Annotated in this window: 44 protein-coding genes, 1 tRNA gene and 2 pseudogenes (1 of these 47 running past the window's edge); 38 read left to right on the top strand and 9 right to left on the bottom strand. The window is 70.1% G+C overall.

Annotated elements, in window-relative coordinates:
• Window positions 1-182: 182 nt before the first annotated feature.
• The 5 genes from ACFWBW_RS07405 to ACFWBW_RS07385 form a co-directional block, all read right to left on the bottom strand.
• Complete coding sequence (locus tag ACFWBW_RS07405; RefSeq protein ID WP_385369260.1) at window positions 183-1,778, bottom strand: MFS transporter; 1,596 nt, start codon at window positions 1,776-1,778, stop codon at window positions 183-185.
• Between the two features lie 62 nt (window positions 1,779-1,840).
• Window positions 1,841-3,496, bottom strand: a complete 1,656-nt coding sequence (locus ACFWBW_RS07400; RefSeq protein ID WP_385369258.1) for an FAD-dependent monooxygenase — start codon at window positions 3,494-3,496, stop codon at window positions 1,841-1,843.
• Complete coding sequence (locus ACFWBW_RS07395) at window positions 3,493-4,686, bottom strand: beta-ketoacyl synthase N-terminal-like domain-containing protein (RefSeq protein ID WP_385369256.1); 1,194 nt, start codon at window positions 4,684-4,686, stop codon at window positions 3,493-3,495. The genes ACFWBW_RS07400 and ACFWBW_RS07395 overlap by 4 nt, the downstream gene beginning before the upstream one ends.
• On the bottom strand, window positions 4,683-5,843 hold the full coding sequence (locus tag ACFWBW_RS07390) for a beta-ketoacyl-[acyl-carrier-protein] synthase family protein (protein WP_385369360.1): 1,161 nt from the start codon (window positions 5,841-5,843) through the stop codon (window positions 4,683-4,685). The genes ACFWBW_RS07395 and ACFWBW_RS07390 overlap by 4 nt, the downstream gene beginning before the upstream one ends.
• 55 nt (window positions 5,844-5,898) lie before the next feature.
• Entirely contained in the window at window positions 5,899-6,183 is a 285-nt protein-coding gene (locus ACFWBW_RS07385; protein WP_385369254.1) for an acyl carrier protein, read from the bottom strand.
• Between the two features lie 261 nt (window positions 6,184-6,444).
• Here ACFWBW_RS07385 and ACFWBW_RS07380 point away from each other — a divergent pair, with 261 nt between their 5' ends.
• The 8 genes from ACFWBW_RS07380 (at window position 6,445) to ACFWBW_RS07345 (ending at window position 15,769) form a co-directional block, all read left to right on the top strand.
• The gene (locus ACFWBW_RS07380) at window positions 6,445-7,647 is read left to right on the top strand and encodes a hypothetical protein (RefSeq protein ID WP_385369252.1); all 1,203 of its coding nucleotides are present in this window, start codon (window positions 6,445-6,447) and stop codon (window positions 7,645-7,647) included.
• Between the two features lie 92 nt (window positions 7,648-7,739).
• A complete protein-coding gene (locus tag ACFWBW_RS07375; RefSeq protein ID WP_385369250.1) occupies window positions 7,740-8,753 on the top strand; it encodes an AfsA-related hotdog domain-containing protein in 1,014 nt (337 codons plus the stop codon).
• Window positions 8,750-9,484, top strand: coding sequence for an HAD family hydrolase (locus ACFWBW_RS07370; RefSeq protein WP_385369248.1), 735 nt, complete (start codon window positions 8,750-8,752; stop codon window positions 9,482-9,484). The genes ACFWBW_RS07375 and ACFWBW_RS07370 overlap by 4 nt, the downstream gene beginning before the upstream one ends.
• Window positions 9,481-10,185 carry a 3-oxoacyl-ACP reductase FabG gene (gene fabG, locus ACFWBW_RS07365; RefSeq protein WP_385369246.1) on the top strand — a complete coding sequence of 235 codons (705 nt, stop codon included), beginning with the start codon at window positions 9,481-9,483 and terminating at the stop codon, window positions 10,183-10,185. Before ACFWBW_RS07370 ends, fabG begins: the two co-directional genes overlap by 4 nt.
• Window positions 10,186-10,567: 382 nt before the next feature.
• Window positions 10,568-11,536, top strand: a complete 969-nt coding sequence (locus ACFWBW_RS07360; RefSeq protein ID WP_385369244.1) for a zinc-binding alcohol dehydrogenase family protein — start codon at window positions 10,568-10,570, stop codon at window positions 11,534-11,536.
• 820 nt (window positions 11,537-12,356) lie between these two features.
• Complete coding sequence (locus ACFWBW_RS07355) at window positions 12,357-12,887, top strand: hypothetical protein (RefSeq protein ID WP_385369242.1); 531 nt, start codon at window positions 12,357-12,359, stop codon at window positions 12,885-12,887.
• A gap of 17 nt (window positions 12,888-12,904) precedes the next feature.
• Window positions 12,905-13,270: a CBS domain-containing protein gene (locus ACFWBW_RS07350; protein ID WP_385369240.1), complete on the top strand. Its 366-nt coding sequence runs from the start codon at window positions 12,905-12,907 to the stop codon at window positions 13,268-13,270.
• Between the two features lie 489 nt (window positions 13,271-13,759).
• Window positions 13,760-15,769, top strand: a complete 2,010-nt coding sequence (locus ACFWBW_RS07345; RefSeq protein ID WP_385369238.1) for an ATP-binding protein — start codon at window positions 13,760-13,762, stop codon at window positions 15,767-15,769.
• A gap of 25 nt (window positions 15,770-15,794) precedes the next feature.
• On the opposite strand, the gene ACFWBW_RS07340 is transcribed toward ACFWBW_RS07345, so the two are convergent.
• The 3 genes from ACFWBW_RS07340 to ACFWBW_RS07330 form a co-directional block, all read right to left on the bottom strand.
• Complete coding sequence (locus tag ACFWBW_RS07340) at window positions 15,795-16,274, bottom strand: NUDIX domain-containing protein (RefSeq protein ID WP_385369236.1); 480 nt, start codon at window positions 16,272-16,274, stop codon at window positions 15,795-15,797.
• 19 nt (window positions 16,275-16,293) lie between these two features.
• Window positions 16,294-17,517, bottom strand: a complete 1,224-nt coding sequence (locus ACFWBW_RS07335; RefSeq protein WP_385369234.1) for a helix-turn-helix domain-containing protein — start codon at window positions 17,515-17,517, stop codon at window positions 16,294-16,296.
• A 180-nt stretch (window positions 17,518-17,697) separates the two neighbouring features.
• Window positions 17,698-18,117: a winged helix-turn-helix domain-containing protein gene (locus tag ACFWBW_RS07330; RefSeq protein ID WP_385369232.1), complete on the bottom strand. Its 420-nt coding sequence runs from the start codon at window positions 18,115-18,117 to the stop codon at window positions 17,698-17,700.
• A 727-nt stretch (window positions 18,118-18,844) separates the two neighbouring features.
• Between ACFWBW_RS07330 and ACFWBW_RS07325 the strand changes: the two genes are divergently transcribed.
• The 15 genes and pseudogenes from ACFWBW_RS07325 to ACFWBW_RS07255 all read left to right on the top strand — a co-directional run bounded on the left by ACFWBW_RS07325 (window position 18,845) and on the right by ACFWBW_RS07255 (window position 29,595).
• Entirely contained in the window at window positions 18,845-19,141 is a 297-nt protein-coding gene (locus ACFWBW_RS07325) for a hypothetical protein (RefSeq protein ID WP_385369230.1), read from the top strand.
• A complete protein-coding gene (locus tag ACFWBW_RS07320; protein WP_385369228.1) occupies window positions 19,138-19,326 on the top strand; it encodes a hypothetical protein in 189 nt (62 codons plus the stop codon). The genes ACFWBW_RS07325 and ACFWBW_RS07320 overlap by 4 nt, the downstream gene beginning before the upstream one ends.
• The gene (locus ACFWBW_RS07315; protein ID WP_385369226.1) at window positions 19,323-20,168 is read left to right on the top strand and encodes a DUF2637 domain-containing protein; all 846 of its coding nucleotides are present in this window, start codon (window positions 19,323-19,325) and stop codon (window positions 20,166-20,168) included. Before ACFWBW_RS07320 ends, ACFWBW_RS07315 begins: the two co-directional genes overlap by 4 nt.
• Window positions 20,165-20,546, top strand: a pseudogene (locus tag ACFWBW_RS07310) (RRQRL motif-containing zinc-binding protein). Before ACFWBW_RS07315 ends, ACFWBW_RS07310 begins: the two are co-directional and overlap by 4 nt.
• A complete protein-coding gene (locus ACFWBW_RS07305) occupies window positions 20,543-22,753 on the top strand; it encodes a cell division protein FtsK (protein WP_385369224.1) in 2,211 nt (736 codons plus the stop codon). The pseudogene ACFWBW_RS07310 and the gene ACFWBW_RS07305 overlap by 4 nt, the downstream one beginning before the upstream one ends.
• 139 nt (window positions 22,754-22,892) lie before the next feature.
• Entirely contained in the window at window positions 22,893-23,144 is a 252-nt protein-coding gene (locus ACFWBW_RS07300; RefSeq protein ID WP_385369222.1) for a hypothetical protein, read from the top strand.
• Window positions 23,145-23,169: 25 nt separating this feature from the next.
• Complete coding sequence (locus tag ACFWBW_RS07295; RefSeq protein ID WP_271244203.1) at window positions 23,170-23,367, top strand: hypothetical protein; 198 nt, start codon at window positions 23,170-23,172, stop codon at window positions 23,365-23,367.
• A 33-nt stretch (window positions 23,368-23,400) separates the two neighbouring features.
• Window positions 23,401-23,589, top strand: coding sequence for a hypothetical protein (locus tag ACFWBW_RS07290; RefSeq protein ID WP_385369220.1), 189 nt, complete (start codon window positions 23,401-23,403; stop codon window positions 23,587-23,589).
• 10 nt (window positions 23,590-23,599) lie between these two features.
• On the top strand, window positions 23,600-24,049 hold the full coding sequence (locus ACFWBW_RS07285) for a hypothetical protein (protein WP_385369218.1): 450 nt from the start codon (window positions 23,600-23,602) through the stop codon (window positions 24,047-24,049).
• Window positions 24,050-24,060: 11 nt separating this feature from the next.
• Window positions 24,061-24,351, top strand: a complete 291-nt coding sequence (locus ACFWBW_RS07280) for a hypothetical protein (protein WP_385369216.1) — start codon at window positions 24,061-24,063, stop codon at window positions 24,349-24,351.
• Between the two features lie 84 nt (window positions 24,352-24,435).
• The gene (locus tag ACFWBW_RS07275) at window positions 24,436-25,119 is read left to right on the top strand and encodes an SAM-dependent methyltransferase (RefSeq protein WP_385369214.1); all 684 of its coding nucleotides are present in this window, start codon (window positions 24,436-24,438) and stop codon (window positions 25,117-25,119) included.
• Window positions 25,116-25,958: a bifunctional DNA primase/polymerase gene (locus ACFWBW_RS07270; RefSeq protein ID WP_385369212.1), complete on the top strand. Its 843-nt coding sequence runs from the start codon at window positions 25,116-25,118 to the stop codon at window positions 25,956-25,958. Before ACFWBW_RS07275 ends, ACFWBW_RS07270 begins: the two co-directional genes overlap by 4 nt.
• Before the next feature lie 2 nt (window positions 25,959-25,960).
• Window positions 25,961-27,434 (top strand): annotated as a pseudogene (locus ACFWBW_RS07265) (ATP-binding protein).
• Between the two features lie 473 nt (window positions 27,435-27,907).
• Window positions 27,908-28,099 (top strand): helix-turn-helix transcriptional regulator, encoded by a 192-nt coding sequence (locus ACFWBW_RS07260; protein WP_385369210.1) that lies wholly within the window; start codon window positions 27,908-27,910, stop codon window positions 28,097-28,099.
• On the top strand, window positions 28,096-29,595 hold the full coding sequence (locus ACFWBW_RS07255) for a tyrosine-type recombinase/integrase (RefSeq protein WP_385369208.1): 1,500 nt from the start codon (window positions 28,096-28,098) through the stop codon (window positions 29,593-29,595). Before ACFWBW_RS07260 ends, ACFWBW_RS07255 begins: the two co-directional genes overlap by 4 nt.
• A 142-nt stretch (window positions 29,596-29,737) precedes the next feature.
• Here ACFWBW_RS07255 and ACFWBW_RS07250 read toward each other — a convergent pair.
• Window positions 29,738-29,809: transfer RNA gene (locus ACFWBW_RS07250), tRNA-Arg, on the bottom strand.
• Between the two features lie 106 nt (window positions 29,810-29,915).
• Between ACFWBW_RS07250 and ACFWBW_RS07245 the strand changes: the two genes are divergently transcribed.
• The 15 genes from ACFWBW_RS07245 to ACFWBW_RS07175 all read left to right on the top strand — a co-directional run.
• A complete protein-coding gene (locus ACFWBW_RS07245; RefSeq protein WP_385369207.1) occupies window positions 29,916-30,386 on the top strand; it encodes a response regulator in 471 nt (156 codons plus the stop codon).
• A gap of 133 nt (window positions 30,387-30,519) precedes the next feature.
• On the top strand, window positions 30,520-31,551 hold the full coding sequence (gene nrtL, locus ACFWBW_RS07240; RefSeq protein WP_385369205.1) for an ArgS-related anticodon-binding protein NrtL: 1,032 nt from the start codon (window positions 30,520-30,522) through the stop codon (window positions 31,549-31,551).
• A 72-nt stretch (window positions 31,552-31,623) separates the two neighbouring features.
• Complete coding sequence (gene lysA / locus ACFWBW_RS07235) at window positions 31,624-33,015, top strand: diaminopimelate decarboxylase (RefSeq protein ID WP_385369203.1); 1,392 nt, start codon at window positions 31,624-31,626, stop codon at window positions 33,013-33,015.
• 160 nt (window positions 33,016-33,175) lie between these two features.
• Window positions 33,176-34,465 (top strand): homoserine dehydrogenase, encoded by a 1,290-nt coding sequence (locus tag ACFWBW_RS07230; RefSeq protein ID WP_266912707.1) that lies wholly within the window; start codon window positions 33,176-33,178, stop codon window positions 34,463-34,465.
• A gap of 6 nt (window positions 34,466-34,471) precedes the next feature.
• Window positions 34,472-35,542 carry a threonine synthase gene (gene thrC / locus ACFWBW_RS07225; RefSeq protein WP_385369201.1) on the top strand — a complete coding sequence of 357 codons (1,071 nt, stop codon included), beginning with the start codon at window positions 34,472-34,474 and terminating at the stop codon, window positions 35,540-35,542.
• Window positions 35,543-35,904: 362 nt separating this feature from the next.
• Window positions 35,905-36,831, top strand: a complete 927-nt coding sequence (thrB, locus tag ACFWBW_RS07220) for a homoserine kinase (RefSeq protein WP_385369199.1) — start codon at window positions 35,905-35,907, stop codon at window positions 36,829-36,831.
• Between the two features lie 466 nt (window positions 36,832-37,297).
• Window positions 37,298-39,442, top strand: coding sequence for a transcription termination factor Rho (gene rho, locus ACFWBW_RS07215; protein WP_385369197.1), 2,145 nt, complete (start codon window positions 37,298-37,300; stop codon window positions 39,440-39,442).
• Window positions 39,443-39,776: 334 nt separating this feature from the next.
• On the top strand, window positions 39,777-40,880 hold the full coding sequence (locus tag ACFWBW_RS07210; RefSeq protein WP_385369196.1) for an LCP family protein: 1,104 nt from the start codon (window positions 39,777-39,779) through the stop codon (window positions 40,878-40,880).
• Between the two features lie 209 nt (window positions 40,881-41,089).
• Window positions 41,090-41,305, top strand: a complete 216-nt coding sequence (gene rpmE, locus ACFWBW_RS07205) for a 50S ribosomal protein L31 (protein ID WP_112448418.1) — start codon at window positions 41,090-41,092, stop codon at window positions 41,303-41,305.
• A 114-nt stretch (window positions 41,306-41,419) separates the two neighbouring features.
• Window positions 41,420-42,499 (top strand): peptide chain release factor 1, encoded by a 1,080-nt coding sequence (prfA, locus tag ACFWBW_RS07200; RefSeq protein WP_266881142.1) that lies wholly within the window; start codon window positions 41,420-41,422, stop codon window positions 42,497-42,499.
• 77 nt (window positions 42,500-42,576) lie between these two features.
• A complete protein-coding gene (gene prmC / locus ACFWBW_RS07195) occupies window positions 42,577-43,422 on the top strand; it encodes a peptide chain release factor N(5)-glutamine methyltransferase (protein ID WP_385369193.1) in 846 nt (281 codons plus the stop codon).
• 88 nt (window positions 43,423-43,510) lie between these two features.
• Window positions 43,511-44,158: an L-threonylcarbamoyladenylate synthase gene (locus tag ACFWBW_RS07190; RefSeq protein ID WP_134071127.1), complete on the top strand. Its 648-nt coding sequence runs from the start codon at window positions 43,511-43,513 to the stop codon at window positions 44,156-44,158.
• Window positions 44,155-44,787, top strand: coding sequence for a protein-tyrosine-phosphatase (locus tag ACFWBW_RS07185; RefSeq protein WP_243336224.1), 633 nt, complete (start codon window positions 44,155-44,157; stop codon window positions 44,785-44,787). Before ACFWBW_RS07190 ends, ACFWBW_RS07185 begins: the two co-directional genes overlap by 4 nt.
• A 144-nt stretch (window positions 44,788-44,931) precedes the next feature.
• Window positions 44,932-46,164 carry a serine hydroxymethyltransferase gene (gene glyA / locus ACFWBW_RS07180; protein WP_385369191.1) on the top strand — a complete coding sequence of 411 codons (1,233 nt, stop codon included), beginning with the start codon at window positions 44,932-44,934 and terminating at the stop codon, window positions 46,162-46,164.
• Between the two features lie 104 nt (window positions 46,165-46,268).
• Window positions 46,269-47,540 carry the 5' portion of an MraY family glycosyltransferase gene (locus ACFWBW_RS07175; RefSeq protein WP_385369358.1) on the top strand. The gene runs 63 nt beyond the window's last position, so the window shows 1,272 of its 1,335 coding nt (coding positions 1-1,272); the start codon lies at window positions 46,269-46,271; its stop codon lies beyond the right edge, outside the window.

Here is a 47,540-nt window from a genome sequence, read left to right as displayed (position 1 = left end):
GTGTTTTGGGGGGGGGAGGCGCTGGGAAACCGGGGGAGACCGTGGGGGGTGTTGGGTGTGTGGGGGAGGGGGGGCTGGTCGGGGGGAAGAAGAACCCCGCGGGGCCCCGGGGTGCGCGACGCGCACCCGGGGACCCGGCGGACCAGGTGCCGTCCGCCGGGCGGGCCCGGCGGACGGACGGCTCAGCTCTCGACGAGGGTCTGCTCGCGAGCCCCGTACGCCTCGTCGGACTGCCCGGCCGGGGAGGCCTGGGCGGCGCCCCGCTCGGCGAACATGAGGTAGACGACCGGCGCCGTGATCGCGCACAGCGCGGCCGAGGCCCACAGCACGACGCGCAGCGCGTCGGTGTGCCCCTGGGAGAGGAACTCCAGGAAGGAGTCCCGCAGCCCGGCGGGCGCGTCGCCCAGCACGTCGGCCGCGCCGCCGCTGGCCACCTGGTCGGCGACCGTGGCGGGCGAGTCCTGCCCGCCGATGTACGCGAAGAGCCCGTCGGAGATCCGGGAGCGGACCACGGAGGCCAGGGCCGCGACCATCACCACGGCCGCGATCGCCTCGGCGGCGAGGCGGATGGTGTTGAACATGCCCGCCGCCATACCGGCCCGCGCCGGCGGCACCGTACTGACGGCCGCGCCGTCCAGGACGCCCATGATCAGGCCCACGCCGACTCCGGCCACCAGCAGCGGGCCGGCGAGCCCGAGCACGCCGATGCCGGGGTGAGCGACCGTCAGCCAGCCGCAGCCCACCGCGATCAGCAGCAGCCCGAGCCCCAGCACCACGCGCATCTGCACACCGGCGGCGACCATCTTGCCGCCGATCAGCGGGCAGACCAGCACCGGTCCGGTCAGCAGCAGCATGGTCAGGCCGGCCGCCTCGCTGCCCGCGCCGTTGGCGCCGATCAGGTAGGCGGGCAGCACCAGCAGCAGGCCGATGAAGCCGAAGGAGAAGGCGACGTTCAGCAGGTTCACCGCGAAGAAGCGGCGCTCCTTGAACAGCGACAGGTCGAACATGGGGGCCGGGCTGCGCCGTTCCACCGCGGCGAAGACCGCGATCAGCACCACGGCGCCCGCGAACAGCCCGAGCACGACCGCGCTGCCCCAGCCGTCCTGGGGGCCCTGAATGACGCCGAGGGTGAACAGCACGAGAGCCAGGCTGAACGTCACGGTGCCCGCCCAGTCGATGCGTCCGGCATCAGGGTTGCGGGAGTCCTTGAGGAACGGCAGCCCCAGCATCGAGAGCACCACGAGCGCGAGGTGCACGTAGAACACGGACTTCCAGCCGAACGTGCCCACCAGCAGGCCGCTGGTCGTCGGGCCGAGTGCCAGACCGGCACCGAGCGTCGTACCGGCCACGGCGAACGCCTTGGCGCGGGCGGCTCCGTCGAAGGTGGTGGCCACGATCGCGGTCGCCGAGGTCATCAGCGCGGCGGCGCCGACACCGGCGAGACCGCGGGCGATGTCGATCACGAGGACGCTGGGCGCCAGCACGGTCGCGATCAGCGAGGCCGCGTACAGCCCGGTGCCGAAGGCGAACATCTTCTTGCGGCCCAGCTTGTCGGACAGCGAACCCGCGACCATCATCAGGCTGGCGGCCATGACGTTGTAGGCGTTGACCACCCACTGCAGGGAGGCCAGGCTGCCGCCGAGTTCGCGCCCGATGTCGGGGAGGGCGACCGGTGTGCCACTGACGCCGAGCGGCACGATCAGTACGCCGAGACACACCACGAGCAGGGTGAGTCCCGGGCGATTCCCGGCGGCAGGCCGGGCGTCGGGGGTGGTCATGGGAACGGGCTCCTTCGGATGAGCGGCCAGATGAGCGGCGCGAGCCACGCGAGCCGGGTCGGCTACGCGAGCTCCGCGAGGGGGTCCCGTACGGCGGACGGATCCGGATGCCCGTACGGGTCGGGGTGCGAGCGCGGCGCGGCGGCCACGATGTCGCGGATGAGGCGCAGGTCGGCCAGCGGGCCGACCGTGGAGACCACCGCGTCGGGCCGGACCAGGCAGACGGTGGGACCCCGTACGCCGAGCGAGGCGTGCAGGGCTCCGACCGGGTCGGCGAGTACGGGTGGGGCGGACCGGTCCCGGGGGGAGGGAACGGTGGAGACGAGGACCGTGCGGTGGCCGGGACCGGCCAGCGCGGCGGCGGCCTCGGCGGCCTCGGCGGTGCGCTCCGCGTCGCGCTGGTCGGCGGCCAGGACGAGCAGCAGCGGCCGGTCGCCGGGCAGCAGGTCGTGCAGCCGCTCCCCGGCCACCCCGTCGAGCGGCCGGGTGGCGGCCAGGCGGACGTCCGGCAGCCGGGCTCCCTCGCGCAGCCGTCCGGCCCCGCGGCGGGCGCCGGCGTGCACCAGCGACAGCTGCGTCTGGCGGGGGGTGACGAACCGGTCGAGGACGCCGGTGCGCTCGAAGGCCCGCAGGGCCAGGTCGCGCACGTTCCGCTTCCAGCCCTTCATCATCCACAGCCTGGTCTGCAGGTCGGTGTCGTCCAGGACGCTCCGGGCGACCGCGCGCCGCTCGTCCTCCCAGCGGTCCAGGGTCCGGAGCGGGGCCTCGTCGCGGACCACCGAGGCCAGTCGCCACGCGAGCGTCGCGCCGTCCTCGATCCCGGTGTTGAGGCCCTGCCCGCCGGCCGGACTGTGGATGTGCGCGGCGTCGCCGATCAGCAGCACCCGGTCCGTGCGGAACCGGTCGGCGACCTTGCGGTGCACCCGGAAGACACCGGTGCGGTGCTCCCCGGTGAGCTCGATCGGCACCGGGCAGCGCTCGGAGGCCGCCTGCTGCACCTCGGAGCGCACGTCCTCGGAGACGGCGGCATCGGGAGCGAGGCTGGTGAACACCCGGAAGTTCCCGCCGGGCATGCCGACCACGACGAGCACGCCCTTGGCGGTCATGAAGTAGTGGGCCTCGTCCGGGGCGAGCGAGGTCTCGCACGGCCCGTCGGACAGCAGGAACTGCTGCGGGTACGTCTCGCCCTCGTAGCCGACGCCGATCGACGAACGGACGGCGCTGTGCGCGCCGTCGGCGCCGATCACCCAGCCCGCGCGGATCTCCGAGGCCTCCTCGCCGAGCCGCACCCCGGCGGTGACGCCCCCGGCGTCCTGGCTCAGCGAGGCCAGCCGGACACCGAACTCGATGCGCCCGCCCAGCTCCTCGAACCGGTGGCGCAGCGCCTCCTCCGTCTGCTGCTGGGGCAGCGCCACCGCGAAGGGGAACCGGGTGTCGCCGACCTTGCGGAAGGTCAGCCGGGCCACCTGCTTGCCGCCCGAGTGGTAGTTCTGCGCGTGCAGCGCCAGGCCCCGGTCGAGGATCTCCTCGGCGGCGCCCAGCCGGTGCAGGGCCTCCAGGGCGCGCGGCCACAAGGTGATCGCCTTGGCGTGCGGGTTGGGCCGCTCCGCCTTGTCGATCACGCGGACCGCGACGCCCTGCTGGAGCAGGCCGGTGGCGGCGGTGAGCCCGGCCGGCCCGGCGCCGACGACGAGCACGCCCGTGGCCGTGTCCGTCATCGCCCGGCTCCGTCCCGGACGACCAGGCAGGCGACGTTGCCGTCGTGCCCGACGCCGGTGATCAGGGCGACCCGGCCGGCACCGGCCGGCGTTCCCTGCCAGTGGGCGAGCACCGCGGCCAGCTGCAGGGCACCGTTGGCGCTGTACGCCTCTCCGGTCACGTCCTTGACCCGAAGTTCCGCGGCCCCGGGTCCGCCCAGCGCCCTCTGCACACCGCGCCGTTCAGCTCCCTCGAGCCCCGCCAGCCCGGTGGCGCCCAGGGCGACCAGACCGACCTCGCCGGCCTGCACACCGCTGCGCGCCAGGGCGCGCGCGATGCAGCCGGTGAGGGCTCCCGCGAGGCCCGGACGTACGCCTTCGGGTGCGAACGCGGTCTCGACGGCGAGGATTTCGGCGAGCACCCGCGCCCCCGACTCCCGAGCGGCCTCGAGGTCCTCGACGGCGAACACGGCGCAGCCCTCGCCGACCGGCGCGTCGCCGGTCAGGCCGCCCGTCGCCGTCCATCCCCAGGCGGTCTGCGGGCACAGTTCCTCGACACCGCCGACCAGGAGCCGGTCGGCGTGGCCCTGGGCGAGCGCGTTGCGTGCGTACCGGAAGGCGGCCAGCGAGGCCGTGGTGCCGCCCGACAGCGTCGCGTTGATGCCCCGCAGGCCGTGCCAGATGGCGACCTGGCCGGTGACCGAGTTCATCACGGTGTTCGGGAACGCGGCCGCGTTGACCAGGTACGGGCGCTCCTGGACGTGGGTGTCCAGGGCGAACTCGCTGCTGCTGCGCACACTGCCCGAGGTGCTGCCGAGCACGACCCCGGTGGTGGCCCAGCGGGGGTCCTCGTCCAGCCCGGCCGACGCGGAACGCAGTACGGCCGTGGCCGCCAGGCCCAGCGCGGTCGTGCGGTCCAGGTGCCGGGTGCCCTTGCGGCCGACGTAATCGGCGATCTTGAACTCCGGTACCACCCGCACCGGGCCGGGCATGCCGTCGGACGCCGCCTCGCCGAGCGGGAGCTGGTCCACGTCCGCGCACGCCGCGCGGGTCCCGCGCAGCGCCTCGCCGAGCGCGTCGAGCCCGATGCCCGCGGGGGAGACGACACCGTGGGCCGTGACCGCCAGGGGCCGTACGGCCGGCAGGTCCGAGAGGTCGGGCCCGGGCACGGTCAGCGGCTGTGCGTGCGCCGCCGCGAGAGTGGTCGTCATGACACTTTCCCCAGAATGGTGATGGCGTTGTTGCCGCCGAAGGCGAAGCCGTGGTTCTGCGCGATGCGCACCTCGGCGGGCCGGGCCGTGTTCGGCACCGGGTCCAGGCCGGGGCCGAGCGCCGGGTCCGTCTCCCGCAGGTTCGCGGTGGGCGGCAGGAAGCCCTGCTGGATCGCCTTGCAGCAGATCAGCGCGCCGAAGCCGCTGGCCGCGCCCATGGTGTGGCCGAGCATCGACTTCACGGAGCTGACCGGCGGCAGCCGGTCGCCGAAGGCCTCGCGGATCGCGGCGACTTCGGTGACGTCGTTGGTCGGCGTACCGGTGCCGTGGGCGCTGATGTAGTCGACCTGGTCCGGGGTGATGCCCGCGTTGCGGTGCGCCCTGCGGATGCACTCGGCGATGCTGCCGGAGTCCGGGTGCACCATGTGCTTGGCATCGCAGCTGAGCCCGTAGCCGAGCACCTCCGCGTAGATCGTCGCGCCCCGCGCCACGGCCCGCTCCAGCGGCTCCAGTAGCAGGGCCACGCCGCCCTCGGCGGTCAGGATGCCGGTGCGGTCCTTGTCGAACGGCCGGCAGACCTCCTCGGCGAGGGCGCCCAGGCGCAGGAACCCCGCGTGGGTATAGCGGTTCACCGAGTCGGCGCCGCCCGCGATCATGTAGTCGGCCTCGCCGGTGCGGACCAGATCGGCCGCGTACCCGATGGCGTAGTTGCTGGCCGAGCAGGCGGTGGGCAGGGTCTGCGCCTCGCCGGTCAGGCCGAGTTCGGTGTTGACGGCGGCCGCGATCCGGCCCGCGGGAACCTGGGAGACCAGGTGCGGGGACAGGCTCTTCAGGCCGCCGCGCACCCACTCCTGGGTGAGCCGGTCCACGGCCGGAGCCTCGCCGCTGGTGGTGCCCATGGCGGAGCCGGAGCGGGCCCTGGCCAGCTCGGCACGGTCCAGCCCGGCGTCCTCCACGGCCTGGGCCGCGGCGGCCGCGGCGAGCAGGCTGGAACGGCCCCAGCGCTCGGTGTCGAGCGTGCGCAGTGCGGCGCGGGGATCGAAGTCGTGGACCTCGCCCGCCATCACGCCGGGGAAGCCGGTGGTGTCGAAGGAACGGATCGCAGAGATGCCGCTGCGGCCCTCCCGGACCGACGTGGCGAGGGCCTCGGCGCTCATGCCGAGACTGCTCACCGCGCCGAGCCCGGTGACCACCACGCGGCGCGTGGTGGGGTCAGGCACGCGGAGCCGCCTCGGCCAGTGCGCTGACGTGCCCGGCCAGGGTGGCGAGGTCGGTCAGCTTCTCGGCCTGGTCGACCGGCACCGAGATGCCCAGCTCCTTGTCGATGCGGGCCAGGATCTGGATCAGCGCGAGCGAGTCGGCGTCGTAGTCCTCGACGAAGTGGGCCGTGGGGTCCAGGTCCTTGGGATCCCCGTCGAGCTCCAGCTCGTCGGCGACGATGACCTGGACGCGGGCCAGGATCTCTTCCGACGACAGCGCGACCGTGCTATTCGACATGGTGAACTCCCCTCCAGTGCCGACGATTGCCGCCGGCTACGGAAAGGAATCTGGCAGGCCGAATCGGCTGCCGACAGGGTTTTGCCCCCAAGGTGCCGGGCGCCGGACCGCAAGTGGCAGCAGCGGTGTACCCCCCGATGTCACTTTGGAGGCAGTGGCACTGCTCCTTGGTGGCAAAGGCGTTGAGGAGCCCCCGGGCTATGCCCATGCTGAATTCCGTGACACGCCCCCCGATCGGGTGTGGCGAAGAAAAGGAATTCCATGTCCTCGTCCTCAGTAATCAGCGAAAGCGCGTCCACGGATCCGCGCGGCGATGCCGGTGCGGGCGGTGCACCGGGTACGGGCGGTGCGCCGGGTACGGACGGTGCCTGCCGGGTGTCCGGCCCGTCCGGCGCCACCGGGACCCCGCGGCCCGCCGCCCGGCGTGCCCTCCACGGGCCCCTGGCCGTGTTCTCCGCCGCGATGGGCCTCCTCGCGCTGGCCACGCTGATCGGCCTGGCCGCCGACGACCGGCTCCTGGCGGGCGCGCCGATCTGGCTCAAGCCGCTGCACTTCGCCTTCTCGCTCGCCGTCTACGGCGCCACCCTGGCCTGGCTGATTCCGCGCATCCGGAGGTTCCCCAGGACCGCCTGGTGGGCCGGAACGATGATCGCCCTCAGCTCGCTCGCCGAAGCGGTGATCATCTCGGTCCAGGCGTGGCGGGGGACGTACAGCCACTTCAACCAGACGACCCCGGTCGACACCGCCTTCATGAACAGCATGACGGTCGCCGTGATCGTGCTGTGGACGTCCAACCTCGTGGCCGCGGTGCTGGTGGCCCGGGACGGCTCGCACCCCCGCCCGCTGCGCTGGGCCATCCGCCTCGGACTCGCCCTCGCCGTGGTGGGCATGGCGCTGGGCATGCTCATGAACCCGCCGACCCCGGAGCAGCAGCAGGCCCTCGACGCCGGCCTGCCCACCCTCGTCGGCGCGCACAACGTCGGCGTTGCCGACGGCGGTCCCGGCATGCCCCTGACCAACTGGAGCACCGAGGGCGGGGACCTGCGCATCCCGCACTTCATCGGCATCCACGCCCTGCAGGTGCTGCCCGCCGCCGCACTGCTCCTCGGCGCGGCCGGCCGCCGGCGGCGGCGGCGCGGCTCGCGGGGGGCGGGGGAGCAGGGCTCGGAGGCGCGGGGCGCCGTAGCGCGGGGCTCCGTAGCGCAGGGCTCCGTGGCGCAGGGCTCCGTAGCGCGGGCCGCCGTAGCGGAGGAGTCCGTACCGCGCCTCGCCGACGAGGCGGTGGCGACCCGGCTGGTGATCGTCCTCGGCTCCGTCTGGGCCGGACTGATGGCCGTGGTCACCTGGCAGGCGCTGCGCGGCCAGGCGCTGATCCACCCGGACACCGCCACCCTCGCCGCCACGGGCCTGGTCCTCGGGGCCGGAGCCGTCGCCGCGGCCGCCTCGCTGCGCGTCCGCCGCTGACGGCCTCGCTGCGCGTCCGCCGCCGCCCCGCCGCCCCGCCGCCCCGCCGACCCGTCCGTGTCGCTCCACGAACGCACGAAAGAGCCCTCACCATGACCGAGACCGCCCCGGCCGATTTCGAAGCCGAACCGGCCCTCCACATACGCTTCGCCCACACCGTCGACCGCCACCTCGTGCACCGCACCGCCGTGGCCGAGGTCTTCGTCACCGACGCCCGCCAGGTCGCGGAATCCGCCTACCTCGCCGGAGCCCAGACCCCGCTCTCGCACGGCTACTACAACGACCACGTCCAGAGCCCGGCCGTCACCGACGTCCTGCTCGTCCTGGAGGCCTCCCGCCAGGCCGCCGTGTGCGCGGCCCACACCTTCCTCGACATCCCCATGGACACCTCCTTCATGGTCAACGAGGTGTCCGTGCAGCTGACGGACCCCGAGCCACTGCGCCTCGGCGACACCCCGGGCGAGCTGCGGCTGCTCACGGAGTACCCGTCCGTCCGCATGAAGTCCGACCGGGTCCGCAAGGTCTCCGTCAGCCAGCAACTGACCTTCAACGACAGGCCCGTGGGCGTCGCCTCCATGCAGGTCAGCGCGATGACCAAGGACGAGTACGCCGCGCTGCGCGCCTACCAGCGGGGCGGGGTCGCACCCTCCACCCGCGAGGTCCCGGTGCCCGACCGGTTCCGGGCCATCGCTCCCGAGCAGGTCGGCCGGGCCTCGCGCGCCAACGTGGTCCTCGGTTCGCCCGCCTTCGTCGACGGGCTGCTGACGGCCCACCTGGTCCCCGACTTCGGCAACCGCAGCCTGTTCGACCACGAGTACGACCACTACCCGGCCATGACCCTGCTCGAAGGCGCACGCCAGCTCGGCATGCTGGCCGCCTACTGGCGCGGCCGCGGGCTCGAGCGCACCCATGTGCTCGGCGTGGAGGCGGCGTTCCTCGCCTTCGCCGAACTGGACGCGCCCGTCGTGCTCAGCTCCAGGATGCCGGCCGCCGGTACGGACGTCCTCGACGTCGTCTTCGAGCAGTCCGGGCGCACGGTGGCCACCGCCACGGTACGTCTCCAGGAGGACGTGGCGTCCGAATCCCCGGCGGGAGCGGTCTGTTGACGGGCGAATCCACCGCGTCGGCCACCCCGTCGCCCACTCCCTCGAGTGCCCCGGTCATCCGCGCCGTGTGGACCGACTTCCGCGGCGTGCTCACCCCGCCGCTGCCGTGGGCGGTCGAGTCCTTCTGCGAGCGGGCCGGCGGCCTGCGGCCACCCATGCTGCACGCCGCCATGCGGGCGGTCGGGCACGCGCACGGCGCCGGCTCGATGGAGGTCCTCGACACCCCGCTGCTCACCGAGGAGGAATGGGGACGGCAGGTGGAGGCCGCCCTGAGCGACCTGTTCGGTGTCCGCGCCGACATGTCCGGCTTCGCCGAGCGCTGGTTCGCCGACCGCCGGGTCAACCAGCCCTGGATCGACGAACTGCGCCGGCTGCGGGCAGCGGGCATCCACATCGGCCTGCTGTCCAACATGCCGCCGGGCTGGGACCCGTACTGGCGCCTGATGGTGCCGCCCCAGGACTTCGACGATCTCGTCATGTCCTTCGAGTCCGGCTGCCGCAAACCCGACCGGGCCGTCTTCGACCTCGCCGTGCGCCGCTCCGGGATCCCCGCGGAACAGAGCCTGCTCGCCGACGACCTGGCCGAGAACTGCGCGGGAGCCGTCCGGGCCGGCTGGCACGGACTCCACTTCACCGACACCGAGGACGCCATCCGCGCGGTGCGGACGGCCTGCGGGCTCCCGCACGCCGGGCCGGGCGTTCCACCCACCCCCGAGAGGATTTCGACATGAGCCGCACCGTTCTGATCAGCGGAGGCAACCGCGGGATCGGCCTCGCCGTGGCCCGCGCCTTCCAGGAGGCGGGCGACCAGGTCGTGGTCACCCACCGCACCGGCGAGGCCCCGGCCGGGCTGTTCGGCGTACGGTGCGACGTCACCGACGACGAGTCCGTCAAGCGGGCCGTGGCCGAGGCGGAGGACCACTACGGCCCGATCCAGGTGCTCGTCGCCAACGCGGGCATCACCCGCGACGGACTCCTGCCGATGATGAAGGAAGAGGACTTCCACGACGTCCTCGACACCAACGTCATGGGCGCCTTCCGGCTGGCCAAGCACGCCACCGGCGGCATGCTGCGCAAGCGGTGGGGCCGGCTGATCTTCATGTCCTCGGTCATGGGCACGCTGGGCTCGCCCGGCCAGACCAACTACGCCGCCTCCAAGAGCGCGTTGGTGGGTCTGGCCCGGTCCCTGGCCTGGGAGCTGGGCGGCCGCAACATCACGGCCAACGTGGTGACCCCCGGCCTCATCGAGACCGAGATGATCGAGCACGTCACCGACAAGCGGCGCGCCGAGCTCCTCGCGAACACCCCGCTCAAGCGCTCCGGCACGGCGGAGGAGGTCGCCGGGGTCGTGCGCTTCCTGGCGAGCGACGAGGCCGCCTTCGTCACCGGCGCCGTCGTGCCGGTGAGCGGCGGCATCGGCATGGGGCACTGACCCGCCATGCGCCGCGCCGCCTGCGAGCGGCAGCCCGGACTGTCCCGTCGGGACCTCGAGGTCCTCGACCTGTGGACGCCTCCGATCGCTGAACCGACGGACACGCTGGACCCGGACCGGACCGCGTGCGGCGGTCCGGTCTGCGAGGCCGCCCGCCGCCCCCGCGGCGAGCACGCCGCCGCCCTCCGGGGCAAGACCCGCCGACTGCGGCGGATCGCCCGGCTGCTCTCCGCATCCTGGCCGGCCCCCCGGGGGATCCGGCCGGGCCGGGCGGCCGTCCGTCTCGCCCTGTGCCCGCTGCACACCCGCTACACCGACGTCTGGGACCGCTACGAGGCCCTGCGACTCCCCCCAACCTCCGCCACCAGGAAGCGACGACGACGTGCGCATCATCCGCTACCACGCATACGGCCCCTCGTCGGTGCTGCAGCCCGAGGAGGTCGACGTCCCCGCGTACGGCCCGCACGAGGTTCTGGTCCGTACCGAGGCCATCGGTGTCGACCACGCCGATGTCCAGCGCCGCAGCGGCAGGTTCCCCCTGGGAGCCCCGACCTTGCCCTACTGCCCGTCGGCCGATGTCTCCGGCACCGTGGTTGAGGTCGGCGACCGGGTCACCGGCCTGACCCCCGGCACACGGGTCACCGTGTGGAAGGCGCCGCAGGCGTACGCCGAGTACGTCGCCGCGCCCGCCGACCGCGTCCTGCCCCTCCCCGCCGGCCTGGACCCGGCCGAGGCCACCCTCGTCGGAGCCCCCGGCCGGGTCGCCCTCAACCTGCTGCGCACCGCGCGGATGGCCCCCGGCGAGACCGTACTGGTCCACTCCGGCGCCGGCGCCGTCGGCCACATCGCCGTCCAGGCGGCCCGCGCGCTGGGCGCGGGCCGCGTGATAGCCACCGCCGGCTCCGCCCGCAAACTGGACTTCATCCGCTCCACCCTCGGGGCGGACGAGGCCATCGACTACACGGACCCGCACTGGCCGGACCGCATCAAAGGCGGCGTGGACGTCATCCTCGACGGCATAGGCGGCCCCCAACTCCTCACCGACGTGGCCCTCCTGGCCCCCTACGGCCGCCTGATGGTCTTCGGCGGCTCGGGCGGCGATGCGCAGCAGCCCTCGATCCCGGTCCTCGACCTGCTGAGCATGCGCCAGGTCATCGGCTTCAGCATGGCCACCCTCATGACGAGCCGCCCGGACCTGGCGGCCGCCGCCCTGAAGGACCTCCTCACCCTGGTCTCCACCACCCAAATCCGCCCGACCATCCACGCCCGAATCCCCCTGTCAAAGGCCGCCGAAGCCCACGCCCTCCTGGAATCCCGCCACCCCATAGGCCGAGTGGTCCTAACCCCCTGACCGCGGCAGGCCGACGGCCTGCCGAAAACCATCGCCCGAGCCCCTCACCGAACCAGGGGCGAGTCGGCTTCGCGCCAACCACAGCTCAACTCAGCGAGTACGAGTGGCCGGCGATCCGCTGCGAGGCCCCTGGACCTGTCCGGGGGCCATCCGCGCTTCTACCGCCGACCTACGCCGATGGACCAAGACCCTGTCCACGAACAGTCCACAGGGCCTGACATGCGGCTACGCAGGGCCGCACTTGCCTGCACATACGCGAAGACCCCGTTCTCAGCGAACTCGCTGATGGCGGGGTCTTTGGGCACTTCTTGCGAAGTGCCCCCGGCAGGATTCGAACCTGCGCACACGGCTCCGGAGGGCATCGATCGATGCGGCCTGGCACGTCTCTGAGCTGCAAGAACATGCGTTCAGGATGGGTGCGGCAGGAACCCACACGCTACTCACACGAAGGTGGCCCGTCGGAGCGAGTCGCTGGGGTTGTTTGCTCGGTGCTGAGGGATCACGCGCGCTGGGTTCGGACCGGGCGGACGCTGAGATCCCTGTGGATCTGCTGACATCCGCCAACGTTGATGTGCGCAGCGGATGGCTGGACAGCTGTTGATTCTGACCTCTGTGGGGCCCAGCCGTCAGGGGCCATACCGATCGCAGGGCCCTGGACGGACGCGGTCGGAAGCAACCGACTGTTGCTGCGGTACTGGTTGAGGTCGATTCCATCGTCGCGCGTCTTTCTTGGGCCGTTCGGTCTAATTGCGGATGTCTGAGTCGCCGGTGACGCGTTCAATATGTAGCCTCAGTCGATAGCGCTGCCAGGGAGGTGAATGTGAGCCAGGCGAAAGATTTCACTGTAAGCACCTTCGGCCTCTTGATCGCTTACTTCCTCCCAGGGCTGGCCGCCCTCTATGGGATCGCCCTTTGGAGTCCGCAAGTAGCGAGTATCTTCGAGACTTTCCTTTCGGCTAAATCGAATGTCGGCCTCTTTCTTTTGGTTTCCATGGGCGCCCTACTGATCGGTCTCTCGGCATCGCCGATTCGGTATCTGTTTTACGAAGAATGGTTTCGGTTTGGGCCAAAGCTGGGCCCTGGAGATTTCGCAAAATTGTCAGATGCCGGAAAGCTTGAAAGTTTTCGTACGGTGGTCGACGAGCACTATAGATACCATCAATTTTTCGGCCACATGTCGCTCCTAGCCCTGCCCTGCCTTGCGGGCTTGGTGCGAATTCAGGGGTCGCGTTCGGTTAATGGAGGGTGGGCTTTTGCGATTTGCTTCGTGGCGCTTGAAGTCGCCCTTATCTTCGGCGCGCGTCACACGTTCCAGAAGTACGTAGAAAGAGCCAAGGTTATTCTCGCATAGGCGAGTCTAACGGAGGGGTGAAAGTGGTCAACGGTATTAAGAAGTTCGTTCGTGAGGCCCCGGTTCTGGTTGATGTCGCAAAGTCAGTCAAGGATGCGACTCGGATCATGGACCGTCGCGGCGTGGAATATGCGATCGTGCACGAGAGAGGGCGTGTCCTTGGTGTGATCTCCATCAGAGACTTGAAGGGGAACGCGTCGAAGGGAAACTTCTCGCGTTCTCGGGGTGTGTCTCTGCGTAGGCTTGCAAAATATAGTCGAACCGTATCCTCGGATGTCAACTCGCATGAAGCTGCGGCAATCTTCCGTGAACATCCCGAAGTTAAGGTGCTACCCGTACTTGAAAGCGGCGTTATTGTCGGGATTTTGAAGCCGCCGCATTGAGGTGCTGCTCGGAGGGGCCTAGGGGCACCCCGTTCGCCCTAAGTCCTGTTCCAGGCGCTTCGTCCAGACTCATCGTGGGACGGTCCTTAGCGCGTGAGCCGGTTTCTCGCGCACTCCTGACCGCGGAGGCTTTCGCCGCAGAGCTCGGGTCAACCCAGACCACCGTGGCTGCGGAGGCGACACGCTGGAGGACCGATTGGGGTGCCTCTTCGTGGGTTTGAAGCAGGGGTAGGGCGGGATGGAAGAATGTGGGCGTGAGGTGAACCATCCACTCCGGAGGGCATGGTCAGGCAGCCCGCAACATCCTCCTTGACCTGCATAAACGCGCAGGCGAGCTCACATCTGAGGCCAGGTCACACGCCTGTCACACGAAGGCCCCGTTGCGAGCAAGGCCGGTCCTCCGGAACCCAGGTCACCAACACATGCGCCTGCAGATCTTCTTGTTGCGCGGACCTACCGTGCGTGATCGGTGGCTGACAGACTGGCGCGATGCGACGAGTGCACCTGGAAGCTGCCGAAGACCACGTCGAGCGCCTCGCGAGGGAGCACGATCCCGTGGGCGCGGTCAAAGAACTGATCTGGAACGCTCTGGACGCCGACGCGAAGCGGGTCTCCATAGTGATCGAGCGCTCCGCCACAGGCTCTGTCGAGAAGGTCACAGTTGCTGACGACGGAGGGGGCATCACGCCCGAGGGGTGCGGTACGGCCTTCGAGAAGATCGGTGGCTCTTGGAAGAAGGTCACGCGAACGTCACTCATGGGCCGGCCCCTCCACGGTCGTGCCGGGCAGGGGCGGCTGAAAGCGTTCGCCCTAGGCGCCTCCATCAGGTGGACCACCGTTGCTGACGGTATTGACGGTCGCCGGAGGACCGTTATTTCCGCGCAAAGCGCATCCCGTAATGACTTCCAGATTGGCGATTCAATCGCCACGGTCGAAGATTTGGGGACCGTAGTTGAGGCGTGGGGTAGGCAATCTAGTGTTCTGCATAAGCTGACCGTCGAGAAGGCGCGCAGTCAGATCACAACGGAGTTCGCTCCCTACCTGGCTATGTATCCGGAGGTGCAGATCGAGTTCGATGGGGCTGCGATCGACCCCAAGGGAGTCATTCAGAAGGAGACCGAGCGTGAGGTCACCTTCGAGCATACCGGGGTCACGGAGACGGCGGTCCTGCGGATCATCGAATGGGATATGCGGGTTGACCGCGAGCTTCATCTATGTGATGCGAGTGGCGTCACTGTAGAAATTACCGAGATGCGCATCCAGGCGCCTGGTTTCGACTTCACGGCTTATGTGCAGTGGAGTCGAATGGCTGAGCATCGCGGAGATTTTCTGCTCGGGGAGATGTCTGACAGTCCGGTATCGGCACTTCTGGCTGCTACTCGTCAATACCTCCGCGACTACTTCCGACTTCGGACGGTTGAGCGTCGCCAGGAGGTCGTAAGTCGTTGGAAGGATGCCGGACTCTATCCGTATGAGGGGGATGCAGATACTGAGGCCGAGAAGGTCGAAAGGGAAACCTTCGATATCGTGGCGGCTACGATTCACCGCCACATGCCTCGCCCCATCAAGCAACAGAAGGCGACGCTTGCTCTTCTGCGCGAGTCGGTTAAATATCAGCCGGGGCACGTCAACCGCATCCTCGACGAAGTTTTCAGGCTCAGCTCGGATGACAAGTCTGAGTTGGACCGCCTGCTGAACCGAACTAGCCTGTCGAGCATCATCAAGGCTTCCAGTAGCGTGGCTGATCGTCTTGATTTTCTGGCAGCTCTATCGCATATGGTCTTTGATCCGGAAGCGAAGAAGCTTGTTAAAGAGCGAACTGAACTGCACAAGATTCTAGAGAACGAGACTTGGGTGTTCGGTGAGCATTATCAGCTCCTTGTGAGTGATCGCTCGCTGAATCAGGTTCTGGATCGTCATCTTGCGGTCATGCAGCGAGATTCAATGAATCCTGACCCGGTGTATCGGGAAGATGGTTCCGTTGGAATCGTTGACCTCATGCTCTCGCGGGCCCGGCGCGAGCATGACCGCATGCAACACCTTGTCGTGGAGCTAAAAGCGCCCAAGGTGAAAGTAACTGACAAGGAATTGGCGCAGATCAAGAGCTACGCGCATGCGGTCATTCGTGACCCTCAGTTCGCCGACGTGAGGGTTGAGTGGGATTTTTGGCTGATCACTTCGGAAATGAATGATCTGGTCAGGATCGAATCACGCCAGAAGGATAAGCCTCGCGGTTGCGTCTGGGACATTTCAGACGCCGGGTATTCGGTGCGTGTTTGGGTTAAAACGTGGTCTGATCTGATCGAAGAAAGTAAAGGTAGGCTGCAATATTTCAAGGAGCACTTCGACCACGACCCATCCGTCGAGCAGGCCATGGAATACCTCCGCCATGCACATTCTCAGCACATGCCGGACGCGTTGGTGATTCCTGGTCCTCGGCCGGCGGCGAGCGGCGCTACGCAGGCGGACTCTCCCGAAGAGGTAGAGGAGTCGGCCTAGGTTGTGATGCGACTACCCGCGTCGGTTACTGCGGGGTTGGCTCGTGGCCATGCTCTAGATAGCTGACCCGTTGTTCGCTCCGGGCGGCTGCTGCTGCCTTGATGCGCCGCGCCAATCGGGGGATGGTAAGGCCTTCCATTGCCTCTAGGGAGTGGTAGGCGTACGCGCGGATCTCGGCAGTCTCCAGCTGGATCGCCTCTTCGAGCTCGGGGCTCAGGGTGCCGCCATCGAAGATGTAGAGGACCTTGTCTCCCTCTGCAGGGCTAGGAGCCCAGTCAACAGCGAGCAGGCGACCGATGGCCGGCTCAATGCCCATCTCCTCCCGGACCTCACGCGCGCATGCTTGGAGCGGGGATTCGCCGGTCTCGACGTAGCCACCTGGGATGTCCCGGTAGTCCTTGTACGTCGGCTCCAGCAGTAGGACTTGGCCGTGGTCGTCGAAGAACAGCGCACCCGAGGCCATCCTCGGGTGCGCCATCTTTGCCTCGTGCTCGTTCTCGCTCACGGGGCCGAGCCTACCCACGTCACACCACGCGGAGCCTGTCGGCCAGGTCGGCGATCGGCTGCGTCGGCCGGCCCCGCGTCCCGCGGACCCAGCCGAGGACGAGCTCTCGGCTCATGTAGTGATGCCGGACCTGCTCGGGAGCGATCTGTTCGGCCTCCAAGACCATGGCGAGCGCATCGTCCGTGCGATTCCAGGCGCTGAGCGCGCGGGCTACCTCCAGGTTGTGGCGGACGCGGCGCTCTACAGGGAGGCCGCTCGTGTCCACGGTCGGGCCGAGTTCCGCGGCGATCTGCATATCGCCGAGTTCGCCGGCCGTCGCTACGCGGTGGATGGCGACGTTGGTCGGGCCGAAGGCGGTCCACATGTGGTTCGCGTCCGAGCCGAGCCGAGCAGCCATCGTCTCGGCCTCCCGCAGGAAGGCTTGGGTTGTGGCTCGGTCCTCGGCCCGTGCCGCAGCCATGGAGCCGGTGAGGAACAGGGTTCCGTACACGGATAGGTAGGCCGGGGTGGCGTGGCTGAGGCCGGGCTCCAAGAACCCCGCGGCGTCATTGACGAGCTGGACGGCGGTCTCGAAGCGGCCGGTGGACAGCAGGGAGTGTGTGACGGATCGGAACAGGGATGCGGTGATCACGTTGTCGCCGCTCTGCTGTGCGGCGGCGAGTCCGCGGTCTGCCGCGATCCACGCGAGTTCGTTCTCTCCGAGCTTGCCGAGGACCATCGCGGCGCCCTGGTAGGTCAGCGCCAGGAGTCCGTTCGCTTCCTCTCGCTCAGTCCCCGAGCTGGCCCGCACGGCGAGTAGTGCGTCCGCGAGCAGCAGGGGGATCTGCCGAGTGGCGAATCCGTACCGGGACCCCTGGTAGGCGTCCCAGACCTCGCCGACGTCGGACCGGAGGGCCGCGAGCGTTGGCGGTTGACCGTCGGCCGGCGCGCCGAGGAGCGGGGTGAGGAGCCGGTAGTCCATGAGCGCTTCACGCAGCGCGGGGACCGTGCCGCGGCCGCTCTCCCTCGACCACTCCAGGAGGGTTGGCTCCCCGATGAGGTCCCCGATGGAGACGTCCAGGGCGTGGGCAAGCGCCCGGATCACCGAGAGGCGGTCGAGCTCGATGCGGTTGTTCTCGGCTTTGCCCAGCCAGTCAGCGGTACGGCCGACCAACCCGGCAAGGACTTCTTGGGACAGGCCGCGGCGGTGGCGGTACCAAGCAACGCGTTCGCCGGTCGTCAGGTGCTGCGTCATTCCTCGCATGACTTCAGCCTCGCCTCCGTTCGCGAAGAGACCCCGGAAGGATTTTCCGGGGTCGAGCTGCGGGTGCGCCATAGCTTCGTGAACGTCCGATGCGCGACGTCCTGTGGTGCCAACGGGGAGGTACTGCCGTGGCTTTGACTATCCGTGAGCGACGCCAGGTGATGGCGGCTCTTGAGCAGATCAGTGCCGAGATGTGTGACCTGACACGACGGGTGGAGCGGGTGGTGGAGTCGGTCCATCCGAGCCCCGTGTCTGCTCGACCTGTTGAAGGCGCTCGTCGAGGCGGGCCAGGTGGTCTCGGATCGCTTCGATCTGCTGCATGATCGCGGTGAATTCCCCACTGGGCTCGGCGGCTCCCTGCTCCTTCAGCTCAGCGCGTACGAAGTAGCCGCGAGTCGAATCAGGGCGGACCACACCCCGTTGGGCGAGTAGCTGCAGCGCCTTGGTGGCGGTGCCGGGAGCTACGCCGAAGCGCTCGGCGATCGTTCGCACGGCCGGCAGTTTCTCCCCGGCCTTGTACTTCTCCGCCTCGATGTCTCGCTGGAGATCGTCTGCGATCTTCTCGTTCACGCGGCGGGCGGCATCGGAAGTGGGCGTCATGCCCTCGATGCTAACCGGATTTCCCTTAGTTCGACCGGCACGACTGACACAACCTGTTGTGCTGCTTGTGTCAGTCGTGCTAGAACAGTCTCGTTGGCCTAGCCAACACGCAGTACCTCGCCCGGAGGGCCCTCGAAAGGGGTCTGAAGGAAGCGCCTGTCTGTTGAGAACTGAACAGAGTGCCAAGTGAGATGAGACGGGGCGTGATCCCCGTCCCCGTGGCGACGGGCTGTTCGCCGGCGGCCACTTCTTCCGCGTGCTGGCTCTGGAGAACACCCCTCGGGGTGCCACCCAGTACGTGCCGCCCTGCTGGCGTCAGAGCAGTGACGATGACGCGCCCGATTCCCAGGCTCGGGACCGGATGGCCGTGGCAACGGCGCCGGTGAAGCCCCGCCCCTCCGGCTTGGAGGTTGCTGTGTTCCACCGACATCTGCGGGCGCTGGCCGTACTGGACCGGTACGACCGGCCCGCCCTTCGCGTCACCGCTCAACCGCCGTGCGAGGCGGCCCCGGGCTTCACCGCCCGGCCCCGCTCGTACGGCCTTCTAACCCTTCCGCGGCGCTGATGGCGCTGCGGCCGGTTGCCTCCCCCGCCCGTCCGGCGCCCTTGGCGCTGTACGGGCGGGTGGAGGGGAGCCGCGGAGTTCGGGCTTTATCCCCGGGGCTGGTCGCCTCTCGCCAAAAGACCGCGACCGCTCCGGCGTCCCTTCGACTTCAGGAGAACAGTGATGCGTACGTACATCGGCGGCCAGGAGGCCGTTAGCGTCAACGAGTTCATCGAACTGGCCCTGGGTACCCCGCTGGAGTTGTGGCTCGGGGTCGAGGGTGAGAGCGCTGAGGAGCGCGCGGCTCGCCTGGACGCGGCCCGCGGCATCCTCGCCGACAACCCGGACCTGCCCGACGACGTGAGCCGGGTCGCCGCCCAGGTGATTGAGGCCAACGCCCCGGAGCTGTTCAACGTCGTCCCGCTCATCCGGCCGGCGGCCCGCCGCCGGACCCGCTCCCGCAAAGGGGCCGCGGCATGAGCGCGAACCTTCGTCGGTCCCTGGACCAGTACCTGATCTGGGCCGGTTCGCTGGCGGTGCTGGTGGCCGTCCCGGGCGCCGTCGCGCTGCACGAAGCCTGGCTGCTGGCAGCCGCTGGGGCTGGCTGGTGCGTCCAGCACGTCGGCTGGGCCCGGCACCGCCGCGCGATTGGCGGTGCCGCATGAACCGCACCGCCAAGGGGTTGCTGGTTGCCGCTCTCGTCGGCGTGGTCGCCATGGCCTTCCGGGTCTCCTGGAACGCTCAGCGCGACGTGGCGCGGACGGTCGGCGCGGACGGCACCGCCGCCCTGCTCTACCCGTTCGTAGTCGACGGCCTGATGGCCCTGGCCCTGGTCGCCACCCTCGTGCTCACCGGCAAGGACAAGACGTTCGCACTGCGGGTGCTGGCCGGGTACACGGTCGCATCCCTCGTCCTCAACTACGTGCACGGACTCGTCCCCGAACTGCACGGCGGTGGACGAGTGCAGTTGGCCGACTGGGACCCTGCCAACTGGGTCCTCGTGCTGCTGGCGACCTCGCTCCCGGTCGGGTCCATCTTCTTCGGCTCCGACCTCGTCGCGAAAGTGCTGCACCATCGACCTGCCCGAATCGCAGATCAGGATGAATCAGATCAGCCCACCGTAAATCGGTTGGGGTCTGACCTGCGGGAGTCGACCCCGGCAGCCCCGGCTGCGGTGTCCGAACTCCCCGCCATCGAGTCGGCCGACCCGGTGCCGGTCGAGCTGCCGCAGTCGGCCCCGGCCCTGGCCGTCGCCGCCATGCAGCACGCCCCGCGCCGGGCGACCGGTCGGGTACCGGAGTCGGCCCGCACGCCCCGAGCGACCCGCACCCCGGACGAACTCCTCACTGAGGCCCGGTCGGCTACCGCCGACTGGCCGGACGCCGAGCTGACGGCGGAGGCGATCCGCAAGGCAGTCCGCACCTCGTCGGCCAACGGCCGCACCCTCCGCGACACCCTCAAGGCCGAGCGCGAGCAGGCGGCTGTGGTCGCGGTGGTGGCCGGATGAGCCTGACTTTCGCCCGCTGCGTCGACCCGACCGGGGCCGTCCACGGGATACCCACCTTCCCCTGGCGACCTGGCCCCGGATGGGCTTGCCACCCGCCGCCAGCTCCGGGCCCTCGGGCTGCGGCCTGGTGGTCAGGACATCGCCGGACAGGTCTTACGTCCGCGCTTCCGGCGCGGCCCGTTGGCCGCGTTCTTGTACCGCGTCGACCGCGCGAAGCCGGTCCGGCCGATGACCCCGGCCAAGTCGGCCGCCCTGGCCAAGGCCAACACCGCCCGCCGTACCTGCCCCGAATGCCGGCGCGACGCCGGATACGTCATCCCCGCCCAGCTCGGCGTGTGCATCCCCTGCGCCTACCCCGAAGGAGTCGAACCGTCGTGACCGAGACAACCCCGTTCCCGCACGCCGAAGGCCCGGACGAGCACACGGCCAAGGTGATGCCCTTCCCCAAGAAGACCCCCGGACCCGACGCCCCCGGCGTGGGGGAGGTCCGGCCCGGTGAGTGGCAGGCCGAACTCCCCGACACCGACGACGAGACCACCGACATCGCGGACGGCGTCCCGGTCGACCCGCCCCGGGAGGTGTACCCGGCGTCGGTGGCGGAGTGGATGCAGGCTCACGACAAGACCCGTCAGCCGGTACTGCCCGACTGGGTCAAGCTCCCCGACCAGCGGACCGCCGTCCGCCGCTGGGCCGTCCGCCACTACTCCACCCTCGTCGGCTACCACGCGCTCCGACTCCCGGTGGTCTACACGCCGAAGATCCTGGCCTACGCCCCGCGCGGTGCGTGGCGCTGGTCGGCTGCGGCCGGCCGGTGGGTGTTCGATGCCGAAGGCAAGAACCTGCGCCTCGCCGCCGTGCGCGCGGAGGACGCGGGGGAGTACCTGAGCCTGTCGCGGCAGCGCAACGACCGCGTCCGCCTGCGCGGCATCGTCGCCGCGGTTGCCGGGTTCGTCGGCCTGGCCGCCGCCCTGACCGTCTACGTGATGGCCCCGTCGTGGATGCTGATGCTGTCCATGGCCGCGCTGACCACCACGCTCGGCGTGGTGGGGGCGCCGGCGGACAAGCCGCTCATCGACCGGGCGAAGGTCACCTTCCGCAAGCGGCGCCTGTCTTCCGACATCATCACCCGCGCGTTCGCCGCGGCCGGCCTGACCGTGAAGGACCAGGGCATTGCCTTCCCCCGCCCGATCGGGCGGGACGGCGACGGCTGGCGGGTCGTGGTCGACCTGCCGTACGGCAAGACGTTCGAGGACGCGCTGAAGAAGCACGTACCGCTCGCCTCGGGCATCGACATCTCGCCCACGCAGCTCTTCCTGGACCGCGACGAGACCAGCGCCCGCAGGGTCTCGATGTGGATCGCCGACCGCGACCCGCTCGCCGTCCCCGCCGGCCGCACCCCGCTGCTGGGTGCCACTCGGGTGGACTTCTGGAAGCCGTTCCCGTGGGGCGTGGACGAGCGCGGCAACCCGGTCATGGCCAGCATGCTGTGGCTGTCCCTCCTGGTTGGAGCCGTGCCGAGGCAGGGCAAGACGTTCTCCGCCCGCACCATCGTGCTCGCCGCGGCACTGGACCCGTACGTGAGGATCATCCTGTTCGACGGGAAGGCCTCCCCGGACTGGAGGTCCTTCTCCAAGGTCGCGCACCGGATCGGGTTCGGCATCGTGCCCCGCAACGGCTTCGACCCCGTCGAGCACCTCATCAACGCCCTGACCGAGCTCAAGGCCGACGTCGAGGACCGCTACCACCGGCTCTCGGAACTGCCCCTGCACATCTGCCCCGAGGGCAAGCTGACCCCGGAGATCTCCCGGGACAAGAAGCTCAACATGCCCCTCACCATCGTCGTCGTGGACGAGGTGCAGGAGTACCTGCAGCACCCCGTCCACGGCAAGGCCGTCCTGGAACTGCTCGTCTACCTCGCCCGCGTCGCGCCGGCCGTCGGGGTCTCGGTCCTGAACTCCACCCAGAAGCCCGACGACCAGGCCTGCCCCTCGGTCCTGCGTGACCAGCACCAGGCCCGGTTCTCCCTGCGGGTCGGCTCCTGGCAGGTCTCCGACGTCGTCCTCGGCGCCGGTTCCTACAGCGAAGGCCTGGACGCCTCCCGACTCCTGAAGTCCCACAAGGGCGTCGGCCTCCTCAAGGGCATGAGCGACGACTGCGGCATCGTGCGGACCTACCTCGGCGACGGCCGCGACGCCGACAGCATCCTCGTCCGCGCCCGCGCCCTGCGCGAGGAGGAGGGCACCCTGACCGGCGACGCGATCGGGGAGGTCCCCGCGCCCCGCAGCGCGGACGCGATCCTGGACGACATCGCCACCGTCCTCGGCAGGTCGGAGGACAAGGTGTGGTCCGAGGTCATCGTGGATCGCCTTGCCGAGCTCGACGCCGGCGCGTACGGGCCGTGGGCCGAGCTGGAGGGCCGCGCGAAGGCCGACCAGCTCGGCACCGTCCTCAAGCCGTTCGGCATCAAGACCGACCAGGTGTGGGGCAAGACCGAGACCGGCAAGGGCGCCAACCGGCGCGGCATCGAGCGCCAGCACATCATCGACGCCATCACCAAGCGTGACAAGAACCGGGCCGCGAAGTAGCCCGGAGGGCCGCTAGGTCTAGCAACCCATGTCGCTAGACCTAGCAACCTCGCTAGCGACACAAACCGCACCTGATCAGGTCGCTAGCGTCTAGCGGCCCACCTGCGGAAACCCCGGAAACCCGCCCAGGAGGGCCTCCATGAGCCTTGCCCTGCTCGCTAGCGCCTGCCTACTCGCCGTCACCCTTGGTTACGGCGTCAGGTGCTGGCTGTCCCCGTTCGGCACCTGCCGCAAGTGCGACGGCGTCGGCCAGCTCCTCAAGACCGACCGCAAGGGACGCCCCAAGCGCGGCAAGGTCTGCCGCCGCTGCCACGGCCACGGCATACGCGTCCGCGTCGGCCGCCGCCTCCACAACCGCGCCGCCCGCATCCACCGCGCCGGCACCCGCTAACCCCAGACCCAAGGGAGCAACCGTCATGGCCCGCGAGAAGTTCGCACTCACCGACAAGGACCCGCACAGCCTCGGCGAACTCGCCCGCGTCGTCTACCTCGGCGCCAAGGCCGTCCGCCGCCAGCAGCGCGGCAAGTCCACCAAGCGCATCGAGAACGAGATCGACCGCATCCGCGAGGTCGCCCAGGCCCGCGAGGACGCCCGCGCCAAGCGCCGCAAGTAGCCCCTCCTCCAACCCCGAGCAAGGAGGCCTCCTATGGCCGTCACCATCACCCTCGTCGCCCTCTTCGGGCTCCTCCTCGCACTCCTCCTGCGATCCAAGACCCTCGGCGTCGGCTCCGCCTTCGTCGCCGTGATGTTCGGCTTCTACCTCGCCTCCACCGGAGCCGCCCCCGTCGTCACCGAGGTCATCAACTCCCTCATCAACGCCATACCCGACCTGTAGGAGGCACCCCTTGAACCACCACGACCCGACCCGCTGGGAGACCGCCGAGATCCACCACCCGGTCCCCATGGCACCGGCGCCGCTGGTCGTCCAGCAGCCGCACTCGCTGCCGGACGTCCAGACGATCCAGCTCCCGGACGGCCGCATCATCACCGGCTACGCCATCGCCCCCACGAAGGCCCCCGAGCCCGTCGCGGAACGGCCGGCCATCAACCCGATCGCCGTCAACATCGCCCTCGGCGGCATCGGCTTCGCCGCGGCCTGCGGCGGCCTGATGCTCCTGACCACCTTCATCGCCGCCGTCGCCGCACTGATCCAGCAGCTCGTCATCCTGGCCGCCGTCATCTTCGGCGGATGGATCGCCACGCAGGTTCTCAGTAACAACCACTGCGCGAGCAAGGGCGGGACGGTCGTCAACATCCGCCGGGCCGTCATCAAGCGCAACCACTTCCACAACTGAAGGAGCCCCACATGAGCACGAGCCCCACCCTCGCCGCGACCCAGCAACCCACGCTGCACACCCAGGTCGACGGGGCCAGGTACCGGCCCGAACGCCTCACGGTGATCTCGGTTCTGTCCCACATCTGCAGCGCCCGCAAGAGCCCGCAGAACGTGGACGCGGTGAACGTCTACGCCTTCACCGGCCGCGACGGTATCCCGCTCCACGTGGTCTACATCCACCACGCCCCGGGCCGCTGGCACGGCGTGAAGGACGTCATCGACGTCTACGAGATCCCCACCGCCACGCTCACCGACCTGTAGCTGTGCCCGGGGCGGTCGCCTCTCGCCAAAGACCGCGACCGCCCCGGCTCTCCGTCCCTTCGACAGAAACAGGAGACCACCAGCATGACCCAGCACACCGTCATCCCGCGAGGCCGCACCCTGCGGCTGCTGGACGCGTTCTGCTGCCAGGGCGGTGCCGGCATGGGCTACCACCGCGCCGGATTCCAGGTGACCGGCGTCGACAAGGATGCCCAGCCCCGCTACCCGCTCGGCTTCCACCAGGGCGACGCTGTCGACTTCATCCGCACGTTCGGCGCGGGCTTCGACTTCATCCACGCCTCCCCGCCCTGCCAGCACGACTCCGAGTGCCAGCGCATCCAGGGCAACGCCCATCCCGACCTCATCGGCCCGACCCGCGATGCCCTGAACGCGACGGGCCGCCCGTGGGTGATGGAGAACGTCCGGGGCGCCGCCCACAAGCTCCGCGAGCCCGTGATGCTGTGCGGGGCCATGTTCGGGCTGGAGACGTACCGGCACCGGTTCTTCGAGACCGGAGGCGGCTTCGCCCTCACCCCGCCCCCGCACCCCGCCCACACCGCGCCGCAGGCCAAGATGGGCCGTCCCATCCCCAACGGCTGGTTCGGCCAGTTCGTCGGGAACTTCTCCGGCGTCCCCCACGCCCGCCAGGTCATGGACGTCCCGTGGATGAACCGCGACGGCATCCGCGAATGCATCCCCCCGGCCTACGCCGAGCACATCGGCCGCCAGGCCCTCGCCCAGCTCAGCATCGGGGCGGTGGCCGCATGAGCACCGCTGCCGCCCACCTACGCACCGCGCTGTGGCTCGCGGGGATCGGCCTGCCCGTGCTGCCGCTGCGGGAGGGGAAGGAGCCGTTCGGGAACTGTCCGGCCTGCACCCGATCGGCGTGCGGGGACCGGCCCCACATGAAAGCGGCCGGGCCCTGCCAGTGCCCGGCGCCCTGCCACGCCTGGGGTGCTGCCACCACCGACCCGGACGTCATCACCGGCCCGTCCTGGGCCCGCGCCTGGCGTCAGGCCGGGGCCGTCGCCTACCACCCGGGCGGTGCCGGTCTGACCGTCGTGGACCTGGACGACGCCGAAGCCGTCGCCTGGGCCCGCCAGATCCTTCCCGCCACCACGGTCGTGCCGACGACGCGGGGCGAGCACTGGATCTACCAGGGCGCCATGCAGTCGAAGAACGGGGTCCGCTCCGGGGCCGACGTGAAGTCCACGATGTCCTACGTCCGCTGGCGTGGCCCCGGCACCGGAACGATGGCCGTGCTGCCGGACGTCGTGCGCTCGCTCGTGGTGAAGGAACCCACCGTCCGGCAGACCCGCCCCGTCCCCGTGGCGGCGCCGGCCGGGGGTGGGCAGTGCCCGCACCGCTCGCCCGCCTACCTGGAACGGGGGATCGCCATGGCCGAGCTGCGCATCACCACGGCGACCGAAGCCATCCACACGACCGTGTACCGGACTTTCCTCGCCGTCCTGTCCACCCACGGCCAGTGCGGCTGCCTGACCGAGGCCCACACCGGACGCCTGTTCACCGCCGCGCAGGGCAAGGGCGAATCCGTCCGGCACTGCGAGGACGCCTGGACCAACGCCCGCACCGCATTGGGGATGTGACCGTGCCCGAGGACGAGAAGAACCCGGCACGCCAGATCATCACCGACTACGCGCAGGCCCACTTCCGGTACTTCCGCACCACCGAAGGCACCGTCTACGCGCAGAAGAACGGCCACCCCGTCGCCCGCCCGATCCGCTCCCAGGGCACGACCGGAAGCCACCGCCAGGAACTCATGGTCGGCCTCTACAACGACGGCATCGGCTCCTTCAACGGCACCGCACTCAAGGAGGCCCTCGACTTGATCGAAGCACTCGCCCTCAGCCAGGACGTCCAGGCCACCCACATCCGGGTCGCCCCCGGGTTCGACGGCGCGACCTGGCTCGACCTGGGACGCGACGACGGCAAGTCCGTCCGCATCCACCCCAACGGCTGGGACATCCGCACCCCCGACCCGCGCGAGGTGTGCTGGCGACGCACCCAGCTCACCGGAGAACTGCCCCTTCCCGAGAGGGACACGGACGGTAAGGGCATTGACGCTCTGCTGCGTCTGTGCAACTTCGCCAGTGCCGAGAGCGAGTGCCTGGCCATCGCCTGGGTGATCGGCTGCCTGGAGCCGTCCGTTCCCGTCCCCGCCCCGTTCCTCACGGGCCCGCAGGGCGCGGGGAAGTCCACCGCGGCTCGCATGCTGATGCGGATCGTGGAGGGCATGACCGGTGACCTTCGGCGCGCGCCGAAGGACGAGGAGAACCTGATCACGGCCGTGGCCGCCGGATGGATCACGGCCCTGGACAACCTCTCGCACCTGCCGCCGGACCTGTCCGACCTGATGTGCTGCATCGTCACCGGGGCCGAGAGCATCAAGCGGGCGCTGTTCAGCGACGGCGACGTCTACCGCTCCCGCTACCGCCGCCCGCTCCTGCTGACCGGCATCGACGTGGGCGTCATCCGTCCCGACCTCGCCGAACGCCTCCTTCCCCTGCGCTTGGTGCGGCCCCGGGTACGGCGGACCGAGGCGGAGCTGTGGACGGAGTACGCGCAGGTGCTGCCGGTCATCCTCGGTTCTCTCCTGGACCTCACCGTCAAGGTCCGGGCTGCCGAGGCCGACATCCCCGCAGACCTACGGATGGCCGACTTCGCGCACCTGTGCGCAGCTCGACGCCGCGAGCGGCTTCGGGGCCCTGAACGCCTACCGGGCGGGCCTGGACGAACTCAACGACGACGTGATCGAGGGTGACCTCCTGGCGCAGACCGTCCTCAAGCACGCTGCCGGTGCCGAGCCCGGCGAGGAAGTCCGGATGACGTCGGCGGAGTGGCTGCACGCCATCACCCAGCTCTACGCAGGCGAGGACTTCCGGCCCCTGCCCAAGGGATGGCCCACCACCGGCAAGGTCTTCTCCGACCGCCTCAAACGCCTGCAGCCCACCCTCGCCGCCCGCGGCGTCCTGGTGGACTGGGGCCGCACGAAGGCGGCCCGCTACATCGCTATGACCCGACCGGCCCCCGAGCCTCCGGGACAGCAGGAAGCGGCGTTCTGACCCGCGCCCCGAAGTCGCACCCGTACAAGCAAGAGGAGCACGCCCCGCCATGGCCGGGGGTGCTCCTCTTGCCTGTCCGGCGGCTTGCCGCCGTCGCAAAGGTCGCGCCGCGAAGCGGCCCCTTCTTCGGCTTGAGCTGAGCGCACCACAACAGAAACCACCCCCTCTCTTTTCCTAATAGAAGAGATGCTGCGTCACCTGCGTCACCACGGGCCCCGAAACGGCCTGTGAGCTGCGAAGACAGGGGTGACGCAGACGGCCAACGGCTGCGTCATCCTGCGTCATCTGCGTCACCGGCTGCGTCACCCGATGACGCGGGTGACGCAGCCGGTGACACACAGCACCCCACTGCGTCACCGCGAAACCGCAGGTCAGACCCACAAATGACGCAGATGACGCGATGACGCAGAAATCCCAGGCTCGGACAGCACGTCCCGCTCCCAGAACCCACACCTCCCCGAAGGAGCCTCGCCGTGGCCAAGCCCCGCGACGAAATGCTGACCATCCCCGAAGTGATCGAAGAGATCGGCGTGCCGAGAGCGACGTTCTATCGCTGGCGGCAGTGCAGGAAGGCCCCCCGAGCCATCAAACTCCCGAACGGTGCGGTGCGAATCCGGCGCTCGGAATTGGACCGCTGGCTCGGGTCCCTGGAGGAAGCCGCGTGAGTCACCGCAAGACCAAGAAGGCATCGGGCCCCCGTGAAAGCGGGGGCCGGGCGCCGGCAGTGCAGCCCACGCTCACCACTGATGTTCGCATCTGGAAGATCAGCAAGATTTCCAGTAAGTCGGCTCCGTATCAGCTGCGCTGGGTGGTCGCCGGAAATGTGCGCCACGCCTCCTTCGCCACCGTGACGCTTGCCGATACTCGGCGGGCGGAATTGTGGAAGGCGATGACCAAGGGGGAGGCCTTCGATGTGGAATCGGGTCTGCCTGAGTCCGAGCTGCGCGCGGCTGCGGCCAAGGAGAACACCAGGCCCGATCCCTCCTGGTGGGAGTTCAGCCGCGAGTACATGGCCTTCCGCTGGCGGACGGCTGCGGCCAAGACCCGGGAGGGGCTGGCCGACAGCCTCGCCACGGTCGCGATCGCGATGACAGGGGATGGAGCCAAGGCTCCGACACCCGAAGAGGTCCGGCTAGCCGTGCGTTGGGCGGTCGTACCGGCCCACAAGGGGGAGGAGCCACCCCCCGAGCTGGTGGCGCCCTGCACGTGGCTCTCGCTCCGTTCGCGGCCTCTCTCGGATCTCACGGACCCGAAGGTGCAGCGGGACGTCCAGTACCGGCTTTCGTTCAAGCTGGACGACACCCCGGCGGCAGGGGAGACGTACAAGCGGCGACGTCGCGGATTCAACACGGCTATGGAGTACGCGGTTGAGTTGGGCTACCTGGATGAGAACCCGCTCGCCGGTATGAAGCGGTCCGTCTCCAAAGGGGACGATGTGGTTGATCCACGGGTTCTTGTGAACGGTGTCCAGGGGGTGCAACTCCTCACTGCCGTTTCCTACGTTGGCTCTGTCCACCGCAACCGCGGGCGCCGGTTGGTCGCATTCTTCGGTTGTCAGCTCTATGCAGCGATGCGGCCGGCGGAAGCGGTTGGACTTCGGGAGGAGGACTGCTACCTGCCCGAGAAAGGGTGGGGGACCCTCACCCTGAGGGAGACCCGGCCGGTCTCCGGAAAGAGGTGGACCGACTCCGGGAATCGTCACGACAGGCGCGGACTGAAGTCGCGTGAGATCAAGGCCGACCGGCCGGTGCCGATTCCGCCGGTTCTGGTGGCCATGCTTCGCGATCACATCAAGGAATTCGGCAAGGCCGCGGACGGCAGGATCTTCTCCAACGAGCGCGGAGCCGTGCTGGGGACCTCCAGCTACTGGAGGGTGTGGCAGGAAGCGCGGCCGTTCGCGCTTCCGCCGGACAGGGCCGCCGCGCCGCTCGCGCGCCGGCCGTACGACCTGCGCCACACCTGCATCACCAACTGGCTGAACGCTGGGGTGCCGGTGGCAGAGGTCGCCCGGCGCGCGGGCAACTCCCCGGAGGTCATCCATCGGCGCTACGAGGGCTGCATCGACGGTCACGAGGAGCTGAACAACGCGAAGATCGCGAAGGCGATGGGGTGGGACGACGTGGGGGAGGACGCGCAGGAAGGGGAGGAGGGAGGCTCCTGAGCCTCGCGTGTGGCCCACACGCTCCTCACACGGGACCGGTGCGTGACAACGACAAAGGCCCGGACTCAGTGAGACTGAGTTCGGGCCTTCATGCTTGGCACTTCAGCTGGTCAGCGGCGTGATCGCGCTGTCTCTGCTGGAGTGCCCCCGGCAGGATTCGAACCTGCGCACACGGCTCCGGAGGCCGTTGCTCTATCCCCTGAGCTACGGGGGCGCTGTCGCTGGTGTTGCTGCGACGGGTTGAACACTACCAGCTTCCCGGTGGTGATCAGGAACGGATTCGGGGGGATCGGGGCGGGGGTCGCTCGGACGGGGTGGAAGTGGCAAAAACCCGGACGCGGGGGCCGGGGCGGACCTACTCTCGAGTTGTGTCAGGCGCCTCGGGCCGGGTGCTTGTTGTCGACGACAACAAGGTCATCCGGCAGCTGATCAAGGTCAATCTCGAGCTGGAGGGCTTCGAGGTCGTGACCGCGAACGATGGTGCCGAGTGTCTGGACGTCGTTCATCACGTGCGGCCGGATGTGATCACTCTTGATGTGGTCATGCCCCGTCTGGACGGGTTCGGGGCTGCCGCGCAGTTGCGGGCCGACCCGCGGACGCGGCATCTGCCCGTTGCGATCGTGAGCGCCTGTACGCAGAACGAGGTCGAGGCCGGGATCGCCGCCGGCGTGGACGCCTTCCTCGCCAAGCCCTTCGAGCCCGCGGAGCTGGTGCGCGTCGTGCACCAGCTCATCGAGCGTCGTGACAGGAGAGAGAGGAAGGGCGCTCCCGCCGGGAGAGGGAGGGGATGACCCCTTCCCGTTTCTTCCCGTTTCTCTTGTCGTTTCCGTTCTTCCGGTGCTTCCGGCCCCCTTTGTTGGGGCCCGCTGTTCACATGGCGAAACCGTTCGCGTGACGTGGGGGCTTCTCCCCTAGGCTGGTCACGTGACCCCCGTCGACCTCTCCCGTTCCGTCGTGCGCGCCCTGCGTTGCGCCGTCGAGGACGGGGAGCTGCCCGCCGGTGTGGTCGTGCCCGCGCGGGTCGTCGTCGAGCGGACCCGGCCCGGGGGAGTGGGGGACTACGCCTCGCCCGTCGCGTTCGGGGTGGCCAAGGGTGCCGGAGTCGCGCCCCGCGGAGTGGCCGAGGTGCTGGCCCCGCGGCTGGCGGGCCTGCCCGGGATCGAGCGGGTGGAGATCACCGGCGCCGGGTTCCTGAACTTCGTACTCGCCGCGAGTTCCGTTGGGGAGCTGGTGCACGGCATTCGGGCCGGTGGGGAGCTGTACGGCCTCACCCCCGGTGGGTCTGGGTCTGGGGACCTCGTCGAGTTCGTCGATGTGCCCCTCGGGGCCCTGCGCGAGCGCGTCGTGTGCGCGGCCGTGCGGCGGATCGCGAGCAGCCAGGGGGCGGGGGCGGGGGTGGGGGTGGAAGGGGAGCGTGCCCCCGTCGCCCCCGTCGCCAAGCGGGACGGGGACGTGGTCGCGGTGTTCGGGGCCGGCGCCTCCGTCTGGGCGATGCTCTGTGTTCCCGCCGCCGAGACCCCCGTGTTCCCCGCATCGCTGCTGGTTCAGGACGAGTCCAGCGAGTTCTTCCGGGTGCGGTACGCCCACGACCGGGCGCGGGCGCTGACCCGTAACGCCGGGCAGTTGGGGTTCCGTGCGGAACCGGGGGAGGTGGACGGCGCCGGCGTTCTGCTCGGCGCCCTCCGTGATCAGCCCCTCGTGCTCGAAGCCGCCGCGCACCACCGGGCGCCCGAGCGGCTCGTCCGGCAGCTCGTCGTGATCGCCGACGCCCTGCTCGACTTCCAGTACGGCGTCCTGCCCAAGGGGGACGAGAAACCCTCGGCCGCCCACCGTGCCCGGCTGGCCCTTGCCGAAGCCGCCGGGGCGGTGCTGGCCGGCGGCCTGGCCCTGCTCGGCATTGACGTGTCCGACACGTGCCCGACCACCACCACCTGTGATGCCGGGAACCGTATGTGATCCGATGTGACTCCTTGTGGTCCGATGTGATTCGCCCGTGTTCCGGATGATTTGCGAAGAGAGAATGTCGAGATGAGCCGTTCCGCACACCCCGCCGGGCCTCGCCACGCCGATGTCATGCCCGAGGGCCACTACGCCCCGCCGCCCGCCGACCTCAACGCGCTCGACGAGAAGATCTGGGCGCGCACGGTCGGCCGCAACGCCGACGGGGTCGCCACCGTCGGCGGGATCGAAGTGACCCGCCTCGCCGAGGAGTTCGGGACGCCCGCCTACTTCCTCGACGAGGAGGACTTCCGGGCGCGGTGCCGCGCGTGGGCCCACGCCTTCGGGCCCGATGCCGACGTCTTCTACGCCGGCAAGGCGTTCCTCTCCAAGGCCGTCGTGAAGTGGCTCAAGGAGGAGGGGCTCAACCTCGACGTGTGTTCCGGAGGGGAGCTCGCCACCGCGCTCTCCGCCGGGATGCCGGCCGGGCGCATCGCCTTCCACGGCAACAACAAGTCGACGAGCGAGATCACGCGCGCCATCGAGGCCGGCGTCGGCCGGATCGTGCTCGACTCCTTCCAGGAGATCGCCCGCGTCGCGCACATCGCCCGCGAGCTCGGCGTACGCCAGCCCGTGCAGATCCGCGTCACCGTGGGCGTGGAGGCGCACACCCACGAGTTCATCGCCACCGCCCACGAGGACCAGAAGTTCGGGATCGCCGTCGCCGACGGGTCGGCCGCCGAGGCCGTACGGCGCACGCTGGGACACGACAGCCTGGAGCTGCTCGGCGTCCACTCCCACATCGGCTCGCAGATCTTCGACATGGCCGGCTTCGAGGTGTCCGCCAAGCGCGTCGTACGCCTCCTCGCCGCCGTGCGCGACGAGCACGGGGTGGAGCTGCCCGAGATCGACCTCGGCGGCGGGCTGGGCATCGCCTACACCCCCGCCGACGACCCGCGCGAGCCGCACGAGATCGCGAAGGCCCTGCACGAGATCGTCGCCCGCGAGTGCGAGGCGGCCGGCCTGCGCGCCCCGCGGATCTCCGTCGAACCCGGACGGGCGATCGTGGGGCCGACGGCCTTCACCCTCTACGAGGTCGGGACGATCAAGCCGCTGGAGGGTCTGCGGACGTACGTCTCCGTCGACGGCGGGATGTCCGACAACATCCGGACGGCCCTCTACGACGCCGAGTACTCGGTCACCCTCGTCTCCCGGACCTCCGAGGCCGATCCCATGCTCGTGCGCGTCGTGGGCAAGCACTGCGAGAGCGGCGACATCGTGGTCAAGGACGCGTTCCTGCCCGCCGACCTGGCCCCGGGCGACCTCCTCGCGGTCCCGGCCACCGGCGCGTACTGCCGGTCGATGGCGAGCAACTACAACCACGTGCTCCGTCCGCCAGTCGTCGCCGTGCGCGACGGCCAGGCGCGGGTCATCGTCCGCCGGGAGACGGAGGAGGATCTCCTGCGTCTGGACGTCGGCTGACGCGCATCTTTCTGGGGGAAGCCCCCGGACCCCCAAAACGGTGTCTCACTCAATGGACCGAGGGTGGAAACTGTTGTCCATTGAGTGAGACTGGTTCACACCTGGGGTGCAAACCGCGCAACAGGTACTGATGTGAAGATCGAAAGGCGTAGGTCGAATGATGCGTACGCGTCCGCTGAAGGTGGCGCTGCTGGGCTGTGGAGTGGTCGGCTCGGAAGTTGCCCGCATCATGACGACGCACGCCGACGATCTGACGGCCAGGATCGGCGCGCCCGTCGAGCTCGCGGGCGTGGCCGTGCGCCGCCCCTCCAAGGTCCGCGAGGGCATCGACCCGGCCCTGGTCACCACCGATGCGACCGCGCTGCTCAAACGCGGCGACATCGACGTCGCGATCGAGGTCATCGGCGGCATCGAGCCGGCCCGCACCCTGATCACCACCGCCTTCGAGCACGGCATCTCCGTCGTCTCGGCGAACAAGGCGCTGCTCGCCCAGGACGGCGCCGCGCTGCACGCCGCCGCCGAGGCCGCCGGGCTGGACCTGTACTACGAGGCCGCCGTCGCCGGCGCGATCCCGCTGGTCCGCCCCATGCGCGAGTCCCTCGCGGGCGACAAGATCAACCGGGTGATGGGCATCGTCAACGGCACGACGAACTTCATCCTCGACAAGATGGACTCCACCGGCGCCGGGTACCAGGAGGCCCTCGACGAGGCCACCGCCCTCGGGTACGCCGAGGCCGACCCCACCGCCGACGTGGAGGGCTACGACGCCGCCGCCAAGGCCGCGATCCTGGCCGGCATCGCCTTCCACACCCGGGTCCGCCTCGACGACGTCTACCGCGAGGGCATGACCGAGGTCAGCGCCGCGGACTTCGCGTCCGCCAAGCGCATGGGCTGCACCATCAAGCTCCTCGCCATCCTGGAGCGCGCCGCCGACGGCGAGTCCGTCACCGCCCGCGTCCACCCGGCGATGATCCCGCTGACCCACCCGCTCGCCTCCGTCCGCGAGGCCTACAACGCGGTGTTCGTCGAAGCGGAGGCCGCCGGGCGGCTCATGTTCTACGGTCCGGGCGCGGGCGGCGCGCCGACCGCGTCCGCGGTCCTCGGCGACCTCGTCGCCGTCTGCCGCAACAAGCTCGCCGAGGCAAAGGGGCCGGGCGAGTCGGCGTACACCCAGCTGCCGGTCAGCCCCATGGGGGATGTCGTCACCCGCTACCACATCAGCCTCGATGTGGCGGACAAGCCGGGCGTGCTCGCCCAGGTGGCGACGACCTTCGCGGAGCACGGTGTCTCGATCGACACCGTCCGTCAGCAGGGCAAGGACGGCGAGGCCTCCCTCGTCGTCGTCACTCACCGTGCGCCCGACGCCGCCCTCTCAGGGACCGTCGAGGCGCTGCGGAAGCTGGACACCGTCCGCGGTGTCGCCAGCATCATGCGTGTTGAAGGGGAGTAAGGACCCATGAGCAGCAATCGCACCCACCAGTGGCGCGGCATCATCGAGGAGTACCGGGACCGCCTGCCGGTCACGGCCACGACCCCGGTGGTCACGCTCCGCGAGGGCGGCACTCCCCTCGTCCCCGCCCAGGTGCTCTCCGAGCGCACCGGCTGCGAGGTACACCTCAAGGTCGAGGGGGCCAACCCCACCGGGTCCTTCAAGGACCGCGGCATGACCATGGCGATCACCAAGGCCAAGGAGGACGGCGCCAAGGCCGTCATCTGCGCCTCCACGGGCAACACCTCGGCCTCCGCCGCCGCCTACGCGGTGCGTGCCGGGATGGTCTGTGCCGTCCTCGTGCCCCGCGGCAAGATCGCGCTCGGCAAGATGGGCCAGGCGCTCGTGCACGGCGCCAAGATCCTTCAGGTCGACGGCAACTTCGACGACTGTCTGGATCTGGCCCGCGCGCTGTCCGACAACTACCCGGTGGCGCTGGTCAATTCCGTCAACCCGGTACGCATCGAGGGCCAGAAGACGGCTGCCTTCGAGATCGTGGACGCGCTCGGCGACGCCCCCGACATCCACGTGCTGCCCGTCGGCAACGCCGGCAACATCACCGCGTACTGGAAGGGCTTCAAGGAGTACAAGGCCGATGGCCTGGCCTCCCGTACGCCCCGTGTGTGGGGTTTCCAGGCCTCCGGTTCCGCGCCGATCGTGCGCGGCGAGATCGTCAAGGAGCCGCACACCATCGCCACGGCGATCCGCATCGGCAACCCGGCCTCGTGGGACTACGCCCTGCAGGCCCGGGACGAGTCGGGCGGCTTCATCGACGAGGTGACGGACCGCCAGATCCTGTCCGCCTACCGCCTGTTGGCCGCTCAGGAGGGCGTCTTCGTCGAGCCCGCCTCGGCCGCGTCGGTGGCCGGTCTGCTCAAGGCGGTCGACCTCGGTCTGGTCGACCCCGGCCAGAAGATCGTGTGCACCGTCACCGGCAACGGCCTGAAGGACCCCGACTGGGCGGTCGCCGGTGCTCCGCAGCCGGTCACCATCCCGGTCGACGCCGAGGCCGCCGCCATCCGCCTCGGCCTCGTCTGAGCGAACCAGCAGTACCGCAGTAACCGAGTTGCCGGATTCCGGATTCCGGATTCAGGAAGTCTTTCGAAGGCTGAGGAATCCGGCAACTCGGGCCGTACGGCCAGAAAACCGACGGAAACCCGCCAGATATCGCGGCGGAAACCCGACCTGACCGGCGGGAGCCGGCGACACGCATCGTGCGCCTGCTGTGCGCCCTATGTCGGAGAAGAACCTTCCTTCGATAGGCTGTACTTACATCCGCCGCCGCGCATATGACCGCGGTGCTGCCCACAGGGCCTTCGGGTGTCGTACGTTCTCCAGTACATTCACAGCGAGCCAGCGAAGATCCCGTCTCGCACAGTCACAAGGAGTGTCATCGGAAGATGGCCGGTCCCGCCTTCCGCGCCGCCGCCGTACGGGTGCGCGTTCCCGCCAGCAGTGCCAACCTCGGCCCGGGCTTCGACGCCTTCGGGCTGGCCTTGGGGCTTTACGACGACGTCGTCGTACGCGTGGCCGATTCAGGCCTGAACATCGACATCGCGGGCGAAGGTGCCGACACCCTGCCGCGGGACGAGAGCCACCTCCTCGTACGCTCCATGCGCACCGCCTTCGACCTGCTGGGCGGCCAGCCGCGCGGCCTCGAGGTCGTCTGTGCCAACCGCATCCCGCACGGCCGGGGCCTCGGCTCCTCCTCCGCCGCGATCTGCGCGGGCATCGTGGCCGCCCGCGCCGTGACCATAGGCGGAGAGGCCAAGCTCGACGACACGGCGCTGCTGGAGCTCGCCACCGAGATCGAGGGCCACCCCGACAACGTCGCCGCCTGTCTCCTCGGCGGTTTCACCCTTGCGTGGATGGACGGCGGCAGCGCCAAGGCGATCCGCATGGAGCCCGCCGATTCCATCGTTCCGGTGGTCTTCGTCCCCTCCAAGCCGGTCCTGACGGAGACCGCGCGCGGCCTGCTGCCGCGCACCGTCCCGCACGTGGACGCGGCCGCCAACGCGGGCCGCGCGGGTCTGCTCGTAGAGGCTCTGACCAGGCGTCCTGAGTTCCTGCTGCCGGCCACCGAGGACCGTCTCCACCAGGAGTACCGGTCCCCGGCGATGCCCGAGAGCGTGGCGCTCGTGGCCCGGCTGCGGGCGGACGGCATCCCCGCGGTGATCTCCGGCGCGGGCCCCACGGTCCTCGCGCTGGTCGACAACGGTGCGGCCGACAAGGTCGCACGGCTCGCGGGCGAGGGGTGGGCGGCCAACCGGCTCGCACTCGACGCCGCGGGCGCGAGCGTACTTCCGCTGGGAACCCAGGGCGGCTGATCCGTGCAGTAGAGGACACAGCCGGCCAGGGGCGGGCGGCCAGGGCAGGCCGCCCGCGCGGAGCCCGCGCGAAACCCGCGCGGATGGGCTCGATAGCCGGTGATGGAGAGGGGGAATGTCTGTTGGATCCGGTAGTGTTAGTCTCAAGTGCGCATCCGAAGCCGCCATGGCTTGGTGCTCAGTGTCCCTATCAGGGACCACCTTTCTTCCGGGAGCCTCCCCGACTGCTTTGATCGCTGCCAGCAGTTTCGAGCACGCTCCGGAATCGGCGTGATATTCCCACGCTTTCAGCTCGGGGGCTTCTCGCCGGAACCACCCACGCACATGCACGTTTCTCTCCCGCCGTATCTCTATCGGCGGACCACCGCCCCGACTGCAGTCCGCGCCTCATCACGGACTGACGTCGGACAGCACAACCGGTCGCCGAGCCAGACAGGCCGACGTCCGCTCCAGGGAAGGACCCTTCGTGAGCGACACCACCGATCTGATGGGCGCTGCCGACACCAACGTCGACACCAGTGCCCCCGCCGAGGGCGCCGCGCCGACCAAGCGCCGCCGCTCCGGCACCGGCCTTGACGGCATGGTCCTGGCCGAGCTCCAGCAGGTCGCGTCGGGCCTCGGCATCAGGGGCACCGCGCGGATGCGCAAGGGCCAGCTGATCGAGGTCATCAAGGAGGCGCAGGCGGGAAGCAGCGCCCCCAAGGCCGCGGCCGCCGCGCCGGCCGCCGCGTCCGCCGACGCCGGCGAGACCAAGCCGAAGCGCCGCGCCACCAGCAAGGCCCGTACGGGCGAGGCCGCCGCCGAGGCGCCCGCCGAGAAGCCCGCCGCGCAGGCCCAGATCGACATCCCGGGCCAGCCCGCCAGCGAGGACGCCCCGGTCGGCGAGCGCCGTCGCCGGCGTGCCACCGCCCCGTCCGGCAGCCCCGAGGGCTCGGCCCCCGCCGCCGTCGTACAGGTGGAGCAGAAGTCCGAGACCGTCGCTCCGGCCGCACAGGCCGAAGCGAAGGCCGAGGCCGCCACCGCCCCTGCCGGCCAGGCCCAGGGCCAGGAAGGCGAGGGCCGCGGCCGTCGCGACCGCCGCGAGCGGGGCAACGACCGCGCCGACGGCCGCCGCGAGCGCCGTGACCGCGGCGCCAAGGCCGACGACCAGGGCCAGGGCGCCCAGGGTCAGGGCCAGGGTCAGAACCAGGGCCAGGGCCAGGGTCAGGGTCAGGGCCAGGGCCAGCAGGGCGGTCGTCAGGACCGGACCGACCGTCAGGACCGCCAGCAGGGCGGACGCGGCCAGGGCCAGGGTCAGAACCAGGGCCAGGGTCAGCAGGGCGGTCGTCAGGACCGGGACCGTCAGGACAACGGCCCGCAGGACGACTTCGACGAGGACGGCCGTCGCGGCCGTCGCGGCCGCTACCGCGACCGCCGTGGCCGTCGCGGGCGCGACGAGTTCGCCCCGGTCGAGACCCCGGTCGCCGACGACGATGTCCTGATCCCCGTCGCCGGCATCCTCGACATCCTCGACAACTACGCGTTCATCCGGACCTCGGGCTACCTGCCCGGCCCGAACGACGTGTACGTCTCCCTCGCCCAGGTCCGCAAGGCCGGTCTGCGCAAGGGCGACCACACCACCGGCGCCGTCCGGCAGCCCAAGGACGGCGAGCGCCGCGAGAAGTTCAACGCGCTCGTGCGCCTGGACTCCGTCAACGGCATGGCGCCCGAATCCGGCCGCGGCCGCCCGGAGTTCCAGAAGCTGACCCCGCTGTACCCGCAGGACCGGCTCCGCCTGGAGACCGACCCGGGCGTGCTGACCACCCGCATCATCGACCTCGTGTCGCCGATCGGTAAGGGCCAGCGCGGTCTGATCGTGGCTCCGCCGAAGACCGGTAAGACCATGATCATGCAGGCGATCGCCAACGCGATCACGGTCAACAACCCCGAGTGCCACCTGATGGTCGTCCTGGTCGACGAGCGTCCGGAAGAGGTCACCGACATGCAGCGGTCGGTGAAGGGCGAGGTCATCTCCTCGACCTTCGACCGCCCGGCCGAGGACCACACCACCGTCGCCGAGCTGGCCATCGAGCGCGCCAAGCGTCTCGTCGAGCTCGGCCACGACGTGGTCGTCCTGCTGGACTCCATCACCCGCCTGGGACGTGCGTACAACCTCGCCGCCCCCGCCTCCGGCCGCATCCTGTCCGGTGGTGTCGACTCGACCGCGCTGTACCCGCCGAAGCGCTTCTTCGGTGCCGCGCGCAACATCGAGGACGGCGGCTCGCTGACCATCCTGGCCACCGCGCTGGTCGACACCGGCTCGCGCATGGACGAGGTGATCTTCGAGGAGTTCAAGGGCACCGGCAACATGGAGCTCAAGCTCGACCGGAAGCTCGCCGACAAGCGCATCTTCCCGGCCGTGGACGTGGACCCCTCGGGCACCCGCAAGGAGGAGATCCTCCTCAACAGCGAGGAGCTCGCCATCGTCTGGAAGCTGCGCCGGGTGCTGCACGCGCTCGACTCGCAGCAGGCCATCGAGCTGCTCCTCGACAAGATGAAGCAGACGAAGTCGAACGCCGAGTTCCTCATGCAGATCGCGAAGACGACCCCGTCGGGCAAGAACGACGACTGACGTCTCCGCGCAGCACCACCTGCGTGACCGCCGACCGCCCCCGCCGCACCCGCGACGGGGGCGGTCGCGTCATGTCCGGGGCCCTTCTACGGTGCTTCGCGCGCAGATGCGACCTTTGCCACACTCCGTACGCCGGCGGAGCCTCGCAGTCACCGCGCGGCCCCGGGGGAAACCGCAGGTAGGCGGGGCATTGCGCAGCGCCCGCCCGCGCGGCCCGACGGGGCGGGGCGGTTTCCGCGCGCCCCGGGCCGTGGAACCCTGGATGGCTTGCGGCCGTCCTTGTCAGTGGGAGCGGGGAGTCGATCCGAGACCAGACAGGCGGGCAGAGCAGAGCATGAGCCAGGACAGCAGGGGCCACGGCCGCAGAGCCGGCGCGGGCCGACGACGACGCAGGCCGGCTACGCGCCGCAGGGCCGTCGTCATCGCCGCGTGGACGGCCGCGGGCGTGGTCGTCCTGGGCGGGGCGGGGCTCGGCTACTTCTACGTCAAGTTCAACGGGAACATCAAGACGGTCGACATCGACGCCGCCCTCGGCACGGACCGCCCGCAGAACGTGGACAACGGCTCGATGGACATCCTCGTCCTCGGCTCCGACTCCCGCGGCGGCGCCAACGCGGAGTACGGCCAGGACGACGGCGGCTCCGCCCGCTCCGACACCGCGATGATCGTCCACCTCAACGAGGGCCACACCAGGGCCACCGTCGTATCGATACCCCGCGACACCCTCGTGACCCGGCCCGTCTGCAAGCTCTCGAACGGCAAGAGCGACCTGGGCGGCCCGCGCAAGATGTTCAACGAGTCGTACACCGTCGGCGGGGCCGCCTGCGCGGTCGCGACCGTGGAGAAGATGTCGGGGATCCGCATGGATCACTACCTCGAAGTCGACTTCACGGGCTTCAAGGAGATCATCGACAAGCTCGGCGGCGTAGAGGTGACCACCACCAAGCCGATCAAGGACGCCTACAGCCACCTCGACCTGCCCGCCGGGACGAACAGGCTGAACGGCGAGCAGGCCCTCGGCCTCGTCCGTACCCGCCACGGCGTCGGCGACGGCGGAGACCTGGGCCGAATACAGCTCCAGCAGGCGTTCATCAAGGCGCTGATCAAGCAGGTCGAGACCATCGGCGTCTTCGACAACCCGAAGAAGCTGCTCGACCTCGCCGACACCGCCACCAAGGCCGTCACCACGGACAAGGCGCTCGGCGACGTGAAGGCCCTCATGGGGTTCGCCCAGGGCCTGGAGGGCATCGGCCCCGACAGCATGCAGATGATCACCCTGCCGGTGACCGGAGACACCCGTGACCCCAACCGGGTCGTCCCGCTCACCAAGGAGTCCACGATGGTCTGGGACGCCCTGCTGGCCGACCAGGCGATCCCCGCAGCGGCCACCGCGAACTCGGCCGGCGACAAGGGCACGGCCGGTACGGTCCTGCAGTAGCCGAAACCGCGTACCGCGGGCCCCGAACCGCCTGGCCGGGCGGGTTGGGCCGGGCCGCGGAATAGATGCCGGACCCCTGCCGTTGAGGGAGGCGTCCTCAGAATTTTGACAGGCAGCCCGGTCCTGGCAGACTGGTCTGTCGGCCCCGGTTCACGCAGCGCGCAATTCGGCTCCTGCGACCCGGCGCCCTCCCGAATCTAGGAGACACCTTGAAGCGCGATGTTCACCCCCAGTACGTCGAGACCCAGGTCAGCTGCACCTGTGGCGCGTCGTTCACCACTCGTAGCACCCTGACCGAAGGCTCCATCCGAGCCGAGGTCTGCTCCGAGTGCCACCCGTTCTACACGGGCAAGCAGAAGATCCTCGACACCGGTGGCCGCGTGGCCCGCTTCGAGGCCCGCTTCGGCAAGGCTGCACAGAAGTAGCGAGCCTCAGGCGCCGGATCCCGGCTGCACCCTGTACGCACGGGGGCAGCCGGACCGGCGCCTTTCTCGTCCCGCAGCCCTTTTCTTCACATTCACCATCTTCAGGAGCCCCCGATGTTCGAGGCGGTCGAGGAACTGATCGGCGAGCACGCCGATCTTGAGAAGAAGCTCGCCGACCCTTCGGTCCACTCGGATCAGGCCAACGCGCGCAAGCTGAACAAGCGCTACGCGGAGCTGACCCCGATCGTCGCGACCTTCCGTGCCTGGAAGCAGTCCGCCGAGGACATCGAGACGGCGAAGGAGTTCGCGGCCGACGACCCGGACTTCGTGGCAGAGGTCAAGGAACTGACCGCACAGCGCGAAGAGCTCACCGAGAAGCTCCGCCTGCTGCTCGTTCCGCGCGACCCCAGCGACGACAAGGACGTGCTCCTCGAGGTCAAGGCGGGTGCGGGCGGTGACGAGTCGGCCCTGTTCGCCGGCGACCTGCTGCGCATGTACCTGCGCTACGCCGAGCGCGTGGGCTGGAAGACCGAGATCATCGACGCCACCGAGTCCGAGCTCGGCGGCTACAAGGACGTCCAGGTCTCCGTCCGCACCAAGGGCGGCAACGGCGCCACCGAGCCCGGCCAGGGCGTCTGGGCCCGCCTGAAGTACGAGGGCGGCGTGCACCGCGTCCAGCGCGTGCCGGCCACCGAGTCCCAGGGCCGCATCCACACCTCCGCCGCCGGCGTGCTCGTCACCCCGGAAGCCGAGGAGGTGGAGGTCGAGGTCAACATGAACGACCTCCGCATCGACGTGTACCGCTCCTCGGGCCCCGGCGGCCAGTCCGTCAACACCACCGACTCGGCCGTGCGCATCACGCACATCCCGACCGGTGTGGTCGCCTCCTGCCAGAACGAGAAGAGCCAGCTCCAGAACAAGGAGCAGGCGATGCGCATCCTGCGCTCGCGCCTGCTGGCCGCCGCCCAGGAAGCCGCCGAGCAGGAGGCCTCCGACGTGCGCCGCAGCCAGGTGCGCTCCGTGGACCGCTCCGAGAAGATCCGTACGTACAACTACCCGGAAAACCGGATCTCGGACCACCGGACGGGCTTCAAGGCGTACAACTTGGACCAGGTGCTCGACGGAGACCTCGATCCGGTCATCCAGGCCTGCGTCGACACGGACTCCGCCGCCAAGCTCGCGTCCGCGCACTGAGTCCCCTCGCAGGACCCCCGCACCACCCCGCGGGACCCCGCACCACCCCCCGTACGACAGCAGCCCGGAGGACCAGCGTGAACTTGCTGCTTGCCGAGGTGGCCCAGGCCACCCAGCGGCTGGCCGCCGCCGGCGTGCCCTCACCGCGTTTCGACGCGGAGGAGCTCGCGGCCTTCGTGCACGGCGTCAAGCGGGGGGAACTCCACCACGTCAAGGACGCGGACTTCGACGCCCGCTACTGGGAGGCCGTCGCCCGCCGCGAGGCGCGCGAACCGCTCCAGCACATCACCGGCCGCGCCTTCTTCCGCTACCTGGAGCTCCAGGTCGGGCCCGGGGTCTTCGTGCCCCGGCCCGAGACCGAGTCGGTCGTGGACTGGGCCATACAGGCCGTCCGGGCGATGGACGTCGTCGAACCGCTGATCGTGGACCTCTGCACCGGCTCCGGCGCCATCGCGCTGGCCATGGCGCAGGAGGTGCCGCGCTCGCGCGTGCACGCCGTGGAGCTGTCCGAGGACGCCCTCCAGTGGACCCGTAAGAACGCCGAGGGCTCCCGGGTCACCGTCCACCAGGGCAATGCGCTCAGCGCGCTGCCCGAGCTGGACGGACAGGTCGACCTGGTCATCTCCAACCCGCCGTACATCCCGCTCACCGAGTGGGAGTACGTGGCACCCGAGGCCCGCGACCACGACCCCGAGATGGCGCTGTTCTCCGGCGAGGACGGCCTGGACACCATCCGCGGCATCGAGCGCACCGCCCACCGGCTGCTGCGGCCCGGCGGCATCGTCGTCGTCGAGCACGCCGACACCCAGGGCGGACAGGTCCCGTGGATCTTCGCCGAGGAGCGGGGCTGGGCCGACGCCGCCGACCACCCCGACCTCAACAACCGCCCGCGCTTCGCGACCGCCCGCAAGGCCATGCCGTGACCGGCCCCGCCCCGACCGGCCCCGCCCCGACCAGCGCAGTCACCGCGCGCATTCCCGCCACCACCCTGCTGCACGAGGAGGCCCGCTGATGGCCCGGCGATACGACTGCAACGACGCGACGGACCGCAAGACGGGCCTGCGCGAAGCCGCCTCCGCCGTACGCCGCGGTGAGCTCGTCGTCCTGCCCACCGACACCCTGTACGGGATCGGTGCGGACGCCTTCAGCGCCGAGGCCGTCGGCGACCTGCTCGCCGCCAAGGGGCGCGGCCGCAACATGCCCACCCCCGTCCTCATCGGCTCCCCGAACACCCTGCACGGCCTGGTCACCGACTTCTCCGAGCAGGCGTGGGAGCTCGTCGACGCCTTCTGGCCGGGCGGTCTGACGCTCGTCGCCAAGCACCAGCCCTCGCTGGCGTGGGACCTGGGCGAGACCGGCGGGACCGTGGCCGTACGCATGCCCCTGCACCCCGTCGCGATCGAGCTGCTGACCGAGGTCGGCCCGATGGCGGTGTCCTCGGCGAACCTGACCGGACACCCGGCGCCCGAGGACTGCGACGCCGCGCGCGAGATGCTCGGCGACTCGGTGTCCGTGTACCTGGACGGCGGGCCGACCCCGAGCACCCTGCCCTCGTCGATCGTCGACGTCACCGGGAAGGTTCCCGTCCTGCTGCGCGAGGGAGCACTGACCGCCGAGCAGCTCCGGGAGGTCGTGCCCGACCTCGAGGTGGCTCCGTGAGCCCTGAGGGGCGTGGCATAGCCGGGGACAACACCTTCCGCATACTCCACGTCAGCACCGGCAACGTGTGCCGCTCGCCCATCACCGAGCGGCTGACGCGGCACGCGCTGTCCCACCGGCTCGGCGGCCCCGTCACCGGCGACCTGATCGTGGAGAGCGCGGGCACCTGGGGACACGAGGGCGCGCCCATGGAGGCCAACGCGGCCGCCGTGCTGGCCGACTTCGGGGCGGACGCCTCAGGCTTCACCGGCCGGGAGCTCCTGGACGAGCACGTCATACGCGCGGACCTGGTCCTGACCGCCACCCGCGACCACCGGGCCCAGGTGATCTCGATGGGGCACTCGGCGGGGCTGCGCACCTTCACGCTGAAGGAGTTCACCCGCCTGGTGCGGGCGATAGACCCGGCGACGCTGCCGCCGCTGGAGGACGGGATGGTGGAGCGGGCCCGTGCGCTGGTCCGTGCCGCCGCCGCTCTACGCGGGTGGCTGCTGGCCCCCTCGCCGGACGCGGACGAGGTGTACGACCCGTACGGGGCGCCGATCACCTTCTTCCGCTCGATCGGCGACGAGATCAACCAGGCGCTGGAGCCGGTGGTCACCGCGCTGACCGGGGTCAAGACCTCCCGCTGACCTGCGGCGCCGTAGTCGGGGGCGCTGCCTGCGAACCCCCGCGCCTCAAACGCCGGCGGGGCTGAATGTGCCGGAGGGCGGGATCCGCAGGGGCGGCCTACAGTGGCTGGTACCCGGTACGCGGTACCCCCCTGGAGTCGCGCCATGAGCGTCATCACCCAGCCCCTGGACCTGCTGCGGCAGCAGGATCCGCAGATGGCCGACGTCCTCGACGGGGAGCGGCAGCGCCAGGCGACCGGGCTGCAGCTGATCGCCGCCGAGAACTTCACCTCCGCCGCCGTGCTCACCGCACTGGGATCGACGCTCGCCAACAAGTACGCCGAGGGGTACCCCGGCGCCCGCCACCACGGCGGCTGCGAGTACGCCGACCTCGCCGAGCAGATCGCCGTCGAGCGGGCCCGCGCCCTCTTCGGCGCCGAGCACGCGAACGTGCAGCCGCACTCCGGATCCGCCGCCGTGCTCGCCGCCTACGCCGCGCTGCTGCGGCCCGGGGACACCGTGCTGGCCATGGCGCTCACCTCCGGGGGACACCTCACCCACGGGTCGCCCGCCAACTTCTCCGGGCGCTGGTTCGACTTCGTCGGGTACGGAGTGGACGCCGCGACCGGACTCATCGACTACCCCGAGGTGCAGCGGCTCGCGCACGAGCACCGGCCCAAGGCCATCGTGTGCGGTTCCATCTCCTACCCGAGGCACCCCGAGTACTCCGTGTTCCGGGAGATCGCCGACGAGGTCGGGGCCTTCCTGATCGCCGACGCCGCCCACCCCATCGGACTCGTGGCCGGCGGGGCCGCGCCCAGCCCCGTGCCCTACGCCGACATCGTCGTGGCCACCACCCACAAGGTGCTCCGGGGCCCGCGCGGCGGGATGATCCTGTGCGGGGCCGAGTTCGCGGAGCGGATCGACCGGGCGGTGTTCCCCTTCACCCAGGGCGGCCCCCAGATGCACACCATCGCCGCCAAGGCCGTGGCCTTCGGCGAGGCCGCCGGGCCCGCCTTCACCTCGTACGCGCACCGGGTGGTCGCCAACGGCCGCGCCCTGGCCGACGCGCTCGCCGCCCGCGGGTTCGCGATCACGACCGGCGGGACCGACACCCACCTGATCACCGCCGACCCCGCACCGCTGGGCCTCGACGGCGTGGGAGCCCGGGGCCGGCTGGCCGCCGCCGGGATCGTGCTGGACACCTGCGCCCTTCCCTACGGAGACCGGCGCGGGATCCGCCTCGGCACCGCGGCGGTGACCACGCAGGGCATGGGAGATGCGGAGATGGGCCGGATCGCCGCGCTGTTCGAGGCCGCGCTGAGCGGCGGGGAGCCCGCGAAGATCCGTAGGGACGTCAACGAGCTGGTGGGCAGTTTTCCACCGTATGGGGTTTAAGCGGGGCAAGAGCGGCGTACCGCAACCGGGATACCGCCCTTGCGCGTCCCCGACAGTGAGTACTTCGCAGCTAGTGTGTGGGGCTGAGATGGCCGGCGATACATCTGGGGCAGCCCGTGCGTGAATATCTGCTGACGCTTTGCGTCACGGTCGCGGTGACTTATCTACTCACCGGGCCCGTGCGGAAGTTCGCGATCGCCGTGGGGGCGATGCCCGAGATCCGCGCCCGCGACGTGCACCGGGAGCCCACTCCGCGGCTCGGCGGCATCGCGATGTTCGGCGGACTGTGCGCCGGTCTGCTCGTCGCGGACCACCTGCAGAACCTCAACGGGGTCTTCGAGCTGTCGAACGAGCCGCGGGCCCTGCTCTCCGGGGCGGCCCTGATCTGGCTGGTCGGCGTGCTCGACGACAAGTTCGAACTCGACGCCCTGATCAAGCTCGGCGCGCAGATGATCTCCGCCGGCGTGATGGTCATGCAGGGTCTGACCATCCTGTGGATCCCCGTCCCGGGCGTCGGGACGGTCCTGCTCACCCCGTGGCAGGGCAACCTGCTCACCGTGGCCCTCGTCGTGATCACCATCAACGCGGTGAACTTCGTGGACGGCCTCGACGGCCTCGCCGCCGGCACGGTCTGCATCGCGACCTGCGCGTTCTTCCTCTACGCGTACCGGATCTGGTTCGGCTACGGGATCGAGGCGGCCGCGCCCGCGACGCTCTTCGCCGCCATTCTGATGGGCATGTGCCTCGGCTTCCTGCCGCACAACATGCACCCCGCCCGGATCTTCATGGGCGACTCCGGATCGATGCTCATCGGCCTGGTGCTGGCCGCCGCCGCCATCTCCATCACCGGACAGGTGGACCCGGACGCGATGGCGCTCTTCGCGGGCGGCGAGCGCAACGCGACCCACGCGATGCTGCCGGTCTTCATCCCGCTGATCCTGCCGCTCACGATCATCGCGATTCCGATGACGGACCTGGTCCTGGCCATCGTGCGGCGCACCTGGAAGGGCCAGTCGCCCTTCGCGGCGGACCGCGGGCACCTGCACCACCGGCTGCTGGAGCTCGGGCATTCGCACAGCCGGGCCGTGCTCATCATGTACTTCTGGTCAGGACTGATCGCCTTCGGCACGGTGGCGTATTCGGTGCATTCCGCCTCGATGTGGATCGTGCTGGCGATCGCCGCGCTGAGCGCCGTGGGCCTGCTCCTGCTCCTGCTGCCGCGCTTCACCCCGCGGGCCCCGCGGTGGGCGGAGCGGCTGGTCCCGCCGCGCTACCGGCACGCGGAACGGGCCGCCGAGGCGGCCCTGGCGGACGACGCGGCGCCGGAGCCGGCCCCGGCCCTGCCGATCGCGGCGGGTGTGTCGGGCGTCAACGGG

Origin of the sequence: Streptomyces sp. NPDC059957, from assembly GCF_042730015.1 — a bacterium.
GTDB lineage: Bacteria > Actinomycetota > Actinomycetes > Streptomycetales > Streptomycetaceae > Streptomyces.
The sequence above is the reverse complement of the archived record's forward strand: the minus strand, read 5'-3'. Positions and strand labels throughout refer to the sequence as shown.

Coding starts and splice junctions, on each gene's coding strand:
- ACFWBW_RS07375 (WP_385369250.1), top strand. CDS start 7,740: ATGACCGAGACCGCCCCGGCCGATTTCGAAGCCGAACCGGCCCTCCAC.
- ACFWBW_RS07290 (WP_385369220.1), top strand. CDS start 23,401: ATGGCCGTCACCATCACCCTCGTCGCCCTCTTCGGGCTCCTCCTCGCA.
- ACFWBW_RS07270 (WP_385369212.1), top strand. CDS start 25,116: ATGAGCACCGCTGCCGCCCACCTACGCACCGCGCTGTGGCTCGCGGGG.
- ACFWBW_RS07315 (WP_385369226.1), top strand. CDS start 19,323: ATGAACCGCACCGCCAAGGGGTTGCTGGTTGCCGCTCTCGTCGGCGTG.
- ACFWBW_RS07325 (WP_385369230.1), top strand. CDS start 18,845: ATGCGTACGTACATCGGCGGCCAGGAGGCCGTTAGCGTCAACGAGTTC.
- lysA (WP_385369203.1), top strand. CDS start 31,624: ATGAGCCGTTCCGCACACCCCGCCGGGCCTCGCCACGCCGATGTCATG.
- ACFWBW_RS07380 (WP_385369252.1), top strand. CDS start 6,445: ATGTCCTCGTCCTCAGTAATCAGCGAAAGCGCGTCCACGGATCCGCGC.
- ACFWBW_RS07390 (WP_385369360.1), bottom strand. CDS start 5,843: ATGAGCGCCGAGGCCCTCGCCACGTCGGTCCGGGAGGGCCGCAGCGGC.
- ACFWBW_RS07230 (WP_266912707.1), top strand. CDS start 33,176: ATGCGTACGCGTCCGCTGAAGGTGGCGCTGCTGGGCTGTGGAGTGGTC.
- ACFWBW_RS07405 (WP_385369260.1), bottom strand. CDS start 1,778: ATGACCACCCCCGACGCCCGGCCTGCCGCCGGGAATCGCCCGGGACTC.
- ACFWBW_RS07400 (WP_385369258.1), bottom strand. CDS start 3,496: ATGACGGACACGGCCACGGGCGTGCTCGTCGTCGGCGCCGGGCCGGCC.
- ACFWBW_RS07385 (WP_385369254.1), bottom strand. CDS start 6,183: ATGTCGAATAGCACGGTCGCGCTGTCGTCGGAAGAGATCCTGGCCCGC.
- glyA (WP_385369191.1), top strand. CDS start 44,932: ATGAGCGTCATCACCCAGCCCCTGGACCTGCTGCGGCAGCAGGATCCG.
- prfA (WP_266881142.1), top strand. CDS start 41,420: ATGTTCGAGGCGGTCGAGGAACTGATCGGCGAGCACGCCGATCTTGAG.
- thrB (WP_385369199.1), top strand. CDS start 35,905: ATGGCCGGTCCCGCCTTCCGCGCCGCCGCCGTACGGGTGCGCGTTCCC.
- ACFWBW_RS07300 (WP_385369222.1), top strand. CDS start 22,893: ATGAGCCTTGCCCTGCTCGCTAGCGCCTGCCTACTCGCCGTCACCCTT.
- thrC (WP_385369201.1), top strand. CDS start 34,472: ATGAGCAGCAATCGCACCCACCAGTGGCGCGGCATCATCGAGGAGTAC.
- ACFWBW_RS07395 (WP_385369256.1), bottom strand. CDS start 4,686: ATGACGACCACTCTCGCGGCGGCGCACGCACAGCCGCTGACCGTGCCC.
- ACFWBW_RS07330 (WP_385369232.1), bottom strand. CDS start 18,117: ATGACGCCCACTTCCGATGCCGCCCGCCGCGTGAACGAGAAGATCGCA.
- ACFWBW_RS07335 (WP_385369234.1), bottom strand. CDS start 17,517: ATGCGAGGAATGACGCAGCACCTGACGACCGGCGAACGCGTTGCTTGG.
- ACFWBW_RS07345 (WP_385369238.1), top strand. CDS start 13,760: ATGCGACGAGTGCACCTGGAAGCTGCCGAAGACCACGTCGAGCGCCTC.
- ACFWBW_RS07190 (WP_134071127.1), top strand. CDS start 43,511: ATGGCCCGGCGATACGACTGCAACGACGCGACGGACCGCAAGACGGGC.
- fabG (WP_385369246.1), top strand. CDS start 9,481: ATGAGCCGCACCGTTCTGATCAGCGGAGGCAACCGCGGGATCGGCCTC.
- ACFWBW_RS07320 (WP_385369228.1), top strand. CDS start 19,138: ATGAGCGCGAACCTTCGTCGGTCCCTGGACCAGTACCTGATCTGGGCC.
- ACFWBW_RS07280 (WP_385369216.1), top strand. CDS start 24,061: ATGAGCACGAGCCCCACCCTCGCCGCGACCCAGCAACCCACGCTGCAC.
- ACFWBW_RS07275 (WP_385369214.1), top strand. CDS start 24,436: ATGACCCAGCACACCGTCATCCCGCGAGGCCGCACCCTGCGGCTGCTG.
- ACFWBW_RS07295 (WP_271244203.1), top strand. CDS start 23,170: ATGGCCCGCGAGAAGTTCGCACTCACCGACAAGGACCCGCACAGCCTC.
- ACFWBW_RS07210 (WP_385369196.1), top strand. CDS start 39,777: ATGAGCCAGGACAGCAGGGGCCACGGCCGCAGAGCCGGCGCGGGCCGA.